Raw genomic sequence first — 57,671 nt, forward strand, 5'->3', positions numbered from 1 at the left:
GGCGTTGGCGCGCAGTCGCGAGTCGAGCCGGCGGTTCGGATGGGGCCCCGATGTGGCTCAGATGCAGTTGCGTATGTCGAGCCGTGCGCGATATGACGGGGCACACCGGAACTGCACACTGGGGAGAGGCTGTCAAGGGGGAAATGATTTGCCTGTGGAAAACGCCCTCGGGGAGGGCGAGTTATCCACAGGCAGTCGTGCGGGGCGAGGCGGGATTCTTGCCGATGGTCTAGCGTCCGAGGCATGGAAAAACTACAGCAGCTCGCGGAGCTTCAGCGCCAAGTGGCCGACGCGCAGCGCCACGGCGTGGAGCTGCTGACCGAAGCCTTCGGAACTCCCGCCGAGCAGCTGCCACTGGACCGGGAACTTGCCCGGAGCGTGGCGCGGGCTGCCGAACACTTTTCCGGGTCGGCGTACTCGAGGTACAAGAAGCGAGCCCTGGAGGCCGCGCGGCGAAACGGACACGGGCTGGACGTGCTGATACTCATCGCTGAGCGGGCGCGGATGCTGGGGATCAAACAGCGCTACGTATTCACCGAAGCGCTCTGCAACACAGCGGGTGACTACGCGGCGATCTCCCGCCGGGCAACGCAACTGCGGCGTGAAATGCAAGGCCCCCGGATCCCCGCCGACGGGGGACGTCGGATCATGCACGGGAAGAAAACGACCATTCAGTTCACCGGGCCGTCGCACCGCATGTCGGAAATTTGGGAATCCGCGCGCACCGATCCACTTGCTTGGCTGACAGAGAATCGCACCATCCAGCGCAGCACGCTGACCACCAACGTTGTCGTCAGTCTGGATGACTACATGCAGGTGCTCGGTGGCCACGGGGACGAGATTGAACTGCAAGCTACCAACGGCGCCGTCCTCACGGGTGCGGAGTATGTCGCCCGCCGGCTCGAGGAAGCTGGCATCCAAGTTGCCCGCGCTGACAGTGCCTGCGCCGACAGTGCCCGCGCCGACCGTGCCAGCGCCGACCGTGCCCGCGCCGCTCAGCCTCCTTCTGGTGCAGCCAGCACTGCAGGTCCGACCGGCACGGGCGCAGCCGGCGCCCGCGCCGACGGTGCGGCTTCAGAAACTGTCGCGGGGCCTGAGGTTACCGGGGCAGATGTGGTTGCCACGGGCGTGGGCGGCACAGGGCTGAAAGATGGAGACTACATCACCCTGATAGCTCCAGAGCAAGGGCCGGTGAACTTGTACAGGGTGAGGCGGTTGGCGTCCAGAAAACAACGCCGCATGCTCGAAGCCGAGACGACGCGATGCAGCTGGCCAGGGTGCGGGCGTCCGGCGAATGAATGCCAAGTCCACCACCTGCAGGAATTTGCCAAAGGAGGGGAAACGAACCCCGAAAACATGGCACTACTATGCGCGTACCACAACGGAGTAAACGGGCAACACGGACGCGGGCGGATGGCGCGCGTCAGCGGGCGCGTCACGTGGCTGCCACCGGGGTGACCCTAACGACACAAGGTGGCGGGGACGTATTAAGATGGCTGGCATGACTGCGCCTGTCTACGATTACTCCGATGATGTGATGGACTTCGACGAAGTGCTGGAGCGCTTCGACCCAGTGATGGGCATGGAAGTTCACGTCGAACTCGCCACGAAGACGAAGATGTTCTCCACGTCCTCCGCGGAATTCGGCGACGCACCAAACAGCAACGTCGACCCATGCAGCCTTGGCCTGCCGGGCGCGCTGCCCGTCGTAAACAAGCTGGGCGTGGAATGGGCCATCAAGATCGGCCTGGCGCTGAACTGCGAGATTGCTCCGAAGTCCCGCTTCGCACGCAAGAACTACTTCTACCCGGACCAGCCGAAGAACTACCAGATCTCCCAATACGACGAGCCCATCGCCTACGACGGATACCTGGACGTCGTCCTGGAAGACGGCACCGAATGGCGCGTAGAAATTGAGCGCGCGCACATGGAAGAAGACACCGGCAAGCTGACCCACCTCGGCGGCGCCGACGGCCGCATCCACGGCGCCACCGCATCCCTCGTGGACTGCAACCGCGCAGGCGTGCCACTGATCGAAATCGTGACCAAACCGATCGAAGGCGCCGGTGAACGCGCTCCGGAAGTTGCGAAGGCATACGTCTCCGCACTGCGCGACCTCGTCAAGGCGCTTGGCGTATCCGACGCGCGCATGGACCAAGGCTCCATGCGCGTGGACTCCAACCTGTCGCTGCGCCCCGTCGGCACCACCGAATACGGCACGCGCACCGAAACGAAGAACATCAACTCCCTGAAGTCCGTCGAGCAAGCCGTGCGCTTTGAAATGCAGCGCCAGGCAGCGTGCCTCGTCAACGACGTGGAGATCGTTCAGGAAACCCGCCACTACCAGGAAACCGACGGCACCACCTCCAAGGGTCGCCCCAAGGAAACCATGGCGGACTACCGCTACTTCAACGACCCGGACCTGCCACCCGTACTGGCACCCGCCGAGTGGGTCGAAGAAATCCGCGCCACCCTGCCGGAAATGCCATGGATCCGCCGCGCCCGCATCCAGAAGGAGTGGGGGCTGAAGGACGAGGAAATGCGCGACCTAGTCAACGCCGGTGCCCTCGACCTCGTCATCGACACCGTCGAAGCAGGCGCCAAGCCCGATGAGGCTCGCTCCTGGTGGGTTTCCTACCTCGCTGGTAAGGCAAATGAACAAGGCGTGGAGCTAGCCGGGCTCGACATCACGCCGGCTCAGGTGGCGCGGGTGGCGTCACTAGTAAACGACAGCAAGCTAACCACCAAGCTTGCGCGTCAGGCCGTCGACGGAGTGCTGGCCGGTGAAGGCGACGTCGACGACGTCGTTGCCGCCCGAGGCCTGGAAGTTGTACGCGATGACAGTGCCATCGAGGCGGCCGTCGACGAAGCCCTGGCTGCAAACCCGGACATCGTCGAAAAGTACCGTGCAGGAAACAAGAAGGTAACCGGCGCAATTGTCGGCGCCGTCATGAAGGCCACGAAGGGCAAAGCAGACCCCGCGCAGGTTAACCAGCTGATCGCTAAGAAGCTCAGCTAGCGGCGCGTCGGCGGCCAGGGTGCCGTCGGAGGCCGCTCTGGCCGGGGCATAGTCGATGGAGTACGCCATCTGTGACATGCCGAGCGACCTCCCGCGCAAATCGTGCTGGTCAGAATAGTCTGGGTTGCGTGAGTAACAACGCAAAGCCCAACAGCCCTAGGCCCGATCGAATCCGTAGACCTAGCCCAGACGACGCTTTGTTCGACAACTCGGCGGACGAGCTGGCCGATGACATGAACAATGACATCGACGTACCGGTCTACCGCCGCGACGCGCGCGCCGACGCCGACGAAAAGCCCCAGCCCAAGGAGGCCTCGACGGGGGCGACGAAGATCGCCAAGCCCGCCGACGTGGACGCCCCTAAGTCCGCCGAGAATTCCGCTGAGAATTCCGCCGAGGCTGAGGCGACTGCGCCCGCGGACGCGTCCGCTCCGGAGGCGAACGCCAACGTGGGAAATTCTGACGAAGCCACGGAGAAGCCGGCTAAGCGAGATGTATACGCGATGTTGGGGAGGGCTCGCCCTCAGCGCATCGAGAGCCGTTCGCCCGATGCTGCGCCGACTCGAACTGATGACGCCAACACGGATCACCCGGAAACCGACAGCGCTTCGGATGTCGATCTGACCAAGCTGGACGGCTCCGAGGCCTCGTCCGGCTCCGGCACGGCAGCTGCCGCCGGAGCGAGCGCCGCAGCGGGGGCTGGCCTGGGCGCGACCACTGCGGGCGGAAGCTCCTCGGCCAAGGGGGACGAAGACCGCTGGGGCAAGGTCGACGACGCTGAAACTTCGGAGTTTAGGAACGCGGGCGCGAACGTCGGCGAGCGGGAGATCCCCGCCAACGCGGCAGGCGGCGCTGCTAGCGCGGGCGCTGGCGTTACTGGGGCGGGTGTGCCTGGTGGCGCTCAAGGTGCTGATGTTACGACGAACGCGGGCGCGAACGTCGGCGAGCGGGAGAACCCCGCCGACGCGGCGGTCGGCGCGGGCGCTGGCGTTACTGGGGCGGGTGTGCCTGGTGACGCTCAAGGTGCGGATGTTACGAGGAACCCAGGCGGCGATGAGACGACCGGCGCGGGCGCGAACGTCGGCGAGCGGGAGATCCCCGCCAACGCGGCAGGCGGCGCGGGCGCTGCTAGCGCGGCGGGCGCTGGCGTTACTGGGGCGGGTGTGCCTGGTGGCGCTCAAGGTGCGGATGTTACGACGAACGCGGGCGCAGTGGACTCCCAATCCGTTGCGAAGCGTGGAACCACAAGCTTCGGACTCTTCCTGCTGCGCGTCGTGCTGGGCGCGTACCTCCTGGTACGCGGCCTGCAGACTCTGTTCGCCTTCGGCGGAGACCCCGGGCTGGAGGTATTCCAAGGCCAGCTGGAAAGCTACAACTTCACCGACATCCTCGCGATCGGCATTCCGGTGGCGGAAATCGTCGCCGGTGGCTTGCTGCTACTCGGCCTGCTCACGCCATTCGGCGCGGCAGTCGCTACGGTCGTCGCTGGCTTTATGACGTTCCATAACCTCAATGGATTCCAAGGATCCCTCTGGCCATACGGCCTGAACCCTTACGTCCAATTGTGGGCGGCGCTGACGGTGGCGTCGATAAGTATCATTTTCGTCGGCCCCGGCCGGATCAGCCTCGATCGCAGCAGAGGCTGGGCAACCCGCCCGCTGGCCTCGGCGTGGATCTTCTTCGTCGTCTCAGCAGCGGCGACAGCCGGCTTGTGGCTCGGTGTCGGCGGAGGCAACCCCTTCAACTAGCTGAAGTTAGCTGGCTGCGCTCCGCTAGAACCCGCCCCGTTGCGGTGTCCGTTTCGGCCACTGCGGCGGGACTTCCGTCTGCCACGACCCGGCCACCGCGCGCACCAGCGCCTGGGCCCATCTCAATGAGCCGGTCGGCCTGCGCGACCACTCGCATGTCGTGCTCGACAACCACCACCGTGTTTCCACTGTCGACCAGCCGCTGGAGCTCTGTGACCAACAGATCAACGTCCGCAGGGTGCAGCCCGGTGGTTGGCTCGTCCATGAGGTACACAGTGTGACCACGCTGCGCGCGCTGCAGCTCAGTGGCCAGCTTGATGCGCTGAGCTTCTCCGCCGGACAGTTCCGTCGCCGGCTGGCCGAGTCGCAAATAATCCAACCCCACGGCCGACAACGCCTGCAGCGCCCGTGCGATGGCTGCTTCGTCGGCGAAGACTTCCCGCGCTTCGGCAACGGTTAATCCCAGCACGTCCGCGATCGTCCGGCCGTTCCACGTCACGGCCAGAGTTTCAGCGTTGTAGCGTGCTCCGTGACAGTCCGGGCAGGGAGTGTAGCTGCCGGGCAGGAATACCAGCTCGACTTCGATTTGCCCTTCGCCGCTGCAGGTTGGGCAGCGTCCTTGGGTGACGTTGTACGAGAATCGCGAAACGGTCCACCCTCGCTGCTTGGCGGCGTCGGTTTGGGCGAAGATTTTGCGCACCTTGTCGAACAGCCCGGTGTACGTCGCCAGGCAGGACCTAGGAGTCCGTCCGATGGGCTTCTGCGAGATCTGCACCAGCCGGTCGATGGTTTTGTCTGCGCTGAGTGTGGCGCTGAGTGTGGCGCTGAGGTTTGGGCTTGCGATTTCGGTTTGTGCAGGGTTCGTCACCGGATTCTTACCTTTGGACGCCACGTCTCCATCGTTAACCGCCGTCTTCACCTGTTCGCTTAGTGTGTCGGCCAGCACGTGCAGGAGGGTGGACTTGCCGGAGCCGGAGACGCCCGTAATAGCGGTGAATGCGCCGAGGCCGAAGTCTACGTTGAGGCTGTTCAGGGTGCGTTCGTTGATGTCAGTGAGGCGGAGTTTGCCGGAGGGGGTGCGGGCGTCCGCGTCGCTGACCAGTTCCAGCGGCCCGGCGGCGAGTGCCCGCCCGGTCGGGGAATCCAGCTCCGCTAGCCCGGCGCTTCCGCCGGCGCCGCGGGACTCTTCAGCCGGGCTGGGTTTTGCGGCCGGGTTAGGGTTTGCGGCCGGGCTGGGGTTTGCGGCCGGGTTAGGGTTTGCGGCCGGGTTGGGGCGTTCGGCGGCGTAGGGGTTTGCGGCCGGGCCGGAGTAGAGGATCTCGCCGCCGAGTTCGCCCGCTCCCGGGCCGACGTCGATAATCCAGTCGGCCTCCGCCACCAGGTGCATGTCGTGCTCGACCAGCAGGACGCTATTGCCCGCGTCCAGGAACCCCCGGATCAGCTTCATCACCGCGCGGCGCTCCTCGGGATGCAGACCCGCGGACGGCTCGTCCAAAACATATGCCACGCCGAAAAGCCCCGACCGCAGCTGAGACGCCAACCGCAACCGCTGCATCTCACCCGCCGACAGGGTAGCGGCTGCGCGGTCCAGGCTCAGATGCCCCAGGCCCAGATCCACCACTGATTCCAGAGTCGGAATCGCCTGGTCCAGCAGAATCCGCTCCGCCTCCGCCGCGGCGCTGGCCCGCTCCGCCTCCGCCGCGGCGCTGGCCCGCTCCGACACCGCGCCGACGGACGTTGCCGGCGCTGTTGAGGCGCAGCGGGCAGCGAAACGCTTGAGAACGTCCTCCAAGGGAAGCGCCCCAAGGCTATCGATGGGAAGACCGAGGTATTCCACGGAGAGGGCGTCGACAATCAGTCGACGGCCGGCGCACACCCCACAGCGGGACGACCTCATAAACGACAACACACGCTTCCGCGTGGAATCGGAGCCGGTCTCCGCCAGAGTCTTCCGCAAATATGAGGCCACCGAACGCCAGGTGCCCTCATATGTCCGCTGGATCTGATCCGCACCCCGGTGAGGGTGAATAGTCACCACCGGACGCTCGTCTGTAAAGAGGATCCACTCCCGGTCGGCCTGGGGGATATCCTTCCACGCAACATCCATAGGGAAACCGAGCTCCGCGACAATGTCGTGGAAATTCTTCCCCAGCCACGCACCGGGCCACGCGGCAATGGCACCCTCGTCGATGGATAGCGACGGATCCGGAACCATGGTCTCTTCCGTCGGCTCATGGACGACTCCCGTGCCTTGGCACTCTGGGCACATTCCCGCGGTCGTATTAGGGGAGAAGCAGTCCGAGGCCAAGCGGCCTCCGTGGCGTTTTCGAACTTCCGCCGGGTATTCGCCGCAGCGGGAAAACAACAGGCGGACGGTGTTCGACAGGTTCGACACCGTCCCCACCGTCGACCGAGCTCCGCCCGCCCGCGCGCCTTGTTCCAGAGCTACCGTCGGCGGCAACCCGTCGACGGATCCCACGCGCGGGTCCACTGCTCCGCCGATCAGGCGGCGGGCAAAAGGCGCGACGGATTCCAGGTACCGCCGCTGAGCCTCTCCGTGCAAAGTGCCGAACGCCAGCGACGATTTCCCTGATCCCGACACACCTGTCACTGCTACTAGCGCGTTGCGGGGGAGCTCGACGTCCTGGTGTTTGAGGTTGCGAAGGTGGGCGTCGCGAACGCGGATCATCCCTGCGCCAGCGCCAGCGCCGCGCACGTCAGCGCCATGCGTATCAGCCCTTTCGCGGTCGCGGTTATTGCTATGGACGCCACCCGCCGCGGATACCGCCTGACGGGTCACCTGGGCCTGAGAATTTGAATCGCGCATGTCCTCCACCCTACGGACGGCGCGGCGGGCGCCGAGTTCGACACTTCAGCGTTGGCGCGGCGGGGGTTGTCCGCGAATAAGGCGAACTCGTCACCGACAACGGACTCGTATTCACCGCCCACCTAGCCCACGGAATACGGACACCGCATGAGGTCTACACCACCGATCCTAAAACCGAACCCAACGGCTAACCGGAAGAGCAATGGCGTGTCCGCAAAGATGCCGTTACCCCAAACGGCAAGAGGCAACCGTCCGCTGCGCAAGCAGGCTCTACCAACTCGGCATCGGGCGAAAATACACCGGCGAAGCCATCCGCATGGTCATCACTGAGCACTTCATCGACGCGTCCCGCAATTGCCAAAAACCTTATTGGAAGAAAGGCCAGCTACCCCTTGCATACAGGCGAAACTGGCGCCTCGGAAAAGGAATACCGAGACGCCAGTTTGTCCACGATGCCGCGACTGGATGTGGTCGAGGCGGAAAGGATGGAGGTGGAAAGGGTCGAGGAGGCTGAGCTACTTCACTTCGCGGACGGCTCCGCGGTCGGCGGAGGTTGCCATCGCGGCATATGCACGCAGCGCCTTGGTGACCTTGCGCTGGCGGGTGGTGGGAGTCCAAGGCTTGTCGGAGGCCTCCATCTCGGCGCGGCGGCGCGCGATCTCCTCGTCGGAGACGTTCAGCTGCAGGAGCCGCTCGTGCACGTCGATAGTGATCGGGTCACCGTCGCGAACCAGGCCGATCAGGCCGCCGTGCGCGGCTTCGGGGGAGATGTGGCCGACGGACAGGCCGGACGTACCGCCGGAGAATCGCCCGTCGGTGATCAGAGCACACTCCTTGCCCAGCCCGGCGCCCTTGAGGAACGCGGTCGGGTGCAGCATTTCCTGCATTCCCGGCCCGCCCGCGGGGCCTTCGTAGCGTACGACTACAACGTGACCCGGCTTGACCTTCTTGTCCAGGATCACGCGCACGGCTTCCTCTTGGGATTCGACGACCAGTGCAGTGCCTTCGAAGTGCCAGATCGACGGATCAACGCCAGCGGACTTGATCACGGCACCGTCCTCAGCGAGGTTGCCGCGGAGGATAACCAGGCCGCCATCGGCGGTGTACGCGTGCTCTACATCGCGGATGACGCCACCTTCCGCGTCGGTATCCAGACTGGACCAGCGGTTCTCAGTGCTGAACGGCTCGGTCGTGCGGACTCCACCGGGGGCAGCGTGGAACAACTCGATGGCCTCCTCCGTGGCAGCGCCGGAGCGGATATCCCAGGCCAGCAGCCATTCCTTCAGCGTGGCGGAGTGAACGGAGTGTACGCCTTCGTTCAGCTTGCCTGCGCGGTAGAGCTCGCCGAGGATGGCGGGAATGCCGCCTCCGCGGTGGACGTCTTCCATGTGGTAGTCGGAGTTCGGGGAGACCTTTGACAGGCACGGAACCTCCCGTGACAGCTGGTCGATCGAGTGCAGGTCGAAGTCGACTTCGCCCTCCTGGGCAGCTGCGAGGATGTGCAGCACGGTGTTGGAAGATCCACCCATAGCCATGTCCAGCGCCATGGCGTTTTCAAAGGCCTCGCGGGTGGCGATGTTGCGCGGCAGGACGGAGGCATCCCCCTCGCCGTAGTAGCGGCGGCACAGTTCGACGATGGTGGTGCCAGCCTTGGTGAACAGGTCGCGTCGTTTGGCGTGAGTCGCCAAGGTGGAACCATTGCCCGGCAGCGACAGGCCCAGCGCCTCGGTCAGGCAGTTCATCGAGTTGGCGGTGAACATGCCGGAGCAGGAGCCGCATGTCGGGCAGGCGGCGGACTCAACTTCCAACAGCGACTGTGCGTCGACCTTGTCCGACGCGGAGGCGGAGATAGCGGTAATGAGGTCCGTCGGAGCCTGCACGACACCGTCGACTGCCACCGACTTGCCAGCTTCCATCGGCCCGCCGGATACGAACACCACCGGAATGTTCAGACGCATGGCGGCATTCAGCATGCCGGGCGTGATCTTGTCACAGTTGGAGATACACACCAGCGCATCGGCTGCGTGGCCGTTGACCATGTACTCGACGGCGTCAGAAATAACTTCGCGGCTGGGCAACGAGTAGAGCATGCCCGCGTGCCCCATAGCAATGCCATCGTCAACGGCAATGGTGTTGAATTCGCGGGGGACGCCACCGGCTTCGCGGATGGCGTCGGCGACGATGTCTCCCACATTCTTGAGGTGCACGTGGCCCGGTACAAACTGCGTGTAGGAGTTCGCGATAGCGATGATGGGCTTGTCGAAGTCCTTGTCCGTCATGCCTGTCGCACGCCACAGGGCGCGGGCGCCGGCGGCGTTGCGGCCTTGGGTGGTGACACTGGATCGCAAGGGGATGGCGTTCATGCTGTTCTCGGTTCTCTTCTTGTCGTCTTTGAGTGTGGGGTCTCTGAGTGTGGGGTTTGTGTGTGGAGTCTTTGTTCGTGGAGGTTGCTATCTAGCTTTCGTGGCCGTGCATTTGCTGCGCCGCCCGGTTGGCTGCGCCGCCCGGTTGCTGCGTCGCCCGGTTGGCGAGTGTCGCCCGGTTGGCTGCGCTGCCCGGCTAGTTCTGTGCGTCGGGGGCGCTGTCTTTCCCGTTGGCTGCTCCTGGCTCCGCGTGGCTACTTTCGGCACCAGCGTCGACTCCCGCTTCGCGGCGACGCTGCTTTTCGTATTCCTTGTACTCGTCCTTGTCCATGAGTACGGCGTAGCCGTCCTTGTTCACGACCTGCACCTTGTCATCGGTGGCTGTGCGTGCCGGGGTCACCGGATCGGGGATACGGCCGCCACTTGCGGAGCTCAAGCTTGCCAGGGAATTGAAGGTCACGCCCGGTAGCCAGAAGCTGTTTTCCTGGTTATCCACTGCGTAGGCGCGTCCGGCTCGGTTGAAGCGGAGTGCGCGGAAGTCTTCCCACTGCATGGTTTTGCCTGCGCGGAAGAGGTAGCGCGTGGTGATGGCTTTGGTCGTCACGGTGGTGCGTACTCGCAAAGTCCACAAAATAAACACTAGCGGCACCAGCGGAACCCAGAAAAACCAGGCGACCTTATAGCCGGTGAAAAGCAGGCAGATCAGGAACATGATGATCCCGCCGAGGATGTGTTCGCGGCTGGGGTGGAAAACCTTCGAGCTCATGTCTGTCATTTAATCAGTCGCGCGTTGCATTGGTTGCATTGGGCGCGCCCAGGGCGTGTAGATGGGTAATAGACGCGGGGGAGTCAAAAGCGTCGAATTCGGAATCCTTCGGCTCGTTCGAAACATTATTCTGAGCCCCGCCGCCGCCCGCGCCACTGTTCCCGCCTGCAGCGCCTGCATTTCCGCCCGCGCCGCCGTTTGCAGCGCCACCCGCAGCGCCGTTGGAATTTGCGCCTCCGTTGCCACTGACGCCACCGTTCCCGCCGGAGCTACCATTGCCGCCGGCGCCACCGTTGCCGGATCCGTCGCTGGGGTTGTTGCTAGGGGAGTTGCTGTCTCCGCCGGACGGGTTCTGATTGCTTTGGCCGCCCTGGTCGTTCAGAGAAGAATCGCTGCCCTGAGCGGGGGACTGCTCGCTGCCAGTGGGGGACTGTTCCCCGTTGGAAGGAGACTGTTCGCCGTCGGTCGGCTGCTGCTTGTCGGAGGATTGCTGCTCTGATGTCCCGTTGGTTCCCGTCGGCTGATTCTCGTCGGATTCCTTCTTGTTGGTGGTTGCACTGTTGGCCGGGCGGTCGCGCCAGTAGTCAGGGGAGAGCCAGCCGGCGTCGCGTCCATCCGGGTTCGATGACGCCAACGCCAGGCCACCGACCACCATCAGTGCAATGATCAGGCCGGTCGTCGACGGGCGGGTGCGTCCGCCGACGCTCATGATCCTCTTGAACCGGGAGGAGTGCTCTTCGTCGCGCCAGAATCCCCGGCTGTGGTTTTGCTCTGAATCGTCTGCGTTCTTTTCTGTGCCAGTGTCCGCGCCTGTGCCTGTGCCTGTGCCTGCGCCTGTGCCAGTGTCCGTGCCAGTGCCAGTGGCATTGGCGGCGCCGGTGGCAGCAGAAGCAGAGTCGACGCTGTCAGTAGCGTTCGCATCCGCGTCCGGAGCGGTGGCGACTGCGGTGGCGGTGGCGTTGGCGCTGGTGGGGGCGCCGGCGGATCGGCGGCGGATGGTTCCGTCGCTGTCCAATGGAGCCGTTCCCGGACCATCGTCTTTCGACGCCGGGTGGGTCGGACTGTACGCTTCCGCAGAGCTGGCAGTGGAGTCGCTCTGGGAGTTCGCATCCTCTCCGCCGGCAGCGGTTTTCCCCGCGGCGGCGGCCGCTGCGTCACTTGCGGCGGCCGCTGGCGCGGTGCCAGTCGCGGGTGCGGGGGCTGCGTTGCTGGCCGCGGCCGCTGGCTCGGCGTTGGCCGCGGCGGTGTGCCCGCCATGTGGCGCGTGCCCAGACGTCGGGCGGGGGTGCTGGGCGGGCATGACCTCCGTAGGCGCCAGCGCGGACTCCGCGGCCATCGCCTTGATGGCATTGCGGGAGGCGGAGGTGTGGGCGTCGGCGTCCGTACCAGCGCGAAAGACCCGCGGCATGTCGTAACGATCCCAGAAAACATTCACCAGAGCCGAGCGCAATACGCGTTCCACAGCCCACTGGCGCGCCGGGTTCACCACGACCATCACTCGGAAATTAACTTGCCAGGACTGGCCCGCCGCCGTAGGAGCGACAATGTCCGTTGCAGGCAGAACTTCCAGTTCGCCAGTCACATCTTCCGCGATCGTCGGATCCCGGAGCGCTTCCGCAGCCGTAGCCTCCACGCGATCCGTCAACTGAGCCATCGACTCGCCCGGCTGCAACGGCACAGCCAAATCCACCACCGCACGAGACCAATCCTGCGAATAGTTTGTAATCACGCCCGCGGAACCATTCGGAATCATCACGACCTCTCCCGACGCAGTACGAATCTTCGTTGCGCGCAACGTCAGTGCGACGACGGTGCCGGAAATGTTGCTCGACGTGCCGTCGAAAGCGACGAAATCTCCCACGCCGAACTGGCGCTCCGAAATGATGAAGAACCCCGCCAGGAAATCCCCAATCACGTTCTGCGCGCCGAAACCAATAGCCGCCGAGACAACCGTCGCCGGCAACGCCGCCCCCATCGCGGGCACGCCCAGGTTCGTCAGCCCCAGCATGATGATCGCGAAGTAGGCAATCGCCTGCACCACGTACACCAACGCGCCGACTAGAGCGAGGCGGGACTTTGTTGCCTCTTCTCCACGATCGAATCGACCACTGACGATGCGAATCGCCAAACGCCCGACACGGGGGATCAGAATTGCGATAATGATCAGTGCACTCAAGGGAATGCCGTGGGCGACCAGCCATTCCCAGAGTTGAAATGCATAGAACTTCAACATGCTTTCCCACCGTAGTCACGGAAGCTGTTTGTTAGCTGCCAGTTCGGAAGCTGCGGATAGAATTCAGCCGAATTCAGCCGAATTCGGCGAAAGCTCGCCGGGGTTTAGCGGCGCTCTGTCTGGATTCTGTTGGAGTTCGAATGCTGTGTTCAGGTTTGCGGGCACGGGCGCGAGACGCGGGCGCGAGCGCAGACGCGGGAGCGAGACGCGGGGGCAGACGCGAGCGCAGAGCGCAGACGCGGGAGCAGCCGCGGGGAGTGGCACGGGCGCAGCCGTGGGCGCGGGGTGGAAAGCGTGGGGCGTGGCACGGGGTGGAGAGCGCCGGCGGGCGCGGGGAAGTACAGGTCGCGGGGAGTTTTGGGCGTCCATTAGGTGAGAATACCTCGCCACAGTTTGGGAAACATCTGGTCAAACGCTTGACGCATCGAGGAAAAGTAGCTACATTTAGAGCTATGAAATCCACGGAACTAGTACGAGTACTCATTACCGAGGGGCGCCACTAGCCACCTCGTCGAGCTCGATACGGCGCCCCCAACAACCGACGGCAACGTCGGGTGCTTGGGGGCTTTTGTTGTGTGGAGGACATGCACCCAAACCGAAAAAGCGATTCCATACCGAAGATTTTCGGCCCATCGCTTCCCGGTGACGCTAGCTCGCTGAAGTGTGTGCGCTTCGATACGGCGCGAAAGCTGCGGCACGGCGCACGCCGCGGCACGGCGCACGCCGCGGCACGGCGAACGCTGCGGCGCAGCGCGTAGCGCGGCTAGCGGCCGGGGAGCGGGGGCAAAGAATTGAAGGCAGGACGGACTCAAGGAGCGAAGGACAACGTGACACACACATCACGCTCGCAACCCAGCCCCGCCAGCTTGGCGAAAAACTCCCGCGGCAAACGGCCAGAGCGAATTAACGGCGCCCAGGCTGTGGTTCGCTCCCTAGAAGAGCTAGGCACCGACGTAGTATTCGGCCTGCCCGGAGGCGCTGTGCTGCCGCTCTACGAGGCGCTGTACGACTCCGAGAAGCTGAACCACATCCTCGTCCGCCACGAGCAGGGCGCAGGCCACGCCGCCACCGGCTACGCGCAGGCGACCGGCCGCGTGGGCGTGTGCATCGCAACGTCCGGTCCGGGTGCGACGAACCTGGTGACCCCCATCGCTGATGCGAACATGGACTCGGTGCCTCTGGTCGCTATCACCGGGCAGGTCGGTAAAGGTCTTTTGGGTACTGACGCCTTCCAGGAGGCGGACATTCGCGGCGTAACCATGCCGATCACCAAGCACAACTTCATGGTCACCCGCCCGGAGGACATCCCCGGCGCCATCGCGGAGGCTTTCCACGTGGCCAGCACCGGCCGCCCCGGCGCGGTGCTGGTGGACATCCCGAAGGATGTTCAGAACGCGGAGATGGAATTCAACTGGCCGCCGAGCTACGAGCTGCCCGGCTACCGTCCGGTCACCAACCCGCACCCGCGCCAGATCGAGGAAGCTGTGCGGATGATCAGTGCGGCGAAGCGCCCGACGCTGTACGTCGGCGGCGGCGCGATCAAGGCGGAGGCGCACGCCGAGCTGCTGGCGTTCGCGGAATCCAACGACATCCCGGTCGTCACGACGTTGATGGCGCTGGGCGGGTTCCCGGCCTCGCACCCGCTGTACATGGGCATGCCCGGCATGCACGGAAGTGTTCCGTCGGTGGCGGCACTGCAGCGCTCTGACCTGCTGATCGCCATCGGTACCCGCTTCGACGACCGCGTGACCGGACATGTGGAAAGCTTCGCCCCGGATGCGAAGGTCATCCACGCCGACATTGACCCGGCGGAGATCGGCAAGATCCGCGAAGCCAACGTGCCTATCGTCGGCGACGCCCGGGAGGTACTGGCCGCACTCCACCAGGCGATGCGGAACCTGGACCTGAAGAAGCCCGCCACCGCCGGCTGGCTGAACTACCTCAACAAGCTGAAGCAGGACTTCCCCCGCGGCTACGACGAGCAGCCCAACGGCAAGCTCGCCCCGCAGTACGTCATCGAGACTCTGTCCAAGACCATCGGCCCGGACGCCATCTACGTCGCTGGCGTGGGTCAGCACCAGATGTGGGCGGCACAGTTCGTGGACTACGAAAACCCGCGCACCTGGCTGAACTCCGGTGGTCTCGGCACGATGGGCTACTCCGTGCCCGCTGCCATGGGTGCAAAGGCCGGCAAGCCGGACACTTCCGTCTGGGCTATCGACGGCGACGGCTGCTTCCAGATGACCAACCAGGAGCTGGTCACCTGCGCGGTGGAGAATCTGCCGATCAAGGTCGCCCTCATCAATAACGGAAACCTCGGCATGGTCCGTCAGTGGCAGACGCTGTTCTACGACCAGCGGTACTCGCACACCAACCTGAAGCCGGGGGAGACCTACCTGCCGGACTTCCTGATGTTGGCTGAGTCCATGGGCTGCGCGGCGTTCCGCGTCACTAAGCCAGAGGATGTAGAGCCTACCATCCGCAAGGCCGAAGAGATCAACGACCGCCCCGTCGTCATCGACTTCATCGTCGGCGAGGACGCACAGGTATGGCCGATGGTCGCCGCCGGCACGTCCAACGAGGAAATCCAGTACGCACGCAACCTGCGGCCGCTGTTCGACGAGGAATCCTCGGCGGCAGAATCGCCCGCGGAGATCCACCAGGTCACCCAGGAAGGTGAAGAAGACTAATGAGCACGAACAAGGTACAGGTCCACACCCTGTCCGTCCTGTGTGAGGACGTCGACGGCATCATTTCGCGCATCTCCGGCATGTTCACTCGCCGCGCGTTCAGCATCATCTCGATCAGCTCCGGTCGCACGGAGGTCGAGGGCATCAACCGCATCACCATCATCGTGGAGGGCGAGGATCACGTGGTCGAGCAGATCACGAAGCAGCTGAACAAGCTGATCCCCGTCATCAAGGTCACGCGCCACGACCCGGAGGCTATCGTCTCCCGCGGGCTGATGATGGTGAAGGTCTCGGCGGATAACTCCAATCGCACGCAGGTGGTGGAGTCCGCGAAGCTGTTCCGTGCGCACGTTGTTGACGTCGGCCCGGAGTCGGTGATCATCGAGTGCACCGGCACGCCGTCGAAGCTGCAGGCTCTGTTGGACGTCCTGGAGCCGTTCGGTATCCGAGAGCTCGTCGAGGCGTCGCCGACTGCGATCAGCCGCGGTCCGCGCGCCATGTACCCGGCGAATCTGTAGCTCTTTTGGTGACGCCCCAGCGTGCGGCCGTGAGGGCGTCACTACCTACGAAAGAGGGCAGGCACCCCCTAAAGTTCACTATGTGGACACAAAAATCTCACCAAATGAAATAAACTCTGCTATAAATGTAGACAGTCAACGAAAGGATGCTCCCCATGGCAATTGAAGTTCTGTACGACAACGACGCTGATCTGTCGATCATCCAGGGACGCAAGGTAGCCATCATCGGCTACGGCTCCCAGGGTCACGCTCACGCGCAGAACCTGCGCGAGTCCGGCGTAGAGGTTGTTATCGGCCTGCGCGAGGGCTCCAAGTCCCGCGCCAAGGCTGAGGAAGCCGGCTTCACCGTGAAGACCAACGCCGAGGCTGCGAAGTGGGCGGACGTCATCATGCTGCTGGCTCCGGACACCTCCCAGGCGAAGATCTTCACTGAGGATATCGAGCCGAACCTGAACGACGGCGACGCGCTGTTCTTCGGCCATGGCCTGAACATCCACTTCAAGCTGATCGAGCCGGCCGACAACATCATCATCGGCATGGTTGCACCGAAGGGGCCAGGCCACCTGGTTCGCCGTCAGTTCGTCGACGGCAAGGGCGTTCCGTGCCTGATCGCCGTTGAGCAGGATCCGAAGAACAACGGCCGCGACCTGGCGCTGTCCTACGCAGCTGCCATCGGTGGTGCACGCGCCGGCGTGATCCCGACGACCTTCGAGGCGGAGACTGTTACCGACCTGTTCGGCGAGCAGGCTGTTCTGTGTGGTGGCACCGAGGAGCTGATCAAGACAGGCTTCGAGGTTTTGGTGGAGGCTGGCTACGAGCCGGAGATGGCTTACTTCGAGTGCCTGCACGAGATGAAGCTGATCGTGGACCTGATGTTCGAGGGCGGCATTGCCAACATGAACTACTCCGTGTCTGACACGGCTGAGTTTGGTGGCTACCTGTCCGGCCCGCGCGTCATTGACGCGGACACCAAGAAGCGCATGAAGGACATTCTGACCGACATTCAGGACGGCACCTTCACCAAGCGTCTGGTTGCCAACGTTGAGGGTGGCAACAAGGAGCTGGAGGAGCTGCGTGCTTCCTACAACGATCACCAGATCGAGAAAACCGGCGCTAAGCTGCGCGACCTGATGAGCTGGGTCAAGGTCGACGCTCGCGCCGAGACCGCCTAAAGCGGCCTGGTCACAACGGCCTGGCCGAAACTGCCCGACCGAAACTGCCCGACCGAAACTGCTCGGCCGAAACTGCTCGGCCGAAACTGCTCGGCCGAAGCGGCCTGCTTAAAGCGGTCTGGCTGAATAACTGAATGCTTTAGATTTCCAAGTTTATGGATTCTGAATTTGGAATCTGTTTAGCGGGGAGCCCATGTTCCGGCCGCCAATGGCGAGCCGTTCTGGCTCCCCGTCTTTGTTTTCAGTAAGTTGTCAATAAGGGATGTGGCTGCCTAAAGTGAGGGTATGAACGACCCCGCAAGCGCAGCTCAGCAACAACCACAGGACCGTGGTGGTGCCGACGTGCGCCGCCACGGTTCTGCGCGTTCCAGCGAGTCCGCGCCTGCGGCTGGCGGCGCGCCCGCGTCGACCGCTGGCAGCGCGCCCGCGCCCGCCGGCGTATCTGAGGGGGGCCATGCACATTCGCACGAATCCGGCCATGCACAGTCCCACGACTCTGGCCACGGGCATTCGCACGGGCATTCGCACTCCCACGCGCCGACGGATGCTCCGCTGCGCGCGCTGCTCATCGTGCTGGGCGTCACTGGCACAGTTTTCTTTGCAGAGCTGATCGGCGGTCTGATCACCGGCTCCGTCGCGTTGCTCGCCGATGCGATGCACATGCTTTCGGACGCCGCCGGCCTAATCATTGCGGTCGTCGCCATTTTCATCGGTCGCAGGGCCGCAACTGCGCAGGCGACCTTCGGCTATCGGCGGGTGGAGGTGCTCGCTGCGCTCGTCAATGCGGTCACCGTGTTGGGAATCTCCGCTTGGATCGTGGTCGAGGCGTTCCAGCGCCTCAGCGAGCCGGTGGAGATTATGGCCGGCCCGATGATGATCGTCGCGGTGATCGGCCTGCTAGCCAACATCATTTCCGCGTGGATCTTGAACCGCCAGCGGGAGCATTCCGTCAATGTCCAGGGTGCATTCCTGCACGTGCTGGCGGATATGTTGGGTTCCGTCGCGGTGCTCGTGGCCGGCGGCGTGATCATTCTGACCGGCTGGCAGTATGCGGATGTTATCGCCTCGCTGGTGATTGCCGCACTGGTGTTGCCGCGCGCCTGGCAGCTGATGATGCAGGCCTTGCGCATTCTGCTCGAGCAGGCGCCTCCGGGCTACCGGCCCGCTGAGGTTGATGCTTTGCTGCGGCAGGTCGACGGCGTGCTGGACGTGCATGATCTCCACCTGTGGTCGCTGGATGGCACGAGCGCGTTGGCTTCCGTGCACTTGGTGGTTCCGGAAGGGCGCGATCCGGCCGCGGTGCTGTGTGCTGCACAGGCCGCGCTGCAGGAGCGGGGGATCGCGCACGCCACCATTCAGGTGGAGCGCGCCAGCCACGCCGACCACGAGGGTCCGCAGAACGTCTGCTAGCGGTTGGGACAGCAATGTGCACTAACGGTGGGGCAGCAACATTCGCTAACAGGTGGGAAGAATCTCGGCAATCGCCCTAGACCTGGCAAGGTAGGTTTACCTTGCTTAGGATACCCTAAGGATGGTAGCGTCTGGGAAATGATGAACTCTCGAAACTCTCAGCGCGGCTCTTTGTGTCGCGCCCTGGTCCTCATGGTCGCGACGATACTCGGTGCCGCAACCCTCGTTGCCTGTGGTGCTAGTGATGGTGACAACGGCAAAGGCGGTAAAGACGGCGAGCCACGAGTAGTCGCGTTGGACTGGCGATATGAGGAAATCCTCGAGGCACTGGACGTAAAGCCTGTCGGCATCGTAGAGATCGGCAAGTCCGCAGGGCCGAAAACTCTGGAGGGCAAGCTCGAGGGCATTGAATCGGTTGGCCAGGCAAAGCAGCCGAACCTGGAGGTCATTCAGTCTCTTGAACCCGATCTGATCCTCGCTAGCCCAACGCGACAGGAATCGATCATGCCGCAGTTGAAGGAGATTGCAGAGACGAGGTCCTACAGCGATGCCAGCTACACTGACGTCCTCGATTCCATGGACGACATTGCAAAGAAGCTAGGCAAGGAGGATAAAGCTAAGGAAGTCCGCGAGCGCATCGAAGGCAAGGTCGCAGAGGCCAAGAAGCTCGTCAAACCGAACACTCGTGCTGCTCTGGTTGGTTGGTCGAAGGGCACTCTCTACACCTGGATCAAGGATTCCTTTGCAGGCTCTCTTCTTTCTGACGCCGGCTACGTCTACGGCTACGACGGTTCCCGTACCGCTATCGAGTCCAAGACTGACGTTGCCGAAATGACGGGTGATAAGCTCCCCTCAATGAAGCTGGACCGGATGTACCTGTACAACGACATCGAGGGCTTTAAGTCCAGCCCATATAAGGATGTGGTGAAGGACATCGTGGACGTGGAGCAGGACACCTGGTCCCGTTCTCGTGGCCCGCTGGCCGCAGAGGCAATGCTGGATCAGATCATTGAAACGGAGAACGCTCGTAAGTAGGCGCACCTTCGTGCGTTTACGACCGAAGGAAGTTAAGTGCAACGAGGGCTAGAACCACGCGTTAAGCAGTTGGGGATTCCGCTGGCGCTGGGATTGGCTGTCATTCTTGCAGTATGGGTCTGGCGCATGAGCAGCGTGGAGGTTCCGACTAACGCGCCAGAACTCGCGGGGGAGGTGCACTCCGTTATGCGCGACCGGCTTTTGGCGGCGACGGTGATCGGCATGGCTTTGGGGGCGGCAGGCGTGCTGCTGCGTACGGCTACCCGGAATCCGCTGGCTGATCCGGAGATCACCGGCGTGAATTCCGGTGCGGCGTTCGGCGCTGTGCTGTGCACGACGATCACGGGATCAGTGTCGGGCGCAGCTGTGCTGCCGGGCGCGCTGTGTGGCGCGGCGCTTGGAGCTCTGATCACGGTGGGTATTGGGATGCGTGTGACGGTGGGAGACCCGACTGGTGCTCAGTCGGTGCAGCGGATGATTTTGCTGGGCATAGCCGTTTCTGCATTGTTTTCGGCGTGTACCGCGATCACGTTGGTTATCGATGAGGCTCAGCTTTCGACCGTGCTGTCGTGGCTTTCTGGCCGCTTGGGCGGGGTTCGTTTCCCGGACGTAGTGCCCTGCATTATTACTGTAGCGGTGGTTCTGCCGTTTACTATCGCCGCTGGTCGGGGGCTGGATACGCTTTTTGCTGGTGACGCCCTCTCGTCTTCCGTCGGCGCGAACCCCCACCGACTGCGCATTGTGGCAGTTGTGGGCGCAGTGCTGTTGATCGCGCCGGCAGTTGCGGCTGCTGGCCCCATTGGTTTCCTTGGCCTATTGGCAGCGGTTGTGTCGCATCGAGTGGCAGGCCCGCGCCATCGGTTGAGCTTAGTGATTGCCCCCGTGGTGGGGGCGGCAGTTTTGCTGGTGGCGGATTCCGTTGCGCAGGCTCTGTGGGCGCCGGCGGAGACTCCAGTGGGCGTGGTTACTGCCATTGCTGGCGTGCCTTTGCTTCTGTGGGGTATTAATCGGCTGCAACCGGGAGGTGTGCGTTGATGAAGCGCAGTTTGAATCGCAGAGGAATCCTCCGGAGTACCGTTTCCCAGCCCGGCACTGCAGCGCCGCAGAGTGACATTGTAGCGCCGCTGGGTGATACTGCGGCGCCGCGTACTAGGGGTACCGGGGTTACCAGAGTTATAGCGGTGTATGCAGCGCTCCTGGCTTTGCTGGCGTTTGCGATCGTCCTGGGCTTAAGCGTCGGTGCCGTCATGAAGCCCCCTGCAGAGACCATCCACGATCTCTTCACCGGCGGCAAGCTCATCTGGCGCTATCGCATGCCTCGCGTGCTCGTGGGGATCTTCGCCGGTGCAGCGATGGCGGTCTCCGGAGCATTGCTGCAGCTTGCGTTGCGTAATCCACTGGCAGCTCCGGACACTGTGGGCGTCACCGCAGGAGGGGGCTTAGCAGCCGTGGCAGCTCTGTTGAGTGTCGGTTCCTTGCCCGCGCAGGCGCTAACCCCCGTGGCGTTCGTCGGTGCACTGGTAGGTGCAGGCCTGGTGCTGGTACTCGCAGGGAGGGGTGCCACGGATCCGGTACGGCTCACCCTCACTGGAGTAGCGGTCTCTGTAGGACTGGGTGCGCTGACTCAGCTGTTACTGGTCAAGGCTGCTCCGGAGGCCGGCGCAGCGATGACGTGGCTCAAAGGTTCGCTCTACGCCCGCACCTTCGCCGATGCGCAAGTCGTAGGGCCCGTGGTGCTGGTGGGCATCGTGGTAGCCGTCGTGCTTTCGAGGCACTTGGACATGCTGGACCTGGACTCTTCTGCCATGGCGGGAGTGGGCGTCAGCGAGCGAACGTGGCGCACCGTGGCGGTGCTGTTCGCGATCCTGTTGGGAGCCGCCGCTGTGGCTGCGGCGGGTGTGTTGGGGTTTGCAGGATTAATTGTTCCGCATGCTGCGCGACTGCTGGTTGGCGGTGCTACCAGGCGTGTGTTGCCTGTGTCTGCGCTGGCTGGCGCGGGGTTGGTCGTCTTTTGTGACGCCCTTGGTCGCTGGGTATTTGCGCCTACTGAAATCCCCGCGGGTGCGTTGATCTCCGTTGTCGGCGCCCCGTATTTCATTTATCTTCTGCTGCGTATGTCCCGCAGCCCAGCGGGAGCCCCCGCAGTGCCCACGACAGATGAAAGGAACTCCCAATGAGTGAACCTGCCTTGCACGCCGAGGCCATCACGGTAGGCTACGGCGGCCCGGATGTCTTGCGAGATGTTTCTCTCCAGGTTCCGGAGGGGAAGATTACCGCCCTCATAGGCCCGAATGGCTGCGGAAAATCTACGCTACTGCGAGCGTTGGGGCGTCAACAACCAATCTCGCGGGGACAGGTTTACCTGGGCGACCGCTCCATCCACAAGATGAACGCGCGTGAGTTTGCCCGGCACGTCTCGTTTTTGCCACAACAGCCGGTTACCCCTGAGGGGGTGAGCGTGCGGGAAGTTATCGCGTACGGCCGGTACCCGTATACAGGTGCGTTTGCGTCGTTGGGGGCGGAAGACTACCGCGCGGTGGAGGAAGCAGCTGAGCGCGCCGGGGTGACCACTCTGTTGGATGTACCGGCGACGGATTTGTCCGGCGGTCAGCGGCAGCGTGTGTGGGTGGCGATGACTGTGGCGCAGCAGACCCCGATGTTGCTGCTCGACGAACCGACGACCTATTTGGACCCCGCGCACCAGATTGCAATTCTGGACTTGGTACGGGATCTCAATGCCGCCGGCCGGACTGTCGTGATGGTCGTGCATGATATGACGCACGCGGCCCGCTTCGCCGACACGATCGTCGCTATGCGTGATGGCCAGGTGCTGGCGGCGGGGGATACGGAAGACGTTATGTCTGCGCCGCTCGTTGAGGAGCTCTTCGGGATTTCCTGCCTGGAGGTGCAGGATCCGGAGACGGGACGAGTGCTGCCGATTCCATACCGCTAGCCCCGGCGCGGCAACGTGACACAGCAGCGCAAACCCGTATTGCATTTCAGCGTTACAGCACTTGAAACACCGTGTTGCTGAACAGTGCCACCCAGTGGGGTGAGTGGGTTAGGAAGGGCGAGGGGTGTCGGCGAAGAGTCCCGTCGCCACGTAGCCCCACTGCGGGTGCTTCGCGATGCCGATCGCGGCGTATCGATGCTTCTCCCACATCAGCGCCTTGTAGTGCCCCTGCTTATTGGCCGGGCCGTACTTCTCGTTGATCCACATATCAGCGAGCTCGCGGGGGTTCGGGCCTGCCGCGAGGTTCTCGCCCATGTGCCAGTAGTAATAACCGTTCGTGTCATGATGGAATGCATTCTCCCGACCGAGTTTCTGGGAGTATGCGGTGGCTTCTCTGAACATCTGATCGTTCCAGATCAGCTCATTTAGCCCCTTTGCGCGGCGCTCGCGGTTGATCTTAGCGAGCATTTGCTTTCCCATCGCCTCGTAGCTGTTGTTCTGAGGCTGGGTGGTTCCGCCGTTGCCGGCGCCTGGGTTCCCGCTGTTATTGCCCCCGCCGAGAGAACCGGCGAGGCCTCCTTCGGCTAGTGCCTTGATCAGACCCCCGACAATCCCTGCAAGGATCGTGAAGCCCAAAAGGGTGGCGATGCCTTGTTGTACTTCCAGGGGGAGCGCTTTGAATAGGGGAGACGGTTCTGCTGCCTCAGCCTGCGGTGCGGCTAGAAGGCTTGAATTGTCAGGTGCAGCTACAGCACCGGTGGTCAGAGCCACTGCAGTTACCGACGCGACGAGCGCGCGACGAACATTGCGTTTGCGGTTGTTCTTCATGGGAAATGCTTTCTTGAAACGTCGAAAGGAACTGCTTTAGCTTAGCTCTTTTTAAGACACTTCTTAACCTTGCATAGATGTGTTGGTGTAGGTAGCGGGGGTAAAGATGGATCGATAGACCCTTAAATGAAAACGGATGTCATTAACGTGTAGGGTGGCTACGCATGAGACACATGCATAGCCATTCTCCCGACGACACAGCCGCCGACCATTCCTCGAGGCAGGGGAGTGCGCCCGCGAGCGCCGCGCCCGCGAGCGCCACGCCCGTCACCGTGTTGTCCGGCTTCCTTGGTTCAGGGAAAACGACGCTACTGAACGATCTGCTCGCCAATCGCGGCGGCCGTCGCATCGCGGTGATCGTCAACGACTTCTCGGAAATCAACATCGACGCCGCCCTCATCGCCGGCGAAGGCCACCTCACGCGAGGCGAGGACCGCTTCGTCGAACTCACCAACGGCTGCATCTGCTGCACTCTGCGGGAAGACCTGGTCGATTCCGTTGGCACGCTCGCGCGTAGCGGCGACTTCGACCACATCGTCATCGAATCCACCGGCATCTCCGAACCCATGCCCGTCGCCGCAACTTTCGAATGGCGCTGGGAGGACGGCACTCGCCTCGCGGACGTTGCGCCGATCGACACTATGGTCACTCTTGTGGACGCCGCCCAGTTCCTGCAGCAAATAGGGCAGAAGAAGCTGCTCACAGAGGCGGACCTGCAGGCAACTGCGGACGATGAACGCACCATCGCAGATCTGCTGGTCGACCAGGTCGAGTTCGCGGACGTCATCTACGTCACCAAGGCGGACCTCGTCAGCGAGGAACGCTACCGCGCGACGGTTGCGCTGTTGCGCCGAATGAACCCGCGGGCGCGCATCGAAAAACTCATTCACGGCCGCATCGCCACCGCTGGCGCCGGGCGGTCGGCCGTCGACGACATCCTCGGCGCGCATCTCTACGACGAAGCGACGGCCCGCGCCTACGAGGGCTACCTCGACGAGCTGGAAAACCCGCACACTCCCGAGACGGAAGAATACGGCATCAGTTCCGTGGTCTTCCGCGGAGACCGCCCCTTCGATCGGGGTAGGTTGATCGAGGCTCTGCGGTCCACGACCGGGCTGGTGCGCTCCAAGGGATACTGCTGGATCGCCGACCGCCCGGAGCTCGCTCAGGTATGGCACCAGGCTGGTCCTGACCTGCGGATACAACCGGCCGGCGGGTGGCGCCAAGTGGGGCTAACCCCCTCCAGTGAGGTGGTACTGATTGGCGTCAATTTCGATGCAGACAGAGCGGTACAACAATTCCGGAAGGCAATGCTGAGTGACGCAGAGGTAAGGGATATGCTGTAAGGGTCGCACGTCACATTTGGATGGCGTGGTCCCTTCCCGCGTCGGCGCGGTCGTTTCGGCGTGGGCGAGGCAATGTCGCACTTTAGGGAGAAAACATTCGTGAGTAACACCCGTCCGGTAGTCCTCATCGCCGATAAGCTGTCCCAGTCCACCGTCGATGCCCTCGGCGATTCCGTCGAGGTTCGCTGGGTCGACGGCCCGAACCGCCCCGAACTGCTGAAGGCAGTCGCAGACGCAGACGCACTGCTGGTCCGCTCTGCAACCACCGTTGACGCCGAGGTGCTCGAGGCAGCACCGAAGCTGCAGATCGTTGGCCGCGCTGGCGTGGGTCTGGACAACGTTGACATCGACACCGCCACCTCCCGCGGCGTGATGGTCGCCAACGCCCCGACCTCCAACATCCACTCCGCCTGCGAGCACGCCATCAGCCTGCTGCTGTCCACCGCCCGCCAGATCCCCGCCGCCGACAAGACGCTGCGCGACGGCGAGTGGAAGCGTTCCTCCTTCAAGGGTGTGGAGATCCTGGGCAAGACCATCGGCATCGTCGGCTTCGGCCACATTGGCCAGCTGTTCGCCCAGCGACTGGCCGCTTTCGAGACCGACATCATCGCCTACGACCCGTACGCCAACCCCGCCCGCGCCGCACAGCTGGGCGTGGAGCTGGTGGAACTGGAAGAACTGATGGGTCGCTCCGACTTTGTGACCATCCACCTGCCGAAGACCAAGGAAACCGCGGGCATGTTCGACGCGGATCTGCTGGCAAAGGCCAAGAAGGGGCAGATCATCATCAACGCCGCCCGCGGTGGCCTGGTGGACGAGGCCGCCCTGGCGGAGGCCATCAAGTCCGGCCACATCCGCGGCGCCGGCTTCGACGTGTACGCCTCCGAGCCGTGCACGGATTCCCCGCTGTTCGAGCTGGATGAGGTTGTCGTTACCCCGCACCTGGGCGCTTCCACCGTTGAGGCGCAGGACCGCGCTGGCACCGACGTTGCCGCATCCGTCCTGAAGGCCCTGGCCGGCGACTTCGTACCGGACGCGGTCAACGTTTCGGGCGGCAAGGTCTCCGAGGAAGTTGCTCTGTGGCTGAACCTGGCCACCAACCTGGGCCGCGTGGGCGGCGAGCTGCTGCACGGCGCCCCGAACGCCGTAACCGTTACTGCCCGTGGCGAACTGTCCACCGAGTCCGTCGACGCACTGGGCCTGGCTGCTCTGCGTGGCGTGTTCTCCGGCGTGATCGACGAGCAGGTCACCTTTGTTAACGCTCCGCAGATCGCCGAAGAGCGCGGCGTGGAGCTGGACGTGCAGACGCACGACGAGTCCGTCAGCCACCGCTCCGTCCTGGAGGTTCAGGTTGTCGGCGCAGACGGCTCTTCCGCCACCGTCGCTGGTGCGCTGACCGGCCTGGAGCACGTGGAGAAGATCGTCCGCATCAACGACCGCGGCCTGGACCTGCGCGCCACCGGCACCAACCTGTTCCTGGTTTACCCGGACCAGCCGGGAGCGCTGGGCAAGGTCGGTACGCTGCTAGGCGGCAAGGGCATCAACATCGACGCCGCCGCACTGTCCCCGACCAACGATGAGTCGCAGGCTACGCTGGTTCTGCGTGTCGCCCAGGATCTGGATCAAGAGCTGGTCGACGAGGTCAAGGCAGAGCTGAGCGCCTCCAACGCGTTCGTGCTGAACTTCTAATGGTTTAAGCGATAGTTGTTATCGCGTCAGGCCGGGCAGGATCTGCCCGGCCTTTTCTATTGACGCCCCACGCCGCGCAGCTACAGGTAGTGCCGTACCTTCTGCGCGATGTCCGGCCAGTGTAGATCGAGCTGACGGGAGGCGCGGCGGTTTAAGATCCAGGCGACGCCGATGATGATGACCCCGTGGAGCAGTACGCCTGCCCAGCTCAGAAGTGGGATGTCGGCAATGCTGTCGCTGTTGCCAGCGGAGGTCTCCAGTGGGATGAGCGTTAGAAGCGCACCCGGCAGGATGGATAGGCTCAAGGTCAGCATGATCACGAATGCGGAGATGATAGCGCTGGAACCACCGTTACGCTGCTTAAAGGCGTTGGTTCCCGGTGCAGTGGTCTGGGAGGGGAAGTAGGCGGCGCTGAAGTTCGCCATGGCGGAGGCGATAAAGACGGTCCCCAGCGTCAAGGCGCTGGCTAGAAGCCAGGCGGCGCTGAAGCTCTTGAAAGCTCCCGCGGCGATGCAAATAATCAGCCATATTGGGAGCAATACCGTCACGGTGGAAAGGGTGCGGCTGGTGACGATCTGCTTGCCGCGCACACCGGCGACCATGTGCACCCAGTTGGACGGCCCGTCCATGCCCAGGGAGTTGCCCGCCACCTGTTGGGGGCCAAGGGATACAAAGAACATCGCGAACCACAGCATCCAGCCACTGTCGCTATTGGTCATTCCCATCAGCATGTAAAAAGCGCAGAAGACGACCACGAACGTCAGGCTCATCACGAAGCGGTTATCGCGGCGCCAATAGCGAATCTCGCGGGAGTACAGTGCGCCAACGGGGGATGCGGGGACTCGCGGCAGTAGTAGGCTGTCTCCCTTCGCTGCCCGGGTGGCATGCTGAGGAGGGAGGGGATTGTTCAGGTCGTGCTTGACGGCCACGCGCAGCACAACAGTGACTGCAAGGATTGAAACGAGGCAGATCACACCCTTGGCGATGCCCGTATTGACGCCACCATTTCCGATGTCGGTCAAGTCAGCGGCAGCGCCAGCGGCGGCGGCGAAGGGAGTCCAGGACATGATCGTGGAGCTGGTCTCCACGGCGGCGGTGGGATCCGAGCCATCGGAAAGCAACTGTGGAGAGAGATACAGCGCCAAAAAGCCGAAAGTGACGACGAAACCGGCGACATTGCCCCAGAGTTCGCTGAACTTGGTGGCAATGCTGCTGAGCGCAGCCGCGAGAGCTTCTCCCGCCAGGAGGGTGAATACTAGTTGGAGTACGCACCCGAGGATCCACAGCGCACCGGCGCCGGGGGAAGCCATCTTCGCAAAGGCAAGGTAACCGAGCACAGACATGATGATCGTGTTGACCAGCGAGATCGCGGCGCGGGAGTTGAGGAACATTGCCGTGACCATGCCTGGCAGGAGGTCACGGTCGGATAGTGGCAACGAGCTAAACATGCGTGGATCTAGCATGCGTTCCTCGCTGGGAAAGATGGCTGATAGCGCGAGGTAGAGCACGCTGCCGAGCCCCATCGTCAGCACGAACATGGCCGGGTTGCCGTCGGACAGGAGGGCTCCGTAGCTGGTAAAGGCCAGGCCAACGCAGCCCATCACGGCGAAGATGGTGATGGCTACGGACGAAATGATCATCTGGATATTGCCTGTAAAGGCGTGCGCCCAGAGTGTGCAGTGGAGTTTGAGAAGGGTCTTGGTTTTCGACACTGGTCCTACCCTTCGTGGTGGTGGGCGGACAGGTCACGTCCGCTGTGTTCGGCTTGTCCACCGCGCAGCCAGCTGAAGGATTGCGTATCCAGCTGCTTGCCGCCCACGGCCTCAACGAAGCGTTCGGAGAGGGACTTGCCCGCGCGCACCTGCTCGGTGGTACCGGCAGCAACGACGGTGCCCTGGTTGATGATTGCCACATGGTCGCAGAGTCCCTCGACCAGTTCCATGACGTGCGAGCTCATGATGACCGTGCCGCCCGCGCCGACATAGCGTCGCAGGATAGTGCGGATGACTTCGCCGGAAACGGGATCCACGGCCTCAAAAGGCTCGTCGAGGATGAGCACCTCCGGGCTGTGCAAAAGGGCACCGGCCAGCAGGATTTTCTTCTTCATACCCGCGGAGTAGTCGGCGATGTACTTCTTGCCGGCATCCTCTAGATCGAGTGCCTGCAGCAGGTCTGCAATGCGCTGCTGCAGTTCGTCGCCGGGGATGTCGCGGAGGTAGCCCAGATACTCAAGGTATTCCTTGCCGCTGAGGCGCTCGAACACGGGAAGGCCGTCCACCAGCAGACCGTAACTACGCTTTGCTGCCAGTACTTCTTCTTCGGGTTGGGTGTTCTCAAGGTCGCTCCACAATGGGTGGCCGGCGATCCAGGAGTTACCGCCATCGGGGCGAATTATGCCCGTAGCTGCGAGGATGGCGGTGGTTTTACCGGCGCCGTTAGGGCCGACAATTCCGTAAAAGCTGCCCTTTGGCACGGTGAGGCTGAGATTATTTACCGCCACCTTGCCAGGGAAGTTCTTATATAGATTGCGGATGACCAGCGCTGCGTCGCTGACCTCCGGATTTGTAGTTGTATGTGAGGGATATGGCTCGTAAGTCATGTTCTTCACACTAACAGCGGCGTCTGTTTAGAGGTGTCAAAGAAGTGTTTCTGTCGCCGCGGAGGTGTGAGCGCCTTGGAAGTAATCCATTTTTAGGTTGTTAGGCAAGTGCTGTCCGGGTGTCGTGCTATGGTCATAATTGACCAACTAGTGAGACAAAGGAGTTCATATAATGAAACTCGCAGTGGTTGCCGGTGATGGAATCGGCACTGAAGTAACGGCAGAAGCACTGAAGGTTCTGCACGCCCTGCGCGACGATGTAGAGACCACCGACTACGACCTCGGCGCCCGCCGCTACCTGCGCAATGGTGAACTCCTGACCGACGAGGATCTGGACTCCCTGCGCGAGCACGACGCTATCCTGCTGGGCGCCATCGGCGACCCCCGCACCGTACCCGCTGGAGTGCTGGAGCGAGGTTTGCTGCTGCCACTGCGCTTCAAGCTCGATCACGCAGTGAACCTCCGGCCGTCCAAGCTGTATCCCGGATCTTCCAGCCCGCTGGCGAACCCGGGTGACATTGACTTCGTCGTCGTGCGAGAGGGAACCGAAGGCCTCTACTGCGGCAACGGCGGCACACTGCGCGAGGGTACTGACCACGAGGTGGCGTCCGAAGTATCCCAAAACACCTACTTCGGTGTGGAGCGCGTGGTGCGTGATGCTTTCGAGCGCGCACAGAGCCGACGCAAGAAGCTGACATGGGTGCACAAGACGAATGTGCTGGTGAATGCCGGTGGCCTGTGGCATCGCGCGATCGAGACAGTGGGGCAGGAGTACCCCGAAGTTCAGGTGGATTACAACCACATCGATGCCGCGACGATCTACATGGTCACCAAGCCACAGGAATACGACGTCATTGTGACGGACAACCTCTTTGGAGACATCCTCACTGACCTGGCGGGCGCAGTCACCGGCGGCATCGGCCTGGCAGCCTCGGGCAACATCGACCCCTCGCGAAAGAACCCCTCCATGTTCGAGCCGGTGCACGGCTCCGCACCGGACATCGCGGGCCAGGGGATTGCGGACCCCTGCGCGGCGATCCTGTCCGTCGCGCTCATGCTGCGCCATTTGGGCGATGACGCCAAAGCGGAAGCCATCGAGGCCGCAGTTCTGGCTGAAGCGAGCTCACGCGACGGCGGCCCCGTCAAGACCGCGGAGGTTGGCGACCGCGTCGTCGCAAACCTGAAATAGGCAAAACAGCCAACCCGGTACTTAGGCCGGGCGGGTGCGCCGTGGTTTGCCGTCCTGCGCTGTGCTCTACTGTGCGCGCAGCGTCTTCGACCACAACTCCTTGCCACGGGTGGTGAATAGCCGGACGGTGAGATCCTTCGAACCACCGTCGATATCCACCTCTCCGAAGTGCTGGAAATCATCCAGTGGCGAGGAGTTTTGCTTATTCTTCGCCGGTGCGTGCACGTACACAACCTCCGGGCCGAAGGTGCCGTCCATGTCGTTCGGGCCGAATCCGCCGGCGTTCAACGGGCCAGAGACGAACTCCCAGAACGGTGCGAAATCCTGGAAGTCCGCGCGATCCGGCGAGTAGTGGTGCGCAGCGGTGTAGTGCACGTCGGCGGTGAGCCACACAACATTGCGCACATCCTTGATGCCACTGAGGACGCGACCGATCTCCGCCTCGCGACCCACAGCCTTGCCACCCGCGCCATTTGATACGCCCTCCTGGTCATCCCCATCTGGCACGACGATGCCCAGCGGAAGGTCATTGGCGATGATCTTCCATGTAGCGGTGGAATTCTTAACTCCGTCGATCAGCCACTTTTCCTGCTTCGGCCCCAGAATTTGCCCCGGCTTGGTGGCAGACGCTCCGGCATCCGGGTTGCGATCCTTGTAGCTGCGCATATCCAGTACGAAGATATCCAGCAGCGAGCCGTAGGAAATCTTGCGGTAAACGCGACCATCCACCGCCATCTTCCGATCTAGTGGCTGCCACTCGTGGAAGGCCTGGAAGCCGCGATGCGCCAGTAGGTTTACATCTTTGACCTGGTACTTGTCGTCTTCCAGGATCTCGCCTGGGTACCAGTTGTTCGTCGTCTCGTGGTCATCCCACTGCACCAGCTGTGCGACCTTGGAGTTGAACAGCTTGTAGTTCTCGTCCATCAGGTTATAAGCGTGCTGGCCGCGGAACTCCTCCAGAGTTTCGGCCACCTTGTTTTTATACGGGCTGGTGAGGTTCTTAAACACGCGACCGTCGTCCAGTTTGTGGTTCGCTTCGATCGGGCCATCGGCGTAGACCGTATCGCCGGAGTGAATAAACAGATCCGGGTTGCGATCCGCCATTGTCTTCCAGCAGTACATGCCACCGATGTCCGGGTTGATGCCGTAGCCCTGACCCGCCACATCGCCGGACCAGTGCAGGCGAATGTTCTTGCGTGCCTGGTTCGTCGATGGCGCGGTGGTGAAACTGCCGGTCACCGGTTGGGAACGCACGGCGGTGTGTTGATCCTCCATGATCACGCGGTAGTGGATCTTTTGGCCCGGCTGCATGCCGACGAGGCGCAGGCGCCCGGTGCCGTCGCTGTCTGGGGTGAGCATGGCGCCGCGGAAGGTTTTGGTCTTGTGACGCGGAAAGGTCGGGTCCGTCGAAGCTTCGACGACCATGCGCGCCGGTCGATCGACGCGCGCCCATACAAGACCGCCGTCGGGTCGGACATCGCCGGTAGTGACGCCATGAGTGATCACCGGGCGGGCGCGCTGCAGCCCAAGCGAGCCGATTGCCCCGCTGGAGCCCGCCATGCCAGCAGAGCCCGCGGGGCCTGCGGAGCCTGCCACGCTGCCGGCCTGCGAGCCGAGAGCGTTCGCCACGCCCGTGCCGAGTAGTGCGGCGCCGGTGGCACTCGCGCCGGCTAGGAACGTGCGCCGGGAGGTGCTACGCGCGCGGGAGCGGGCGCCAGTGGCAATGCTGGGACTGTCGGAGCTGCTGGAGTTGTTGGGGTTGCTGGAAGTGTGAGGGTTAACGCTGCGATTCGTCATAGCGGCCAAGCTACGTGTGAAATCTGTCGCAGCCGTGGCAGGAGAATTAACCGCGAATGACGGAAAAACAAATTCGCGGTGAATGGCCAGGCGGGGGAGGCGGTGGCGTCGATAGTTGTGGGGAGTAAGTGACAGACAAGAAAAAGGGACACAACAAGAGGGACCCAAGACCGGTGGGGTAGGGTATGAAAACATGCGTATTGCTCGAATTGCACACCCAGAGGGCATGGCTTTCGCGATCGTCGAGGGGGGCCAGCCGGACGGCACCGGCGCCACCTGCCGCGAGATCGCCGGCCACCCCTTCGGCCAGCCAGAATTCACCGGAAAATCATGGCCCATCGAGGACGTGCGGCTACTGGCCCCGATCCTGCCGTCGAAGATCATTGCCGTCGGACGCAACTACGCTGACCACGTCGAAGAAGTCTTCGCCAAGAGCGCCGAGCACCTGCCGCCGACGATCTTCCTGAAGCCCCCGACAGCCGTCATCGGCCCCGAAGCTCCCATCCGCATCCCTGAGTGGGCGACGCGAGTGGAATTCGAAGGCGAACTGGCGATCGTCATCGGCCGCCCCTGCAAGGACGTCAAGCGTGCCAACTGGAAGGACGTGGTGCTGGGGTTCACCATCGTCAATGACGTTTCCTCCCGCGACCTGCAGTTCCAGGACGGACAATGGGCGCGCGCGAAGGGCCTGGATTCCTTCTGCCCGCTGGGGCCGTGGATCGAAACGGCTGTCGACAGCATCGAGATCGACAACCAGCCGATCAAGGCGCACCTCACGCACGATGGGAAGACGGAAACGAAGCAGGATTCCAACTCCAACCAGATGATCAAGGACATCCCGGAGATCATCGAATGGGTTTCCTCCGCGTTCACGCTGCTGCCGGGCGACGTGATCTGCACCGGCTCGCCCGCCGGAACCGCAGAGATGGTTCCGGGCGACCGCATTGAGGTTGAAATCCCCGGGCTGGGCAAGTTGGCCAACCCAGTGCAGGCCTACGGCAAGTAGCCGGCGGGGCCGCGCCCCTCGCGCCGAGCCTCGGCCTAAACCTCCCGCAGCGCTGCAGGCACGTTGAGTGCCCGCAGCGCTGTTTGCAGCTTCGCGGAGGTTTCCTCTGCCTCCTTGGTCGGGTTCGAATCGACCACAACTCCGCCGCCCGCCCACGCGCGGGCGGTGTTTTCCTCCACGATGGCGCAGCGGATGGAGACCATGAACTCCCCGTCGCCCTCTGAATCGCACCAGCCCACCGCGCCGGAGTAGAACTCGCGCGGGGACTTCTCCTGGGAAATCACTCCCAACGCATCATCTGTCGGCGTGCCACCAATCGCCGGGGTGGGGTGCAGCATCAGCGCCAAATCCAGCGCGGAATACTCGTCGTCCTTCAACGTGCCAGCGATCTGAGTGCCCAGGTGGATCATCTCGTTCGTCTCGTGGATCTCCGGAGTATCGGGGATGTCCAGCTTCTCGCACAATGGCTCCAGCACACGGCGGTAGTGATCCACCACGAAGCGGTGCTCGCGTAGGTCCTTGGTGGAACTGGCGAGGTCGCGGGCTGTGGCGTCATCAATAGAAAAAACTCCGGTGCGCGGCGCGGAACCGGCCATGGGGAAGGCCGAGACGCGGCGCCCCTCGCGGCGAATCAGCATCTCCGGGGAACTGCCGACGAACATGGCGTTCCGGTACTCGTCGCGGCCGGTGGCCGAAAGGTCCACGGCGAAGCCATCCCGATACGCGGACAGGTCGATCAGGCGGGCGGCGATCAACAGTGGGTCGACCGCCTCGGCGAAGGTGATGTCCACGGCGCGAGCCAACACGACCTTCTCCAACTGGGTTTGCTGGATCGTGGCGACGGCGGCGGCGACCATGGCGGCGTGTTCCTCCATGGTGGTCTGCGCCTCGACGGATTCGACAACGAGGGAACGGGCAGCATCCTGCCCACGGAAGAACGCTGGGGGTTCCAGCGGGCCTTCGGCGCGGATGACGGTCTGCGGCTCCATGAGCGCGGCGCGGAGTGAGGTATCGAAAGGAAATGCGCCGACAATCAAGTCCACATCCTTGTTTCGAAGTGCCGTGGAGGCTTCGAAAGGGTCCGGGTACGTCGCCTTGCGGCCCTGTGTGCGGATGCTGCGATCTGGGCGGGAAAGCAGGAAATCCGGGGCGGTGGCCGGTCTCTGCTCGTGGGTCATGCGTGCCAGTTTACTGCCCGGGGCTACAGTGTCGCTCCTTGGGCTGGGGTTGGGTGGCGTGTGCGCGGCGGCTGGGGGGTGGTCCGCGCGTGGCGCGTGCGCGACACAGCGGCGCGATCCGGATTCTGAATTACAACGTCCTGCATGAAAAGATGATGCTTATGAATACAGAATCAAGTGTGCGGCCGGCCGGTTACGCCACCGCGATGAATTACTCGCTCGGGGCGAAGACTGGCGCGGAGGCTCTAGAGGCTGTCGCGAATTCCCCCTTCGACAAGGTGGAGCTGTGGTGGCCGTGGGATACGCCCCACCCGTCCGAGCAGCAGATGCGCCAGCTTGTGGATGCGCTGGCCAAGGGGCGCCCGGAGAACCCCCGCCAACTGGTTGCGCTGAATCTGTGGGCTGGGGATCTGGCTGCCGGCGATCGGGGAGTGTTGCACCTGGTCGGCCCGGAGGAAGGTGCCGACGGTGCTGGCGCGGGCACCGACCCCGACGCTGAATCCGGCGACCCCGCCATCACCGAGGAGCTCATCGAGCACCTGAACGTCATCGAGTATCTGCATCGCCTCACGGGCGTCCGCCGCTTCAACGTGTTGGTTGGCCGCGGCGGTCGCGTGCTACAGCGCCGTCAGGTGCGCGCTTTCGCCGCGGTGGCGAAGCGCCTGGCCCGCTTCGGGGGCATCGCCCTCATTGAGCCTCTTAGCGGCATTGAGAATTACCCTGTGACCAGCATTAAGGAGGCAGCGCCCCTGGTTGTCGCAGGCGGTCGCCTTCTTATTGACGCCTACCACCTCGCCGCTAACGGTGAAGATTGGACTTGGCTCGCCAGCCGGGGAGCGGAGTACGAGCTGTGGCCGGAACATATTCAGATCGCGGACTTCCCAGGCCGCGGTGCGCCGGGGACTGGAGATGCTCCGCTGGAGGAGTGGGTTAACCAGCTGAGGGAGGCAGGGTATGAGGGCGAGGTCGTCCTCGAACACTTCTAGCGGGCGTAGCTGAAAGAAAGCTGAAGAAAGTTCATAGGGGTCGGCGTGTTGTAGCACCCGTGAAGTAGTGGTTGCCTCTAGTGTTACGTTTGTGACTCATGTGACTTCTGTTAAAGGTGTTAAAACTGGGCGCGCTGCGCGCCTCGTTCTGCTCGTGGCTGTTTCCGTAGCGATGACGCTGGCGATGCTGGCTTCGATGCTGGTCGGCGGCGCGGGCGTTGCCCCCGCCCAGGCGGCTCCGGCGCCCAAGCCGGCACCAGCCCCCGCACCCGCTCCCGCTCCCAAGCTCGCGCCTAAACCTGCACCGGCCCCAGCGCCTGCGCCTAAACCAGCCCCCGCGCCAGCACTGAAGCCGGCACCGGCGGAGAAGTTGGCGTCCACAATAGATAGGGCGAAACCGGGGCGGCCAGAAAACATTGAGTTCCGGCGTCCAGACGGCAGCACCCGCAGTGCAATCGTGAGCGTGACCTCTAACTACGACCCGCACAGGCCCACACCGGTGCTGCTTGGGTTCGGTGGGCGCGACGATACCCCGGAGAACTACCGCAACTACTCGCGCTTCTCTAACACTGGCGCGGCCAACGAGGCGATCGTGGTTTACCCGCGTGGCATCGATAACGCATGGGAAGGCGCGCCCTACGCGACCAGCCGACGAGGCCAGGATGTGGACTTTGTGCGACAGATCGTCAACGAGCTGGGCAAGCGCTTCAACGTTGACAGAAACCGCATCTACGCTGCGGGAATGTCGAACGGTGGCGGGTTTGTGATGAACCTGGCGTGCCAGGCTCCCGACCTGGTGGCTGGCGTGGTGAGCGTTTCCGGAGCCTTCTACAACCCAGTTAATGAAGGCTGCGCGCCAGAATCGGTGCCGACTTTCGTGATCCACGGTCAGCGCGACGAGCTGACCCACTACGACGGAGGCACGCTGCACGATGCGCCGTACTTGCCCGCACCGCACCTGATCCATTCGCGTGCGCTGCGGAATGGATGTGCCCCACAGCCGGTGGTGGAGCAGAAGCCCAACAATGTCACCCAGTTTGGTTACCCGGGATGTCGCGATGAGGCCGTGTTCTGGCGGATCAACGACCAGGGGCACAACTGGCATTTTGCTCCGGATGTTGCCAATGAGGCGTGGAACTTCCTGGCGCGCCAGAACAAGGCACTGCCGGGGGCTGCTAGTTAGTTAGCTGCGCTGAGATATGTGGCTGACCAGCTGCTGCGCTGGGTATGGCTGACCAGCTGCTGTTGCTGAGTTTTTGGCTGACCAGCTGCTGTGCTGGGTATGGCTGACCAGCTGCTGTGCTGGGTATGGCTGACCAGCTGCTGTTGCTTATGTGACTATTGTGCCTGCTGGTGCTGATGTGTTTAGGATTCGCTCGTTGGCGCGGGTTGTGGGGGCAGCTGCCGGGGGCAAATGTCGCTAGAACGGGAATCTGTGAGACCTGCTGGGCACCTCGGAAATTTTGCAACGCTTTGACCTGCGCTTTTAGGTAAATGAAAACTGGAGTCGCTAACGGATTCCCGTTCTAACGACATTTAGGTGCTCATCGGCGCAGATACAAGTGCCCATCGGCGCAAAAGGCGACGACTAGTGAGGTGCAGGTGCCGTGAAGGTTCTTTGTAGGCGGGGTGAGGAGGTAGGGGTGAATGTGGCGGGGCGATGCTGTCGGAGGTTGTAGGCGAGGGGAGTAGTCAGGTGCCCTGAGGAAGGGGTGCTATGGCGAGTGAAATACGAGGGCTTCCTGGAAAGAGATGTAACTGATGGGGAAGATTATGCCTTATGAGTCACAGGAGGCTTGCTAAGGCTACACCCGCCTGAATGGTTTTTAAAGGGAAAGTGGGTAATTCCCGCCGCTAGGTGTATGTTTAAGCGGTGCAAAAATCCTTCATGCGTCTAAGTCTTAACGGCTCCGCGGCCCGCAGCGTGGCTCACTCCCACGCCGCCACCCACTCCCACGCCGCCACCCACTCCACTGGTCGTACCCACGCCGGTCGCTTCCGCAAGCTCACTCTTTCCCTCGCGGTAGCTCTCGGCCTCGCCACCGGCACTCTAGCCGGCCCGGCGCTGGACACTGTCGCCGGCACCGAATCTGCCACTCCGCAGGCCAGCGCTGAAACTCCGAACAGCCTGATTGGCAAGCTCTCTGGCAGCCTCAGCGGCTTGGCTAGTGGCATGTCCCCGCGTCCGGCGAACAACTACCAGACCTTCAACGTCAACGGTAAGACCCGCACTGCCCTTGTCGACGTCCCAGCCAACTCGGGGAACCGCAAGAAACCGATCCTCTTTATGTTTGGCGGTCTTGGCCAATCGGCTGCAAGCGCAAAGGACATGTCTCGCTTCAACGCGATCGCTGGCCGCACCGCTATCGTCGTTCACCCGGAGGGTATCAGCCACGCATGGGAAGGCGCGCCGTATTCCAAGACTCGCCGCGGCGAGGATGTTGCCTTTGTCCGCACCATGGTCAAGACCCTCGCTAAGCGTTACAACGTCGACACTAAGCGTATCTACGCGGCTGGCATGTCCAACGGTGGCGGCATGGCGATGAACCTGGCCTGCCAGGCTCCTGATCTGGTCGCTGGTGTTGTGTCTGTTTCTGGTGCTTATTATGACGCCACCATGAACAACTGCAAAGGCCGCAACGTACCGACGATGCTGATCCACGGCACTCACGACAACGTAGTTCGCTACGGCGGCGGTGTCCGTCACGGCATGCACTACTACGGCGCTCGCGCTGCTTTCGACAATGCAGCACGCCGTAACTCCTGCAACATGGGGACTTTGCACGGAACTCAAGCCCACCCTCTGACTAGTGGCTACACCTACAGTGGCTGCCGAGCTTCGACCGTGTTGTGGCGCGCACACATGGGAGGCCACAACTGGAATGCCTACGCTCCGGACGCTCCGACGGCTGCATGGCACTTCCTGTCTCGCCAGCGTCACGCCTAGTCGCACCACCCCTAGCGACCGCGAAGCGCTGAACACGAAAAGGTACAGTTAGAGACCATGAGTGAAGTTAGCGAAGTTCGCGTTCGATTCTGCCCGTCGCCCACCGGCACCCCGCACGTCGGCATGGTCCGCACGGCACTGTTCAACTGGGCTTATGCTCGCCACACCGGCGGCAAGCTCGTGTTCCGCATCGAGGATACTGATGCGAAGCGGGACTCCGAAGAGTCCTACGAGGCTATCATCGATTCCCTGAAGTGGCTGAACCTCGGCTGGGACGAGGGCATCGAGGTCGGCGGCCCGCACGAGCCCTACCGCCAGTCCCAGCGCATGGACATCTACGCGGACGTCCTGGAGAAGCTGAAGGAATCCGGCGACGTGTACCCGGCCTACTCCACCAACGAGGAAGTCCAGGCCCGCCACAAGGCTGCTGGCCGGGACCCCCAGCTGGGCTACGACAACTACGACCGCGACCTCACTGAAGAGCAGATCGCGCAGTTCAAGGCGGAAGGCCGCGAGCCAGTCTGGCGCCTGCGCATGCCCGACGATCGCATCTACGAATGGCATGACCTGGTTCGCGGCGACATGAGCGTGGACGGCAAGACCGTCCCGGACTTCGTGGTTGCTCGCTCCAACGGCCAGCCGCTGTACACCCTCGTCAACCCGGTGGACGATGCTCTGATGGAGATCACGCACGTCCTGCGAGGTGAAGATCTGCTGCCATCCACACCGCGACAGATCGCACTCTACGAGGCGCTGGTACGGGTGGGCGTCGCTAAACAGGTACCTACATTCGGCCACCTACCGTTCGTGATGGGCGAGGGCAACAAGAAGCTTTCCAAGCGCGACCCGGAATCCAACCTGTTTAACCACCGCGACAACGGCATCATCCCCGAGGGCATGCTGAACTACCTGTCGCTGCTGGGCTGGTCGCTGTCCGCGGACGAGGATATCTTCACGATGCAGCAGCTCATTGACAACTTTGATGTGGCGGACGTGAAGCCGAACCCTGCGCGTTTCGACCAGAAGAAGCTGGAGGCCATCAACGCCGACCACATCCGCCTGCTCGAGCTGGGCGACTTCACCGAGCGTCTGCGCGCCTACCTGGAGGAGTACAAGGACTTCCCGGCGGACTACCCCGCAGACAAGTTCGCCTTCGCCGCGGAGCTGGTGCAGACGCGCATCAAGACGCTCTCGGACGCTGACGGTCTGCTGCGCTTCCTCATTACTTCTGACGCCGACTTGTCCCTGGATGAGAAGGCCGCGAAGAAGAACCTGAAGGAGGACGCGGTGGAGGTTCTCGAGGTTGCCATCGCGCAGCTGGAGGCCATCGCGGACGGGGAGTTCAAGACTGACGTCATCGAGAATGCGCTGCAGTCGAAGCTGATCGAGGAGATGGAGCTGAAGCCGCGCAAGGCCTACGGCGCTCTGCGTGTGGCCATCAGCGGTGCAGCTGTGTCCCCGCCGCTGTTTGAGTCCATGGAGCTGCTGGGCAAGGAGTCCACGCTTGCGCGACTGCGGGCAGCCCGCGAGCAGACGCCGTTCGCACCCGCGCAGCAGTAAGGGGCAGAAGGAGGCGCAGCAGTAGGCACAGTGGTAGGTGCAGCAGTAGGCACAGTAGCGCGTGCCGCTCTGCGGGAGGGGCGGCGCAGTGAGCGTACTATGACCAGAAAATGTGGCTTGAACAGCTGATTTGCTTGTAATTCGCTGTTCTGGTTATAGTATTCACCGTTGCGAACGAGGTTCGCAGTGTTCAACGACCTGGATATCCGGGGAGTAACGCTTGCGGGTTTTGTTCGACGAACGATGGCCTATGGTGTAATTGGCAACACTACGGTTTCTGGTACCGTCATTCTAGGTTCGAGTCCTGGTAGGCCAGCGCCCCGTTCGTCTAGCGGCCTAGGACGCCGGCCTCTCACGCCGGTAACACGGGTTCAAATCCCGTACGGGGTACAAATATTGAATACGACGACCTCCGGTCGGCTTCACTTCAGAAGCGGGCTGGAGGTTTTCTTTATCGTTGGTGGCGTGTTCACGTCGAATGAGTTGATTATCTCCCAATACCAGGCGATCGGTCGGGACGAGTTCACCATCACCGATCCGCAGGGCGTACAGCTCGGTACTGCGCGCCAGACGCGGAAGCTGGGCGATCTGTTCAAAGCTTCGCGCGGGGTAGAAGTCTTCGATGCCACAGGCACGCCTGTGCTTACGATCGAGGACCCGGTGAATTTCTTCTTCGACAGGTACGCCGTGCACCGAATCGACCCTGAGTCCGGCGAACACTCAGAGCTCGCGCACATCACGAAGCGGTTTGCGTGGTTCAACGCCAAATATGACGTAGATATTGCCGGTTATCCGCAGATTGAGGTCTACGGCGAGTCTTTCCAGCCCGACCACACGTTGTCGAGCCAGGGGCGCAATATCGCGCAGGTGAACGCGCAATCTCCTGGTTTAGGCAGGGCACTGATGGGCAAGACTGCGTACCGCATCATCATTGAACCGGGACTTGACGAGAACGTGCATGCTGCAGTTATCGGTATCGCTTTCGCACTGGATATGCGCAAGAAGAAGATGCGAGAGAGCTAAACGCGAATGCCCGCCCTGCCGTCGGACATAAGTGGCGCGCCGTCGGCATTACGCTTCACGGGGAAATCCTCCGGCAAGAAGAGGCCGCGCCCTTCCTTCAGCGCCAGCGAGCGCCACTTCGTCCCCTGAATCCAGAAGACCTGCGGAGAAACCTTGCCGACCTGCATGGGGTAGTACTGCTCCGTAACCGCGGCGAGCGCCATGATGTCATCCGCGGTGTTGTCCGGGCGGATCGCATGGATGAAGATCGTGCGCCCGCCGACGACAGACGCTACGTGGCCGTACCCGTGGTCAGGTAACTCCAGCATCTGCACCATCGTGGGGAATGCGCAGATCCATGCGGCTGCGAAGGGGAAATCGAACTCCAGCAGCTGTATGTCATACTGCGTTGCCGACGTAACACGGTGCAACTCGTTCAGCGACTTGTGGATCGTGTTGGATAGCGCCATGAAGAACAGCGGCATGGACCCATTAGTTGCGTCAACCCCGGGGAAGAACAACTCCGATGTTGGCTTGGCATCCATGTCGAAGCTGTCGGGGAGATCCTTATCCTCGATCGGGTTGAAGTGTCCGCCCTCCAGCGTTGCCAGCATGCGATGGACATTCGGAATCGGGGAGGGCTTAGCGTAGGTGACCTTCGACGCATCCTGCGGCAGTGGCGTGATGAAGGCGTAGATCTCCGCGCCGTTGGCGTTGGTGAGGGTGGATGATCCGTCGGGCTCAGTCGTGATTCGCAGCATGGTCACCGATCCTTTAATCCTGCTTTAAGCTCGCGTACCGGAATCGCCGCGGGATGTCACCGGCGCGCCGTCAGCATTGCGCTGAACAGGGAAGTTCTCCGGCGGGAAGAGGGATACGCCATCCTTGGCGGTGAGCACATCCCAGTGGTTATCGTGCACCCAGAACGTCAGCGGAGAGACGTTCACCGGGTGCTGGCGCAGCTCGTGGCGGGTCTGGGTCATCTGCTGCATAATGTTGTCCGCCGGCTGGTTCGGCACCACAGGGTGAACCAGAACCGTGCTGCCACCGGGCATGGAGACCACGTGTCCGTGGCCATGGTCAGGAATCTTGGTGATCTGCAGGAAGCGATCGAACATGAGCGCGAGCGTCGCCCCGAATGGAAAGTCAGACTTAACCTGGAAGAAGACATCGCCAGCGCTGGCAATCTTCAACGTTTCGAGAGACTTACGCTCTGTGGCTCCGGAAGCGACTGCCCAAAAGGTGTAGTTGGTGGCGGGCTGGTCTGTGCCCGGGAAGTTCGCGTCGCCCAGAACTGGCACGTCAAGGTCGAAGTCCTCCGGCAGATCAGCGTCGGAAAGTGGCTTGAAACCGGAATCTACGGTGGCGAGGAAGCGGTAGACGCCTGGCAGGATCTCCTTTGCGTATGAGTAGTTGCTGGTGTCTTGCGGGGCAGGGGAGATGATGCCGTACACCAGCTCGTCATTCGGGGCGGTTAAGGTCGCGTTACCGTCGCTGTCGTGCTGAAATTTCAAGTGGCCGTGCTGAGCTCCTGGCTGCTGCGCTGTTGGCTGCTGACCAGCAGCTTCCTGCGCTGTAGAATTCTGGGCCGCTGGCTGCTGAGCGGCTGATTCTTGTGGTGGGGTGGTGTTGTTTTTGTTCTTCTTGCCAAATAGTCCGAACATGGCAGCGAGAGTACGCAAGTTTTGGAAGCTCTGCGTGGCTTTGTTTTCGGAAACTCTGAATGGCTTTAATTGGCGCCGCCTCCACAGCGCCGAGGCCAAGGTGCCTTATGGCATTGTCCTTGAACTCGACGAGGTCAATGACGACTTCGGGGACATCGACGTGGTGCTGGTCATCGGCGCGAACGACACCGTCAACCTGATCGCCGAAGAGCCGGGTTCCGCCTGGGGCTTGCCAGAGCTCTGCCCGGGGAAGGGGGGATGTCCCAAATTCCACGTCTTAGAATATAACTATTCTGTTTCTGCAGGTCAGCGCGTTGCCAAATTTAGCTGCACACCCGCTACTTTCAATAACTCGAAGATTTGGGACATTCGCTTGGAATAGCAGGCGGGATTCGCCCGGACAACAGGCGGGATCCGCCTGGAAGCTGTGGCTCTAAATCAGCATTGAACCGCGGCTACTGACATGCAGCGCTTGCCCATCGCGGAGCAGTACCAGTTTCCAATCCTTGCCGTACTTTTCCACTGTTTGGCTGATGACCTCGATGGGGTACGGGCCAGTCGTGCCCTGGGCGTGGGGGACAATGACAAACTCCGTGAGATTGAGGCCCGAGCAATCCGTGAGCTGCGGAGCCACAGTCGGGTCGTCCATCACAGACGCCGGTTCGACGGAGGGGCCAGCAATAATTGCGCCTGCCGAACTCCCTGCATAGGGCTTTCCGCTCCGAACGGCGTCAACCAGCAATTCGTCAGCCCCAGTGGACTTCAATCCGTAGAGCAGGCGGAAAGATTCGCCTCCGGCCACGTAGATGCAGTCCGCAGCGTCCAGTTCATTGCGGAAAGCAGCAGGGCTTGTCTCAGCTACCGTGATGGGAACCACCGCGTCGGCGACGTCCTTGATGGCATTGAGCTCTTCCTGTGCGAACGGAGCCTGCCGCATTGTGGAAGCGGCATCGTCGATGTAAAGAACTCTGCCGGACAAATAGTCGCCAATGTTGGGATGTAGATACGAAGCGAGAAGTAGGTTCATGGGCCTCAGCCTAGATCCTCACGCTTCGCTGCGATAGGGCTGCACTAGGGCTGCACTAGGACTGCACTGAGAGCCCCGGCCTGCCCAGTTGGCACCGCTGCCCGCCTGTTACTTCACCTTGCCCAGGCGTAGGAAGACGGTCTCGCCGGTGGCATCCTCCAGCGCGTCATTATCCGTCACCGCGTACATCTGGCCATCCGCCGCGATGGTGAAGCCTTCAAGCTGGTAAAGCGGTTTATTTGTACTCTCAGAAAGAGGTAATCAAGAGGTAATCGTAACACTTTTAAATGAAAAGGGGTGTCAAGAAGGGGTGGGTTCTAGTAAGTTTCACGGAGTTCGCACGGTAGATTTGGAAATGCTGCCGCCGTGGCTGCATTGCTTGCCTACTGGGGTTGGCAATGCAAGGGAAGCTGGTAAGTCGTCGGATGCACGTATAAAGAAACAAAGGATCAAAGTTGGAATCTGTAAGAAAGTTCTTGTTCAAGTGGGTTGTTGGGATCCTATTTCTGGTTGCGTACGTTGCATTCAGAAGTTTCATAGGGTGGGATGAGCAAATGGACTGGTCCAGATTCTCGGAACTTGCGGCTCTAGGAACGCTTGGACTCTTCCTCCTGACGGTTTATACAGGTAGAAAAGCGGATTAGTGCCAGGCTGTTGGGATAGCCCAGTACCGACTATCCCGACAGCGTACGGCTGTTTAATTCACCTTGCCCAGGCGTAGGAAGACGGTCTCGCCAGTGGCATCCTCCAGCGCGTCATTATCCGTCACTGCGTACATCTGGCCATCCGCCGCGATGGTGAAGCCTTCTAGCTTCTCCTGCGTCCAGCCGTTCGTCGCGCGCAGCCTCGGCAGCACGTCCACGGCCAGCTCCTTCTTCACCATCGGCAGCTCGCCACCGTTCGCGCCAGCAGCTGCACCCTCAGCGCCGCCCTCCGGCAACGTCACCTTCATTACGCGCTTGACCTTCGCATCCGGGCCGTTCAGCTTGTCGCGCTCGATCACCAGCAGGTGCTTGTCGTCCAGCGCGGTGATCTCCGACAGGCCCATCCAGTCGCCCTTGCCAGCGGGCTTCTCCAGCTCGTAGCCGAACCACTGCCACTTCTTGGTCTTCGTGTCGTACTTGCCGATGCGGGTGGTGTTCTCGCCTTCCTGCGCCTCGAGCTTCTTCGCCTCCGGGTCCTTCCACAGTGGTCGTTGCACGGCGACGTATAGCTGTTCCACGCCGTGGGCGTCCTTTGTGGAAGTGACGCCCTCTAGCCCCCACTTGCCGATGTGCTCAGCAACGTCGGCAGGTAGTTCGACCGTCGAGGTGATGTTGAGGTCCTTATCGGTGTGGAACAGGCGGTTATCCTTGCCCTTCTTGCCCTCGGAAGCAATCCAGAAGCCACCGTCGGCGGCTACGGAAATGCCCTCGATGTCCAGGCCCTCGGCCGGAGCACCGTCGCGCTTCACGGCGCGGCGTTCGGTAATCACGGCAGGCTGCTTGGAGGCGTCGATGGTGTACACCCAGCCGTTCGCGTAGGCGGAGTCAGAGGCCGCGTACAGGCGGTTGGCGTCCTTCGGATCGGCAGTAAGGGAACCCAGCGCGCCCCAGCCGATCGGTGCCTCGCCCTCGTCGGCGGAAACAATGGAGGGCTGAGAATCCTTGCCGCCCAGGCGGTATAGCGTCACCGCGCTGCGCACGGCGTTGTCTGGCTCGTCGACCTCGCTGGATACAGCGAGCATGTTCCGCTCCGGGATCGGCAGGATGCCCTCCGGGCCGTTGGTGGTGAACAGCATCTGCACGAACTGCGGGTTCGCCGGATCGTTGACGTTGTACACGGCCACGAAGTTGGAGCGCTCGGAGCCGACGAAGGCGTAGTTGGTGCCGTTCATCTTGGCAGTGGCGATGCCCTCGATCTCCACGCCCTTCTTCTTGGCGCGTTTGTTGTTGTGCAGGCCGTGGCGGATGGCCAGATTCTCCACGGAATTGCCGGCATCCCAGGTGACCTTGCCGCTGGTGTCGAAGACGGTCCAGCCGCGGGTGCCGCCCTTCCAGTCGCCCTCGTTGGCGGTGGCTAGGTGGTTGTCGTCGATCCACGCGATGGCGTCCGGCTCGCGCGGGGTGGCAGGCAGGGTGTCGGTGGGGTTGATGAGCTTGTCGGACCGGGTGTCCACCCCCTTGACCTCAGCGCTGCCTGCGCTAAAGACGTTGGTGATGCGGTTGGTCTGCAGGTCGATGATGGCCACGCCGTTGTTTTCCTGCAGAGTGACGGCCAGCTGGTTCTTGCCGTTGATGCTGACGTACTCCGGCTCCAGATCCTCCGGGGTATCCAGTCCGGCCTTCTGAACCACGTCCAGCAGCTTGCCGTTGTCGTCCTCAAAGCGGATCGGGGTGGCCTTCCAGTCTTTCGGCTCACCTGACAGGTCGATGGTTTGCACAAATCCGGTGGGTAGCTGCGGCAGGTTGCCGTCGTTGTGCTCCTCGTTGCGCTGGTTCTCCATGGCGATTGCAGCCTTTGGCTTGCCCGGCGCGCCAGCGGGGGAGATTGCGATGGAGTCCGGCTGGCCCTTTAGATCAATGGAAGAAACACGGGTGCGGTCGGAGATCCGCACGATGTCCACGCGGCCCTTCGGGTTGGCGAAGTCCCCGCCGGTTTCGTCGATAACCACCAGCAGGTAGTCGCCGTACACGGCTACGGAGGTCGGCTCGTCCTTGGCGTGCCCCTGCGCCTTTAGATCCAGGGTGCCCAGACCCTTCGGAGCGTTCGGGTCGCTGATGTCGATAAAGCCGATGCGCTGCGCCAGGGCGTCGGTGTGGATCAGCGTCTTGCCGTCCTTAGAAACCGTGGAGATTTCCGCCACCGTCTCCGCGGACTTGTCCGCGCCCTCCGGGCGGTTCTCGTATACCGGGAAGGTCGCGGTGCGCTCAAATGTGGACTGCGCGCCCGGGGTCTCCGGGGTGCCCGGCTTCGAAGAGCCTGCCAGCGAAGAGCCCTCCAGCGAGGAGCCCTCCAGTGAAGAGCCCAAGGAACCGGTCAGCGAAGACCCCGCCGAGGAACCGAAGCTGGAGGATCCCAGGGTGGATCCGACCGCGGTCTCGGAGCCAACGGTCGCGCTCGCTGCGGGTACCGCGGCGAAGGGAATCACCGCCAGGGCAAGGGAAATACCTGCAACCTTGCGCTGGGAGTGCCGGGAGACCGAGTTTTTGAAGTTGTTGAGCTGCATGAAGAGCCGCGCCTCTCTATGTGCGAATTATGAATAAAACCAGACACATATTTCCACCTCTTTTTTGCGCCAGGTTTAAGGCAACATGGCCACCAGGTGAACTCATTCGCGGTATTGGTTGACCCTTCGCCGGCGCCGGCGGTACCCCGTCACAGCACCAGGCGATAGCCAATGCCCGTCTCGGTCGTGAAGTACTGCGGGTTACTCGGATCGACCTCCAGCTTCGACCTCAACTGAGAGATATAGACCCGCAGGTAGTTCGTCTCCTTCTTGTAGGCCTGCCCCCACACCGCCTGCAGCAACTCGACCTTCGTCACCAGCGTTCCCCGGTGGCGGATCATGTGTTCGGCAATGCCCCATTCGCGCGGGGTCAGGTGCACGTCCTGCCCGTCGACGGTCACCCGCTGGTTCGGCAGATCAAACACCACGCGCCCGTCAGAGGTCTCCACCACGGGCTCCTCCGGAATCGGCGCGCCGGGCGCCCTTCGCAGCGCCGCGCGCAGCCGGGCCAGCAGCTCGCCGACAGAAAATGGCTTGGTCACGTAGTCGTCCGCACCCTCATCCAGTGCGTTGATCTTGCCCGACTCGTCGTGGCGTGCGGAAACCACCAGTACGGGAATATCCGTCCAATTTCGTAGCGCACGCAGCACTTCCAGGCCACTCAGATCGGGCAACCCCAGATCCAGCAGCACCGCCTGCGGGTGCCACTTCGAGGCCACCTGAATCGCCTTCGTCGCCGTCGTCGCCACCTGCACGTCGTAGCCACGCGCCCGCAGAGTCACCAGCACCGCGTTAGCCAGCGCCACGTCGTCTTCGACCATCAAAATCTTTTCGCCACTCATGGCGCTTCTCCTTGTACTTTCTTCTGGACGCCACGCTCTTCACCGTCTTCCAGTTCCCCCGTTGCCGTTGGCAGGGAAAGAACCAGGGTGGCGCCTCCACCTGGGGTGTTGCGGGCTTCGAGGGTTCCGTTCATGGCTTCGGCAAAGCCGTGGGCGACAGCCAAACCCAACCCCAGCCCGTTCTGGTTGGCCGACTGATCGCCGAGGCGCTGGAAGGGGGTGAACACGTCCGCTAGGTGCTCCGAGGGGAAGCCCGGACCGTGGTCGACAATTGCAAGCTCCACGGCGCCTGCTTCTGCGCCAGCCTGATCGTCGGCGCCCGCTGCAACCTGCTGAGCGTGCAGCTCGATCCGGGCATTCGGCGCGTAGGTGCGGGCATTAATCACAATGTTCGCGATGATGCGTTGCACTAGACCGGCATCGCCTAAGACAGGCGGAACGGTGGCGTCAATAAAAGAATCGACGTGTTGTGTAGCCTCGGGCAGCTCCGCCAAAACAGCTTCGACCACGGTGCTGTAGTGCACCTTGGCGCGGTGGACGGCGACGGTGTTGGAATTCACGCGGCTCATGTCCAGCAGGTTGCCGATGACGGTCTCCAGCCGATCGGTGCTGGACTCGATGGTTTCCATCAGCAGCGAGCGGGATTCCTCGTCCAACTCCATGTCGTCCATGTTCAGAGCACTAACCGCGGCTTTGATGCCGGCCAGGGGAGTGCGCAGGTCGTGGGATACGGCGGTGAGCAGCGCGGTGCCTACGCGGTTGCCGGCCTCCAGGGCGGCCGTCGCCCGGCGCATCGCATCGATCTCCTCGCGGTCGTAAATCGCGGTGATGCGGGCGCCGTGAGCTTCGATCATCGCATCCTCGGAAGGGGACAGATCCCGCCCGTCGAGGACGAAACGCATGCCATCACCAGCGCCGACATGCGACGGCGCTTTCTTGCTGGGCCAGGGCACCCCGATGCCACCTGGATCGGTGGTTTCCATCGTGACCCACTTCTTGCGTTCCTTCGAATACTGCTGCAGGTCCACCCGCTCCAGGCTGAAGGTTTCCCGCAGGCGCTCCAGCAGACTGCGGATGTCGTCGCCCTCGTCTAGCGCACCGCGGGCGAGGTCAGAGAGCACAACGGCCTGACCGAGGCGCCGGTTTGCGATGGCACGGCGCCTTTCTGCAATATCCACAACCACCGCCACCGCGGCAGAAATAACAAAGAACAGGGCAATCTGCACCAGGTTCGCCGGCTCGGTCACCGTGAGGGTGTGATAGGGGTGCGTAAAGAACCAGTTGGCCAAAACCGAGCCGATGATCACCGCCACGATAGCCGGGCCGAAGCCACCGGCCAGGGCGGCGAAAACCGCGATCGTCAGATACCCCAGAAGGATGGAGCCCAGGGCACCGTCTTCGCTGAAGAAGGGCAGCACGAGGAGCGTCAAGAGGATCGGCCCTGGCACTGCCAGCAACCAGCCGATCCAGCGGCGCGCGGGGCTGAGCTGTTTCGAGGTATCCAGCCCCGTCCTGCGATCCCGCGTGAGCCCCATGAACTGGATTGCCTTCCGCAGTACTCTCTGGGACATCTTCGTGGAACCGTTGTCCGAAGATGCGCTGGACGTAGAGACGATGTGCACGTCGATTCGCCCGGAACCGTCGATGATCTTGTGGGCAGTGGAGCTGAACAGTCGGCTCATGCGCGTGCCCAGGCCGATCACTAACTGCGAGGCGTTGACGGTCCTCGCGAACTCCAGCAAGGTATTGGCGATGTCGTCGCCTTCGATCACGCGCCACTGGCCGTCGAGGGATTCGGTGAGTTCCTGCAGGCGCCGTAGCCGTTGGGGGAGATCAACCCCCAGCGCTTCGTCGGCGCCGGAGACATACACCACGAGCATCTCACGCCCGGCCACGCGCTGGGTGATGCGAGCCCCGCGGCGGATCAGCGCCTCGGATACCTCATCGCCGCGTACGGCCACCACCACGCGCTCGCGGGTCGGCCAGTTCTCCTCAATCTTCTTGTCTTCGCGGTACTTCGCCAGCCCCTCGTCGACCTTGTCGGCCAGCCACAACAGACTCAACTCGCGCAAAGCCGTGAGGTTGCCAACCCGGAAGTAGTTATTCAGCGCGGTTTCGGCCTGCTGCTGGCGGTAGACCTCTCCGCGGGCCAGGCGGATGCGCAGCGCGTCGGGGGAAAGGTCCACCAGCTCGATCTCGTCGGCGTCCCGAAGAACCTGGTCCGGCACCGTCTCTAGCTGGCGCGTACCGGTGACGGCCGAGACCACGTCGTTGAGGGATTCCAGGTGCTGGATGTTCATCGTGGAGATGACGTCGATACCGGCATCAAGCAGCGCGTACACGTCGTGCCAGCGCTTGGCTGCCTCGGCCGGGCGGCTGCTATCCGCGTTGTGCTCGCCCACCACGGTGTGCGCCAACTCGTCGACCAGGATGATCTCCGGGTGCGTCTCGAGCGCCGCCTCCAGATCCAGCTCCTCGTAGTGGCCGCCGCGGTGGGGAACCGACTTGCGCGGGAGGATCGGCAGCCCCTCGGTGAGCTTCCGGGTGCGCTCGCGGCCGTGATCCTCCACGATGCCGATCAGCACGTCCCGCCCGCGGTCGTACAGGTCGTGCGCTTCGCTAAGCATGGCACACGTCTTGCCCACGCCAGGGGCGAAGCCGAGGTACACCTTCAGCGTGCCACGCTTAGTCATTGTTGTTGTTACTCCTGTTGTTTATCTTGCGCTGAAATTTTTGGACGCCACGCGTCCGGGCGCTAGTGCCTGTTTTACACCTTGAGGCCGACCGCGCCTGGGTTTTGCGGGCACGTGTCCGCGCCCGCTACAGCTCGCCTGTTACAGCTCGCTCAGCGCCTTGTTCAGCTTCACCACGTTCACCGGCGCACCGTCGGCACTACCGGTGTAGTTGCCCTCGGTGGCCTCCGATACCAGCTGCTCCACTTTCTGCTGGTCCAGGTTGCGCTCCTTCGCCACACGCGGAGCCTGCAGCTTCGCATAGGCGGTGGAGATGTGCGGATCCAAGCCGGAACCGGAGGACGTCACGGCGTCCACCGGAACCTCGTCGGGGGAGACCCCCTCGCGCTTGGCAACCTCGTCGCGCTTGGAGGCGATGGCCTCCTGATACTCCTTGCTGTAGGGGGACAGGTTTGTGGCGGAGGACGACATGGCGTCATAACCAGCATCCCCAGCAGCAGAAGGGCGAGGGTAGAAGAAGCCCGGCTTCGTGACTTCCTGGGCGATCAGGGAGGAACCGGCGGGCTGGCCCTCAGCATTGGTGATCATCGATCCGTCCGCCTTGGCGGGCATGATCCGTCCCACGCCGACCATGAACGCTGGGTAGATGATGCCCAGGATTAACGTCAGCAGGAAGAAAATGCGCACCGTGGTGGAGGCCAGACGCAAGCCGTTGTTAGATGTTGCGCGTGCCATTGTTCTCTTGTGTTTCCTTTCAAAAAAGGGCCGGTAAATGCCAGCCCAAGAGGGTTAGATCCCGAAGACTCCGGAGATAATCAGGTCGATGATCTTGATGCCGATGAACGGCACGATCACACCACCGAGGCCGAAGATGGTCAGGTTTCGCGAGAGCAGGGAGGCTGCGGAACCCGCGCGATACTTCACACCCTTCAAGGCCAGCGGGATCAGCGCGATAATGACTAGCGCGTTGAAGATCACGGCGGACAGGATCGCCGACTCGGGGGAGTGCAGGCGCATGATGTTCAGCGCGGACAGGCCCGGGAAGGCCACCACGAACATCGCGGGGATGATGGCGAAGTACTTCGCAATATCGTTGGCGATACTGAAGGTGGTCAGCGCACCGCGGGTGATCAGCAACTGCTTACCGATGGCCACGACGTCGATGAGCTTGGTCGGGTCGGAATCCAGATCCACCATGTTGCCGGCCTCCTTGGCCGCGGTGGTGCCGGTGTTCATCGCCACGCCCACGTCGGCCTGGGCCAGGGCGGGAGCGTCGTTGGTGCCGTCGCCAGTCATGGCCACGAGGCGGCCCTTGGCCTGTTCCTTGCGGATCAGCTCCAGTTTCTGCTCCGGGGTTGCCTCCGCGAGGACGTCGTCCACGCCCGCCTCGGCAGCGATGGCTTTCGCGGTCAGGGCGTTATCGCCGGTGACCATGACGGTGCGGATGCCCATTTTGCGTAGCTGCTCGAAGCGCTCTGTCATGCCCGGCTTGACTACGTCTTTGAGGTGGATGACGCCCAACACTCGGCCGGTGACGTCTTCACCCTGGGAGTCCAGGGCGATTTCTGCCACGACCAGTGCGGTGCCACCGCTGTTGGAGATGTCGTTGACGACGTCGGTGATGGACGGCGGGACGTCTCCGCCGAGGTTCGTCACGAGCTTCGCAACTTCGGAGGCTGCGCCCTTGACGATCTTGCGGTGCGCGGCCTGGTGGCCTGTGGACCACTCCGTGTGCTCTCCGGCGCCGGCGGGCAGCTGGATGCCACTCATACGGGTCTGCGCGGTGAAGGGGATGAACTCTGCGTTGCGGAAGGTCTCTTCCGGGATGGCCAGGCCGGACTGCTTCTCGGCGAGCTGCACGATGGAGCGGCCCTCCGGGGTCTCGTCGGCCAGGGAAGATAGCTGGCAGGCGTAGATGAGTTCTTCCTGGTTGATGCCCTCCATGGCGACGAACTCGCTGGCCTGGCGGTCACCGATGGTGATGGTGCCCGTCTTGTCCAGCAGCAGGGTGGCTACGTCACCCGCGGCCTCGACGGCGCGGCCGGACATGGCCAGGACGTTGTGCTGCACCAGGCGGTCCATGCCCGCGATGCCGATGGCGGACAGAAGCGCGCCGATGGTGGTGGGGATCAAACAGACAAGCAGAGCGACCAGCACCACGGGGGACTGCTCGGCACCGTTGAACGCAGCCATCGGGGCAAGAGCCAGCACCACGATCATGAAGATGATCGTCAGCACGATCAGCAGGGTGCCCAGTGCCAATTCGTTCGGGGTCTTCTTGCGCTCCGCGCCCTCGACCAGGCCGATCATGCGGTCCATAAAGGACTCGCCCGGCTTGCTGGTCACGCGGATAGCAATCGCATCAGAGAGCACGCGGGTACCACCCGTGACGGCGGAGCGGTCACCGCCAGATTCGCGGATGACGGGTGCGGATTCGCCGGTGACGGCGGACTCGTCCACGCTGGCGGCGCCCATGATGACGTCACCGTCGGCGGGGATCACGTTACCGGCGCTGACCAGCACGATATCGCCCGGCAGCAGGGACTCGCTGGAGACCTCCTCGGTGACTTCCTGCATGCCCGCGCCGGAGTTTTCCAGCGCCGGTGCCAGGTGGGGATCGTTCACGTCGGAACCGGTGAACTTCAGGGCGTTCGACTGGGTGCGGGTGGCACGCAGGGCGTCCGCCTGCGCCTTACCGCGACCCTCGGCCACAGATTCGGCAAGGGTGGCAAACAGAACGGTCAGCCACAGCCATACCGTGATGGACCAGGTGAACAGGGAAGGATGCGCGATCGCCAAAACAAAGGTGAATAGCGCGCCGACCTCCACCAGGAACATCACTGGCGTTTTGTACAGCAGGCGCGGATCCATCTTCTTTAGCGCCAGCGGCAGGGCCTGCTTCAACTGGGCTGCGGAAAAAGCGCCCTCGTTTTTCTTCTTGTCGTGCGTGGCCGGAGCCGTCGCACGCTTCGCTTCAGTGCGCGAAGGAGCATTTAGGGTTGTCATGACAGAGCCTCCGTCAACGGGCCGAGGACCAGGGTGGGCAGGAAGGTCAGCGCGCCAACGATGATGGCGATACCGACCATCACTCCCACGAACTGCGGGCGGTGGGTGGGTAGAGTACCGGCGTTTTCGGCAGCCGGCTTTTGCTTAGCGAAGTCTCCGGCCAGTGCCAGCGCGAAGACGATCGGCAGGAAGCGGCCCAGCAACATGCATAGACCCAGGGTGATGTTGAACCACGGGGTATCTGCACCGAAGCCGGCGAACGCGGAACCATTGTTGTTGGAGGCCGAGGTGTAGGCGTAGACAATGTCGCTGAAGCCGTGCGGACCGGCTGCGGATACCGAGTCGCGGGTATCGGGCAGCATGGCGGAAATACCCACACCGGCCAGCACCAACGTCGGCATGACCAGGATGTACAGGCTGACCTTCGTGATTTCGGAAACGCCGATGCGCTTGCCGAGGTACTCCGGGGTACGGCCGACCATCAGACCCGCGACGAACACGCTGAGCAGGGCGATCATGAGCATGCCGTACAGGCCGGTGCCCACGCCACCAGGGGAGATCTCGCCCAGCATCATGTCCAGGATCAGCATGCCGCCAGCCAGCGGGTGGTAACTGGAGTGGAAGGAGTCCACCGCGCCCGTCGACGTCATTGTCGTGGTGACGGCGAAGAAGGAGGAAGGCAGCACGCCCAGGCGGTACTCCTTACCTTCCATGCCACCGCCTTGGAAGGCAGCCAGGGAGGTTTCGCTGGACATCACGACTGCCAGGGAAGCGAAGTACAGCACGGCCATGGCGGCCAGAACTGCCCAACCCTGACGGGTGTCGTTCACCATCTTGCCGAAGGTACGGGTCAGGCTAACCGGGATCACCAGGATGAGGAAGATCTCCAACATGTTGGTCCATGCGTTCGGGTTCTCAAACGGGTGGGCGGAGTTGGCGTTGAAGTAGCCACCGCCGTTGGTTCCCAGCTCCTTGATGACTTCCTGCGAGGCCACTGCACCGCCCGGAATGGTTTGCTGGCCACCCGTGATCGTCTCCACAGTGGTCGGAGCGTGGAAGTTCTGGATCGCACCCTGGGAAATCAGCAGGATCGCACCGATGATTGCCATCGGCAGCAGGATGCGGAAGACCGCGCGGGTCAGGTCGACCCAGAAGTTGCCGATTTGGCCGTTGCCCATACGGTTGGCCAGGCCGCGGATCAGCGCGATGGCCACGGTGATGCCCACCGCGGCGGACACGAAGTTCTGCACTGCCAGGCCTGCCATCTGGGTCAGGATGGTCATGGCCGTCTCACCGGAGTAGGACTGCCAGTTGGTGTTAGTCGTGAAGGATACGGCGGTGTTCCACGCCTGGTCCCAGTGCACGGGCTCCTTGCCGTGGTTCAGGGGCAGCGCCTGTTGCACGCGCTGCAGCAGGTAAACGAACACGACACTGATGGCGGAAAACGCCAGCAGGCTTGCGCAGTAGCGAGTCCACTTTTGCTGGCCGTCGGGGTTTACGCCGATCAGGCGATAGAAGCCACGTTCGAAGGCATTGTGCTTCTTGGATGTGAACGTGGCGGCCATGTAGTTGCCCAGCGGCACGTAGAAGGCCGCGAGGGCAATGATGACCATGATGACAGGGATCCACCCTGTGATGGCCCCGCTCATGAGAACTTCTCCGGGTTCAACAGGGCAACCAACAGGTAGATGATGGCTAGGATCCCCAGGACCCCACCGACGATCAGTTCCCAGCTCATAGCTTGTCCACCGCCTTCAAGGCGGCACCCATTGCGCCGAACAGCGCGCAGGTTACTGCAACCATTAAAAAGTCATAAAGCATGTAGATATAACAACACCGGTGGTGCCCCGTGCTAATGACTCTTTACGGTTTCTTAACGCCCCTCTTTTACACCCTTTTTTGACGCCCCGACCTGCGCCGGTGCAGGTCGGGAACTATTTGTTAATCGGCGCGGGCTGCAGCTTCCACACTTCCGTGGCGTAGTCGCGGATCGTGCGGTCGGAGGAGAAACGCCCGGATTCGCAGATGTTCACCCACGCCTTCTGTGCCCAGCCCTGCGGGTCGGCCGCGTAGTCGGCGGCCATGCGGTCGCGTACGTCGCGGTAGTCCGCGAAGTCGCCCAGCACGTAGTAAGTGTCGGAGGCGCCCTCGCCGTAGCCGTGGATCAGCGACTGCTTCAGGTCGTAGAACCAGCCGGTGAAGTCGTCGTGCAGGGTGCCGTTATCCAGCGCGTCCAGGGCGCGCTTCAGGCCGGGCACGGATTCGTACAGCTCGTAGGGCTTGTAGTCTGCGCGCAGCTCGGGCAGTTCCTCCACGCGGGCGCCGAAGATGTAGGCGTTGTCCTCACCAACGGAATCCACGATCTCCACGTTCGCGCCATCCATGGTGCCCAGCGTCAGCGCGCCGTTCATCATGAACTTCATGTTGGAGGTGCCGGAGGCCTCCTTGCCCGCGGTAGAGATCTGCTCCGAGACATCGGAGGCCGGCAGGATGTGCTCGGCGGGGGAGACGTTGTAGTTCTCCACGAACACGACCTTCAGCAGCGGGGAAACCACCGGATCGTTGTTCACCAGGTCTGCGATTGCGTTGATCAGCTTGATGATGGCCTTTGCCCGCGTGTATCCCGGCGCGGCCTTCGCGCCGAAGATGACGGTGCGCGGCGGCAGGTCGCGCTGGTGATCCTCCTTGATGCGGAAGTACAGGTCCAGCACGTACAGGGCGTTCAGCAGCTGGCGCTTGTATTCGTGCAGGCGCTTGATCTGCACGTCGAAGATGGAGTTCGGGTCGATGACCACGCCCTGGCGCTCGGCGATCCACTCGGCGAAGTCGTGCTTGTTGGCGGCCTTGATCTCGCGGAGCTCCTGCATGACCGCCGGGTCGGAGGAGTAGCTGCGCAGTTCCTTGAGGTTGTCGAGGCTGGTGACCCAGGCGTCATCACCCGAAAGGCGAGTAAGCAGCGCAGACAGGCGCGGGTTAATCATCCGCAGCCAGCGGCGCGGCGTAACACCGTTGGTCTTGTTGTTGAACTTCTCCGGCCACAGCGCAAACCAATCGCCGAGGGTTTCGCGCTTGATGATCTCCGTGTGGAGTGCGGCCACGCCGTTGATGGAGTACGCGGCGTAGCAGGCGATCCACGCCATGTGCACCACACCGTGTTGGATGGGGGCCATTCTTTGGATGGTGACGCTATCCATTCCCTCCGCCGAGCGCTCGATGCGGAAGCGACGGTCGATCTCGGCGATGATTTCCCACACACGCCAGAACAGCTGCTGGAAGATCTGCTGGTCCCACTGCTCCAGGGCCTCGGTGAGGACAGTGTGGTTGGTGTAGGCGAAGGTATTGGAGACGATCTCCCAGGCTTCCTCCCAACCCATGCCGTGCTCGTCCATCAGCAGGCGCATGAGCTCCGGGATGGCCAGCACCGGGTGGGTATCGTTCAGCTGCACGGAGTGGAAGTCCGCGAAGTTCTTCAGATCCCCGTGGTGGGCCAGGTGGCTGCGGATCATTGCCTGCAGGGAGGCGGAAGTGAAGAAGTACTGCTGGCGCACGCGCAGCTTCTTGCCCTCGTAGGTCGTGTCGTTCGGGTAGAGCACGCGGCAGATGTCGCTGACACGCTCGCGCTCGATGATGGCATCGGTGAAGCGCTGGGAGTTGAAAGCGTCGTAGTCGAACTCTTCCCACGGCTCGGCCTTCCACAGGCGCAGGGTGCCCACGTTGCGGGTGCCGTAGCCGGTGATGGGCATGTCATAGGGGATCGCGCGGACCTTCATATCGTCGAAGTGCACGATCAGCTGGTCGGAGGCGCGGCGGATAGTAAAGGGGTATTCCTCTTCGCGCCACGGGTCCGGGCGCTCGACCTGGAAGCCGTTGTCGAAGGACTGGCGGAACAACCCGTAGCGGTAGAGGATGCCGTAGCCGGTGACGGGGTAATCCTGGGTGACGGCGGAATCCAGGAAGCAGGCGGCCAGGCGACCCAGGCCACCGTTGCCCAGGGCGGCATCGTTTTCGATTTCCAGCACGTCGGTGAGCTCGTGGCCGAGCTCCCGGGTGGCGGCCTGAGCCTCTTCCACCAGGCCGAGGTTGGTGAGGTTATTCAGTAGCGCGCGGCCCATGAGGAACTCTGCGGAGAAGTAGTGCTGCTGGCGGGTGGCGCTGTAGGTCTGGCGGGTGCGTTCCCAATCGTCGGCGATGCGTTCCTGGATGTTGCGGGACAGTCCCGTCCAGAACTTACGGGTGGAAGCGTGTTCGGGGCTGGTGCCGGCGGCGGCGCGGACGTGGCTGCCGACGGTGGTGGAGTTCAGTTCGTGGCTCATAGTTCCCGATTCTATGGTGCCTGCGGTGAACTCGCTGGTCGGGTGCGGGGCAGGGGG

At 62.6% G+C, this 57,671-nt stretch carries 41 protein-coding genes, 2 tRNA genes and 2 pseudogenes (1 of these 45 cut by a window edge); 24 read left to right on the forward strand and 21 right to left on the reverse strand.

What is annotated here, in order from left to right; translation table 11 throughout:
• The first annotated feature begins 243 nt into the window (after positions 1–243).
• From CRD15_RS07470 to CRD15_RS07480, 3 genes are all read left to right on the forward strand, one after another.
• Positions 244–1,458 (forward strand): HNH endonuclease signature motif containing protein, encoded by a 1,215-nt coding sequence (locus CRD15_RS07470; RefSeq protein WP_187402243.1) that lies wholly within the window; start codon positions 244–246, stop codon positions 1,456–1,458.
• 43 nt (positions 1,459–1,501) lie between these two features.
• Positions 1,502–3,019, forward strand: coding sequence for an Asp-tRNA(Asn)/Glu-tRNA(Gln) amidotransferase subunit GatB (gene gatB, locus CRD15_RS07475; protein ID WP_187402244.1), 1,518 nt, complete (start codon positions 1,502–1,504; stop codon positions 3,017–3,019).
• A gap of 128 nt (positions 3,020–3,147) precedes the next feature.
• A complete protein-coding gene (locus CRD15_RS07480) occupies positions 3,148–4,767 on the forward strand; it encodes a DoxX family membrane protein (protein WP_370546928.1) in 1,620 nt (539 codons plus the stop codon).
• On the opposite strand, the gene CRD15_RS07485 is transcribed toward CRD15_RS07480, so the two are convergent.
• Positions 4,760–7,456, reverse strand: a complete 2,697-nt coding sequence (locus CRD15_RS07485; protein WP_187402283.1) for an excinuclease ABC subunit UvrA — start codon at positions 7,454–7,456, stop codon at positions 4,760–4,762. The genes CRD15_RS07480 and CRD15_RS07485 overlap by 8 nt on opposite strands.
• A 257-nt stretch (positions 7,457–7,713) precedes the next feature.
• On the opposite strand from CRD15_RS07485, the pseudogene CRD15_RS07490 reads away from it, so the two are divergent.
• Positions 7,714–7,988, forward strand: a pseudogene (locus tag CRD15_RS07490) (IS481 family transposase); the annotation flags it as partial.
• A gap of 121 nt (positions 7,989–8,109) precedes the next feature.
• Here CRD15_RS07490 and ilvD read toward each other — a convergent pair.
• The 3 genes from ilvD to CRD15_RS07505 all read right to left on the reverse strand — a co-directional run bounded on the left by ilvD (position 8,110) and on the right by CRD15_RS07505 (position 12,956).
• Positions 8,110–9,957 (reverse strand): dihydroxy-acid dehydratase, encoded by a 1,848-nt coding sequence (gene ilvD, locus CRD15_RS07495; protein WP_034991471.1) that lies wholly within the window; start codon positions 9,955–9,957, stop codon positions 8,110–8,112.
• Between the two features lie 196 nt (positions 9,958–10,153).
• A complete protein-coding gene (locus CRD15_RS07500) occupies positions 10,154–10,723 on the reverse strand; it encodes a PH domain-containing protein (RefSeq protein WP_255463788.1) in 570 nt (189 codons plus the stop codon).
• A gap of 13 nt (positions 10,724–10,736) precedes the next feature.
• Positions 10,737–12,956, reverse strand: a complete 2,220-nt coding sequence (locus CRD15_RS07505) for a mechanosensitive ion channel family protein (protein ID WP_187402246.1) — start codon at positions 12,954–12,956, stop codon at positions 10,737–10,739.
• An 827-nt stretch (positions 12,957–13,783) separates the two neighbouring features.
• Here CRD15_RS07505 and CRD15_RS07510 point away from each other — a divergent pair.
• The 8 genes from CRD15_RS07510 (at position 13,784) to CRD15_RS07545 (ending at position 22,734) form a co-directional block, all read left to right on the forward strand.
• Entirely contained in the window at positions 13,784–15,646 is a 1,863-nt protein-coding gene (locus CRD15_RS07510; RefSeq protein ID WP_187402247.1) for an acetolactate synthase large subunit, read from the forward strand.
• Complete coding sequence (ilvN, locus tag CRD15_RS07515; RefSeq protein ID WP_034970827.1) at positions 15,646–16,164, forward strand: acetolactate synthase small subunit; 519 nt, start codon at positions 15,646–15,648, stop codon at positions 16,162–16,164. Before CRD15_RS07510 ends, ilvN begins: the two co-directional genes overlap by 1 nt.
• Before the next feature lie 155 nt (positions 16,165–16,319).
• Complete coding sequence (gene ilvC / locus CRD15_RS07520; RefSeq protein ID WP_034970825.1) at positions 16,320–17,336, forward strand: ketol-acid reductoisomerase; 1,017 nt, start codon at positions 16,320–16,322, stop codon at positions 17,334–17,336.
• 285 nt (positions 17,337–17,621) lie between these two features.
• On the forward strand, positions 17,622–18,746 hold the full coding sequence (locus CRD15_RS07525; RefSeq protein WP_034975190.1) for a cation diffusion facilitator family transporter: 1,125 nt from the start codon (positions 17,622–17,624) through the stop codon (positions 18,744–18,746).
• A gap of 138 nt (positions 18,747–18,884) precedes the next feature.
• A complete protein-coding gene (locus CRD15_RS07530) occupies positions 18,885–19,781 on the forward strand; it encodes an ABC transporter substrate-binding protein (protein ID WP_187402248.1) in 897 nt (298 codons plus the stop codon).
• A 126-nt stretch (positions 19,782–19,907) separates the two neighbouring features.
• The gene (locus tag CRD15_RS07535) at positions 19,908–20,816 is read left to right on the forward strand and encodes an iron ABC transporter permease (protein WP_187402284.1); all 909 of its coding nucleotides are present in this window, start codon (positions 19,908–19,910) and stop codon (positions 20,814–20,816) included.
• Complete coding sequence (locus CRD15_RS07540; protein ID WP_230580201.1) at positions 20,816–21,958, forward strand: iron ABC transporter permease; 1,143 nt, start codon at positions 20,816–20,818, stop codon at positions 21,956–21,958. Before CRD15_RS07535 ends, CRD15_RS07540 begins: the two co-directional genes overlap by 1 nt.
• The gene (locus CRD15_RS07545) at positions 21,955–22,734 is read left to right on the forward strand and encodes an ABC transporter ATP-binding protein (protein WP_070551699.1); all 780 of its coding nucleotides are present in this window, start codon (positions 21,955–21,957) and stop codon (positions 22,732–22,734) included. Before CRD15_RS07540 ends, CRD15_RS07545 begins: the two co-directional genes overlap by 4 nt.
• Positions 22,735–22,842: 108 nt before the next feature.
• Here CRD15_RS07545 and CRD15_RS07550 read toward each other — a convergent pair whose 3' ends face one another.
• The gene (locus tag CRD15_RS07550; RefSeq protein ID WP_187402249.1) at positions 22,843–23,562 is read right to left on the reverse strand and encodes a CAP domain-containing protein; all 720 of its coding nucleotides are present in this window, start codon (positions 23,560–23,562) and stop codon (positions 22,843–22,845) included.
• 164 nt (positions 23,563–23,726) lie between these two features.
• Between CRD15_RS07550 and CRD15_RS07555 the strand changes: the two genes are divergently transcribed.
• Together CRD15_RS07555 and serA are read left to right on the forward strand one after the other, a co-directional pair.
• Entirely contained in the window at positions 23,727–24,908 is a 1,182-nt protein-coding gene (locus CRD15_RS07555; protein ID WP_255463789.1) for a GTP-binding protein, read from the forward strand.
• A gap of 99 nt (positions 24,909–25,007) precedes the next feature.
• Complete coding sequence (gene serA / locus CRD15_RS07560; protein WP_370546930.1) at positions 25,008–26,597, forward strand: phosphoglycerate dehydrogenase; 1,590 nt, start codon at positions 25,008–25,010, stop codon at positions 26,595–26,597.
• An 80-nt stretch (positions 26,598–26,677) separates the two neighbouring features.
• On the opposite strand, the gene CRD15_RS07565 is transcribed toward serA, so the two are convergent.
• Both CRD15_RS07565 and CRD15_RS07570 read right to left on the reverse strand, forming a co-directional pair.
• Positions 26,678–28,237, reverse strand: coding sequence for an ABC transporter permease (locus CRD15_RS07565; RefSeq protein ID WP_255463790.1), 1,560 nt, complete (start codon positions 28,235–28,237; stop codon positions 26,678–26,680).
• A 77-nt stretch (positions 28,238–28,314) separates the two neighbouring features.
• On the reverse strand, positions 28,315–29,196 hold the full coding sequence (locus tag CRD15_RS07570; protein ID WP_222866482.1) for an ABC transporter ATP-binding protein: 882 nt from the start codon (positions 29,194–29,196) through the stop codon (positions 28,315–28,317).
• A gap of 172 nt (positions 29,197–29,368) precedes the next feature.
• Between CRD15_RS07570 and CRD15_RS07575 the strand changes: the two genes are divergently transcribed.
• Positions 29,369–30,385, forward strand: a complete 1,017-nt coding sequence (locus CRD15_RS07575) for a 3-isopropylmalate dehydrogenase (protein ID WP_187402253.1) — start codon at positions 29,369–29,371, stop codon at positions 30,383–30,385.
• Between the two features lie 66 nt (positions 30,386–30,451).
• Here the strand turns inward: CRD15_RS07575 and CRD15_RS07580 are convergent, their stop codons facing one another.
• Positions 30,452–32,182 carry an alkaline phosphatase gene (locus CRD15_RS07580; protein ID WP_187402254.1) on the reverse strand — a complete coding sequence of 577 codons (1,731 nt, stop codon included), beginning with the start codon at positions 32,180–32,182 and terminating at the stop codon, positions 30,452–30,454.
• A gap of 193 nt (positions 32,183–32,375) precedes the next feature.
• On the opposite strand from CRD15_RS07580, the gene CRD15_RS07585 reads away from it, so the two are divergent.
• On the forward strand, positions 32,376–33,188 hold the full coding sequence (locus tag CRD15_RS07585; protein WP_034970792.1) for a fumarylacetoacetate hydrolase family protein: 813 nt from the start codon (positions 32,376–32,378) through the stop codon (positions 33,186–33,188).
• Between the two features lie 35 nt (positions 33,189–33,223).
• On the opposite strand, the gene CRD15_RS07590 is transcribed toward CRD15_RS07585, so the two are convergent.
• Positions 33,224–34,366, reverse strand: coding sequence for an isochorismate synthase MenF (locus CRD15_RS07590; protein ID WP_034975204.1), 1,143 nt, complete (start codon positions 34,364–34,366; stop codon positions 33,224–33,226).
• A gap of 161 nt (positions 34,367–34,527) precedes the next feature.
• On the opposite strand from CRD15_RS07590, the gene CRD15_RS07595 reads away from it, so the two are divergent.
• The 7 genes from CRD15_RS07595 to CRD15_RS07625 all read left to right on the forward strand — a co-directional run bounded on the left by CRD15_RS07595 (position 34,528) and on the right by CRD15_RS07625 (position 40,882).
• On the forward strand, positions 34,528–35,352 hold the full coding sequence (locus CRD15_RS07595) for a TIM barrel protein (protein WP_187402255.1): 825 nt from the start codon (positions 34,528–34,530) through the stop codon (positions 35,350–35,352).
• A 154-nt stretch (positions 35,353–35,506) separates the two neighbouring features.
• Complete coding sequence (locus tag CRD15_RS07600) at positions 35,507–36,535, forward strand: PHB depolymerase family esterase (protein ID WP_370546932.1); 1,029 nt, start codon at positions 35,507–35,509, stop codon at positions 36,533–36,535.
• A gap of 705 nt (positions 36,536–37,240) precedes the next feature.
• Positions 37,241–38,299 carry a PHB depolymerase family esterase gene (locus CRD15_RS07605; RefSeq protein WP_080720086.1) on the forward strand — a complete coding sequence of 353 codons (1,059 nt, stop codon included), beginning with the start codon at positions 37,241–37,243 and terminating at the stop codon, positions 38,297–38,299.
• A 57-nt stretch (positions 38,300–38,356) separates the two neighbouring features.
• Entirely contained in the window at positions 38,357–39,859 is a 1,503-nt protein-coding gene (gltX, locus tag CRD15_RS07610) for a glutamate--tRNA ligase (protein WP_043011944.1), read from the forward strand.
• A gap of 244 nt (positions 39,860–40,103) precedes the next feature.
• Positions 40,104–40,175 (forward strand) — tRNA-Gln (locus CRD15_RS07615).
• A 1-nt stretch (position 40,176) separates the two neighbouring features.
• Positions 40,177–40,249 (forward strand) — tRNA-Glu (locus CRD15_RS07620).
• Positions 40,250–40,324: 75 nt separating this feature from the next.
• A complete protein-coding gene (locus CRD15_RS07625) occupies positions 40,325–40,882 on the forward strand; it encodes an LURP-one-related family protein (RefSeq protein ID WP_187402256.1) in 558 nt (185 codons plus the stop codon).
• On the opposite strand, the gene CRD15_RS07630 is transcribed toward CRD15_RS07625, so the two are convergent.
• The gene (locus tag CRD15_RS07630; protein ID WP_051873835.1) at positions 40,879–41,622 is read right to left on the reverse strand and encodes a hypothetical protein; all 744 of its coding nucleotides are present in this window, start codon (positions 41,620–41,622) and stop codon (positions 40,879–40,881) included. The genes CRD15_RS07625 and CRD15_RS07630 overlap by 4 nt on opposite strands.
• A gap of 24 nt (positions 41,623–41,646) precedes the next feature.
• Entirely contained in the window at positions 41,647–42,525 is an 879-nt protein-coding gene (locus CRD15_RS07635) for a hypothetical protein (RefSeq protein WP_187402257.1), read from the reverse strand.
• An 88-nt stretch (positions 42,526–42,613) separates the two neighbouring features.
• Between CRD15_RS07635 and CRD15_RS10140 the strand changes: the two are divergent.
• Positions 42,614–42,755: pseudogene (locus CRD15_RS10140) on the forward strand (NAD(P)(+) transhydrogenase (Re/Si-specific) subunit beta); the annotation flags it as partial.
• A gap of 203 nt (positions 42,756–42,958) precedes the next feature.
• Here the strand turns inward: CRD15_RS10140 and CRD15_RS07645 are convergent.
• From CRD15_RS07645 to CRD15_RS07690, 10 genes are all read right to left on the reverse strand, one after another.
• Positions 42,959–43,552, reverse strand: a complete 594-nt coding sequence (locus tag CRD15_RS07645; protein ID WP_043012166.1) for a Type 1 glutamine amidotransferase-like domain-containing protein — start codon at positions 43,550–43,552, stop codon at positions 42,959–42,961.
• Between the two features lie 697 nt (positions 43,553–44,249).
• Entirely contained in the window at positions 44,250–46,760 is a 2,511-nt protein-coding gene (locus tag CRD15_RS07650; protein ID WP_187402258.1) for an esterase-like activity of phytase family protein, read from the reverse strand.
• Between the two features lie 149 nt (positions 46,761–46,909).
• On the reverse strand, positions 46,910–47,602 hold the full coding sequence (locus CRD15_RS07655; RefSeq protein ID WP_034970781.1) for a response regulator: 693 nt from the start codon (positions 47,600–47,602) through the stop codon (positions 46,910–46,912).
• Entirely contained in the window at positions 47,599–50,295 is a 2,697-nt protein-coding gene (locus CRD15_RS07660) for a DUF4118 domain-containing protein (protein WP_187402259.1), read from the reverse strand. The genes CRD15_RS07655 and CRD15_RS07660 overlap by 4 nt, the downstream gene beginning before the upstream one ends.
• Before the next feature lie 141 nt (positions 50,296–50,436).
• On the reverse strand, positions 50,437–51,030 hold the full coding sequence (gene kdpC / locus CRD15_RS07665) for a K(+)-transporting ATPase subunit C (protein ID WP_034979092.1): 594 nt from the start codon (positions 51,028–51,030) through the stop codon (positions 50,437–50,439).
• A gap of 54 nt (positions 51,031–51,084) precedes the next feature.
• Entirely contained in the window at positions 51,085–53,301 is a 2,217-nt protein-coding gene (gene kdpB / locus CRD15_RS07670; RefSeq protein ID WP_070551662.1) for a potassium-transporting ATPase subunit KdpB, read from the reverse strand.
• Positions 53,298–54,950 carry a potassium-transporting ATPase subunit KdpA gene (kdpA, locus tag CRD15_RS07675; protein WP_187402260.1) on the reverse strand — a complete coding sequence of 551 codons (1,653 nt, stop codon included), beginning with the start codon at positions 54,948–54,950 and terminating at the stop codon, positions 53,298–53,300. The genes kdpB and kdpA overlap by 4 nt, the downstream gene beginning before the upstream one ends.
• The gene (kdpF, locus tag CRD15_RS07680) at positions 54,947–55,039 is read right to left on the reverse strand and encodes a K(+)-transporting ATPase subunit F (protein WP_034992682.1); all 93 of its coding nucleotides are present in this window, start codon (positions 55,037–55,039) and stop codon (positions 54,947–54,949) included. The genes kdpA and kdpF overlap by 4 nt, the downstream gene beginning before the upstream one ends.
• A 196-nt stretch (positions 55,040–55,235) precedes the next feature.
• Positions 55,236–57,614 (reverse strand): maltodextrin phosphorylase MalP, encoded by a 2,379-nt coding sequence (gene malP, locus CRD15_RS07685; RefSeq protein ID WP_187402261.1) that lies wholly within the window; start codon positions 57,612–57,614, stop codon positions 55,236–55,238.
• Positions 57,529–57,671, reverse strand: partial view of a YihY/virulence factor BrkB family protein gene (locus CRD15_RS07690; protein WP_255463791.1) — the final stretch only. Its footprint extends 1,147 nt past the window's final position; 143 of the gene's 1,290 nt are visible here — the last part of the coding sequence; its start codon lies beyond the right edge, outside the window; it ends in the stop codon at positions 57,529–57,531. The genes malP and CRD15_RS07690 overlap by 86 nt, the downstream gene beginning before the upstream one ends.

Origin of the sequence: Corynebacterium sp. LK28 (assembly GCF_014335105.1) — a bacterium.
Taxonomy (GTDB): domain Bacteria; phylum Actinomycetota; class Actinomycetes; order Mycobacteriales; family Mycobacteriaceae; genus Corynebacterium; species Corynebacterium macclintockiae.

What these genes read in the sequence shown, in the direction of transcription:
- CRD15_RS07470 (WP_187402243.1), top strand. Translation starts at nt 244, where the DNA reads ATGGAAAAACTACAGCAGCTCGCGGAGCTTCAGCGCCAAGTGGCCGAC.
- gatB (WP_187402244.1), top strand. Translation starts at nt 1,502, where the DNA reads ATGACTGCGCCTGTCTACGATTACTCCGATGATGTGATGGACTTCGAC.
- CRD15_RS07485 (WP_187402283.1), bottom strand. Translation starts at nt 7,456, where the DNA reads ATGATCCGCGTTCGCGACGCCCACCTTCGCAACCTCAAACACCAGGAC.
- ilvD (WP_034991471.1), bottom strand. Translation starts at nt 9,957, where the DNA reads ATGAACGCCATCCCCTTGCGATCCAGTGTCACCACCCAAGGCCGCAAC.
- CRD15_RS07500 (WP_255463788.1), bottom strand. Translation starts at nt 10,723, where the DNA reads ATGAGCTCGAAGGTTTTCCACCCCAGCCGCGAACACATCCTCGGCGGG.
- CRD15_RS07505 (WP_187402246.1), bottom strand. Translation starts at nt 12,956, where the DNA reads ATGTTGAAGTTCTATGCATTTCAACTCTGGGAATGGCTGGTCGCCCAC.
- ilvN (WP_034970827.1), top strand. Translation starts at nt 15,646, where the DNA reads ATGAGCACGAACAAGGTACAGGTCCACACCCTGTCCGTCCTGTGTGAG.
- ilvC (WP_034970825.1), top strand. Translation starts at nt 16,320, where the DNA reads ATGGCAATTGAAGTTCTGTACGACAACGACGCTGATCTGTCGATCATC.
- CRD15_RS07525 (WP_034975190.1), top strand. Translation starts at nt 17,622, where the DNA reads ATGAACGACCCCGCAAGCGCAGCTCAGCAACAACCACAGGACCGTGGT.
- CRD15_RS07530 (WP_187402248.1), top strand. Translation starts at nt 18,885, where the DNA reads ATGATGAACTCTCGAAACTCTCAGCGCGGCTCTTTGTGTCGCGCCCTG.
- CRD15_RS07535 (WP_187402284.1), top strand. Translation starts at nt 19,908, where the DNA reads ATGAGCAGCGTGGAGGTTCCGACTAACGCGCCAGAACTCGCGGGGGAG.
- CRD15_RS07540 (WP_230580201.1), top strand. Translation starts at nt 20,816, where the DNA reads ATGAAGCGCAGTTTGAATCGCAGAGGAATCCTCCGGAGTACCGTTTCC.
- CRD15_RS07545 (WP_070551699.1), top strand. Translation starts at nt 21,955, where the DNA reads ATGAGTGAACCTGCCTTGCACGCCGAGGCCATCACGGTAGGCTACGGC.
- CRD15_RS07550 (WP_187402249.1), bottom strand. Translation starts at nt 23,562, where the DNA reads ATGAAGAACAACCGCAAACGCAATGTTCGTCGCGCGCTCGTCGCGTCG.
- CRD15_RS07555 (WP_255463789.1), top strand. Translation starts at nt 23,727, where the DNA reads ATGAGACACATGCATAGCCATTCTCCCGACGACACAGCCGCCGACCAT.
- CRD15_RS07565 (WP_255463790.1), bottom strand. Translation starts at nt 28,237, where the DNA reads ATGATCATTTCGTCCGTAGCCATCACCATCTTCGCCGTGATGGGCTGC.
- CRD15_RS07570 (WP_222866482.1), bottom strand. Translation starts at nt 29,196, where the DNA reads ATGACTTACGAGCCATATCCCTCACATACAACTACAAATCCGGAGGTC.
- CRD15_RS07575 (WP_187402253.1), top strand. Translation starts at nt 29,369, where the DNA reads ATGAAACTCGCAGTGGTTGCCGGTGATGGAATCGGCACTGAAGTAACG.
- CRD15_RS07580 (WP_187402254.1), bottom strand. Translation starts at nt 32,182, where the DNA reads ATGACGAATCGCAGCGTTAACCCTCACACTTCCAGCAACCCCAACAAC.
- CRD15_RS07585 (WP_034970792.1), top strand. Translation starts at nt 32,376, where the DNA reads ATGCGTATTGCTCGAATTGCACACCCAGAGGGCATGGCTTTCGCGATC.
- CRD15_RS07590 (WP_034975204.1), bottom strand. Translation starts at nt 34,366, where the DNA reads ATGACCCACGAGCAGAGACCGGCCACCGCCCCGGATTTCCTGCTTTCC.
- CRD15_RS07595 (WP_187402255.1), top strand. Translation starts at nt 34,528, where the DNA reads ATGAATACAGAATCAAGTGTGCGGCCGGCCGGTTACGCCACCGCGATG.
- CRD15_RS07605 (WP_080720086.1), top strand. Translation starts at nt 37,241, where the DNA reads ATGCGTCTAAGTCTTAACGGCTCCGCGGCCCGCAGCGTGGCTCACTCC.
- gltX (WP_043011944.1), top strand. Translation starts at nt 38,357, where the DNA reads ATGAGTGAAGTTAGCGAAGTTCGCGTTCGATTCTGCCCGTCGCCCACC.
- CRD15_RS07630 (WP_051873835.1), bottom strand. Translation starts at nt 41,622, where the DNA reads ATGCTGCGAATCACGACTGAGCCCGACGGATCATCCACCCTCACCAAC.
- CRD15_RS07635 (WP_187402257.1), bottom strand. Translation starts at nt 42,525, where the DNA reads ATGTTCGGACTATTTGGCAAGAAGAACAAAAACAACACCACCCCACCA.
- CRD15_RS07645 (WP_043012166.1), bottom strand. Translation starts at nt 43,552, where the DNA reads ATGAACCTACTTCTCGCTTCGTATCTACATCCCAACATTGGCGACTAT.
- CRD15_RS07650 (WP_187402258.1), bottom strand. Translation starts at nt 46,760, where the DNA reads ATGCAGCTCAACAACTTCAAAAACTCGGTCTCCCGGCACTCCCAGCGC.
- CRD15_RS07655 (WP_034970781.1), bottom strand. Translation starts at nt 47,602, where the DNA reads ATGAGTGGCGAAAAGATTTTGATGGTCGAAGACGACGTGGCGCTGGCT.
- CRD15_RS07660 (WP_187402259.1), bottom strand. Translation starts at nt 50,295, where the DNA reads ATGACTAAGCGTGGCACGCTGAAGGTGTACCTCGGCTTCGCCCCTGGC.
- kdpC (WP_034979092.1), bottom strand. Translation starts at nt 51,030, where the DNA reads ATGGCACGCGCAACATCTAACAACGGCTTGCGTCTGGCCTCCACCACG.
- kdpB (WP_070551662.1), bottom strand. Translation starts at nt 53,301, where the DNA reads ATGACAACCCTAAATGCTCCTTCGCGCACTGAAGCGAAGCGTGCGACG.
- kdpA (WP_187402260.1), bottom strand. Translation starts at nt 54,950, where the DNA reads ATGAGCGGGGCCATCACAGGGTGGATCCCTGTCATCATGGTCATCATT.
- kdpF (WP_034992682.1), bottom strand. Translation starts at nt 55,039, where the DNA reads ATGAGCTGGGAACTGATCGTCGGTGGGGTCCTGGGGATCCTAGCCATC.
- malP (WP_187402261.1), bottom strand. Translation starts at nt 57,614, where the DNA reads ATGAGCCACGAACTGAACTCCACCACCGTCGGCAGCCACGTCCGCGCC.